Below are 49380 nucleotides of genomic sequence, written 5' to 3'. Positions count from 1 at the left end.
TCCGCCGCAAGGATCGAGCCGCCCGCCGAGAGCCAGAAAGCTTTTACCAGCTCGGGCGAGTAGGGGATCTCCATTTGCATCTCTTCGCGTTGCGAAAGGGTTCCGCTCTTGAGCTTCCGGACGTATTCCGATGTGTGCACCAGCAGGATGTCTTCATCAGCGGCCGGACGTGGCTCAACAAAATCCTCGGCTGCAGCTGTCTTGGTTTCGAGCAGGCGCTGATGCATCATCCGGTATTTTTGCGCGGGGAAAACATGCGCCCCGATAGGCAGGTAATAATCGTCGCTATAGATAAGTTTGAAGGGCAGCATGGAGCGTTCCAGACCCTAGTGATTGTAAACGGGTAGCAGCCAGCAGCACATCTTTGCGCGTAACGGCCTGCTGATATCATGCTTTTGTGGCAGCCATTGCGCAGGGCAGATTCATTACCTTCGAAGGCTTGGATGGATGCGGCAAAAGCACGCAACTGGAGAAGCTGGCTGCACATCTGCGCGAGCGCAAGCTGGATGTCGTTTCGACCCGCGAGCCGGGCGGGACTGCTTTCGGTGACCGCATCCGAGCCATCCTGTTGGACTCCCGCACTGCTGGCCTGGATACGCACACTGAACTCGCCCTGATGTTTGCCTCCCGGGCGCAGCATATTCATGAGGTGATTCTTCCCGCCATGCGCGCCGGCAAAATCGTACTCTGCGACCGCTTCACCGATTCCAGCGAGGCTTACCAGGGCGGGGGCCGCGAGCTGGGCAGCGAGCCCGTGCTGGCCTTGCATCGCGTTCTTTGTGGCGGCCTGCAGCCCGATCTGACCATCTTGATGGATTCCGACGTGGCCAGTAGCGTGGCACGGGCGCGCCGCCGTAATCAGGCGCAAGCCGAGGAGCAACAGAAGACCACCGATGAAGGCCGCTTCGAGCGCGAGAACCAGGGCTTCTTCGAGCGCGTGCACCGCGCCTACCATGAGATTGCCCGCCGGGAACCAAAACGGGTCGCGCTCATTGACGCTCGGCGCTCCATCGAGGTAGTTCACGGCGAAATCGTGAATGTGGTGCAGAAGCGTCTGTCATTGCCAGCGCGGCCTTGAAAGTAAAAACACTATGGGATGCCTTAAAGAAAATCATCATGGGATTTAAAGATTTTGTCGGAAACGAAAACGTAATCACGAACATACGCCAGATGCTGGCGCATGAGCGCTTCCCTCACGCCGTGATCATCGCCGGGGCCGAGGGTGCAGGCAAGTACACGCTGGCGCAGATGATCGCCAAGACCATGAATTGTCTTGAGCCCCCGGCAGGAGACCTGCCCGATTTCTGCGGGGTTTGTGCTAATTGCCAGCGCATTGCCGAGGCCGACGCGCTGGAGGCGCGCTGCGCCGAAGCCGTGGAGGTCCGCGAAGGTCTGCGCGAGACCGACAAAAAAGAAACGCGCATTTTCATACAAACCCACCCCGATGTCATAGTGATTCCACCCGATCCGCCACAACTGATGATCAAAGTGGACCAAGTCCGCCGGGTCACCGAGACAATCTATTTCCGTCCTTCAAACGGAAAGCGGCGGGTTTACATCTTCACCAACTCTGCCTTCATGAAAGAGGCGGCCAATGCCCTGCTCAAAGTCCTGGAGGAGCCTCCCGAGTTTGCCACAATTTTCCTGCTCACTGGCAATACGGGCGAACTGCTGCCCACGATTCGTTCTCGTTCCATCACCCTCACTCTCGCCCCTCTGCGCGTAGAGCAATTGGAAGCCTTCCTGGCCAAGCAAAGCCCGGCGCTGGGCGCGAAACAGCGTAGTTTAGTGGCCAGGCTCTCGGAGGGTGCGTATGGCAAGGCCCAGTCTTTTGATCTGGCCGGCTACCTGGCCGCGCGCAGCGACGCTCTTGCGATTCTGCATTCTGCGCAGACGGAAGACCACACCAGCCTGTTCAAAGCTACAGAAACCTATCGGGCGGGCGCAGAAGGCAAAGAGAAAACCACGCTGCTTCTGAGGACGCTCTATTCCCTGCTGGAAGATTTGATGTACATCCAGTCCGGCACGCCGGAGCTGGTGAAGAACCTGGATATTCTGTCTGACCTAGAACGCATGGCCAAGACTATTCCTTTTTGCTGGATCGAAGGCGCAAGCCGTGGACTAGGCGAGGTGGAAAGCGGCATGCGCCGCAATTTGCTGCGTTCGCTCTCTCTCGATGCCTTCGCCGTTTCGCTGGAGCGATAATGCTTTGAACAAAAAAACCTTCTCTCGCGAGAAGGTTTCTTGTGCTGATGCACTGAACTCACCAACTGTACCGTATCGCTAACTGGATTTCGCGCGGCTCGTGGGCTGACTTGATCTTGCCGAAATCGGGGTTCACGGTCACGCCGTTCGTACTGAATGTGCTGATGGGGTTGAAGTAGTTGGCCCGGTTAAACAGATTATAGAACTCCATGCGGAAGATGAGCATCCTCGCCTCCACGTCGGAGACATGGAACCCTTTTTGGACGGCGAAGTTCATGTTGATATAGTCGGGTCCGGTAAAGGCGTTGCGGCTGGAGTTGCCCATGCACGGTGTACCCGGCATCGGCTGGAAAAGATTGCCCTGGAAGCCCGGTGTTCCCGTGGCTTTAGGGTAAGGAGGCGAGCAAGCCAGCGACTGCGATGCAAGTTGAAGATTGGTAACATCAATCGCTCCGTTGGGGTTATTGCTCACATGCACGGGCCCGAGCACATTGACGCGCTGATTTACCTCACCCGCGATAGGACCGGCAAAGATGGTGAACGGCTGTCCGGACTGCGCCGTAAAGACGCCGCTCAACTGCCAGTTATCCAGCCAGTTTGGAGCTCCAAACGCCTTCTGCAGCGAAGGCACGTCCCAGGTGTAGTCGATGACCCCGCGGTGACTGGAGTTGAAATCTGAGCGCCCACGGTCATTGCGCAGAAAGTTACCGGGGCTTTGCGGAAGCAGATAAGGAGTGACCAAAGGTTGTCCTGCGCCTGTGGTTGTGACCGCGCTGGGGTTGAAGTTGATGGTCGGAATGGTGAGAGGAACCTGCTCGCCGCCGATGGCGCAGTTGACGCCGAAGAAAATGCAGCGGGCAATCGGACTATCTGAGCCGAACACTCCGTACCCGATCGTAAGATTCGACAGGCTTAACGGCAAAGTACTGAAGGTGCTGCTGGAAGCATTGTCAATTGATTTGGACCAGACGTAGCTGCCATTCAAGTGCAAACCGTGCCACTCTGCGGCACGCACCCTCAAGAATGCGGAATGATAGCTGGAACTGCCTTCGTTGATCATGGTAAAGATGGGGAAGAACGTGAAGTTTCCTGCCGAACCACCGAATATGTTGAATTCGTTGCTGAAGTTCTGGTTATAAATCACCGGCAATTTGCGGCCCAAGTCACCGATATACCCGACCTCGACGGCCAGCTTGTTGCCCAGTTGCTGCTGCACAGAAGCGCTCACCTGCATTGAGTAGGGAGTCAGCGAGTGCCGTGTATCCCGGGCATAGACAGCAAACGGCTCAGCCGCGCGCGCATAGAAGCTGCTGGGATTGAAGCCGTCGCGGGAAACCGCATTCAGCACCGCCGGATTGACCACCGAGCTTCCTACGCCGCAGGTGGTGAAGTTACCTGTAGGGCAAAAGCCCCGGGAGCCGAAGTCACGCACAACCCCGAACAGGGCGTTTCCGTTAGCAAATGAAACCGGGCGGTTGTACATCAACTGGGCGGTGTAGCTGGCGGGAAGCTGATCATAGAACAGACCTCCACCTGCGCGAAACACTGTTCGGCCAGAGCCAAATACGTCCCAGGCGAGACCTACACGGGGAGCAAAGTTCTTGGTATCACTTTTGACAATTTGGTTGAACCCACCGGCACCAGCGGTGTTATTGCACCGCCAAGCCTCTTTAAGACCATTGGTGATGCCAGCCGAAAGGGCATCATACGTCGGCAGTGGATTGCAGGCCTGGCCAAATGGATCAACGATCCCAGAGTGGTTCTCCTGCACCAACCCGTTGGCAAGAGGATCAAAGTTCCAGAGCAGGTTATGCTCCTCCTCGGGCGGCGAGAAATATTCATAACGCACGCCGAGGTTCAAAGTCACGCGTGGATGAATGTGCCAGGCATCCTGCAGAAATCCGCCAAAAGCCCAGGAGTGCAGGCGAGAAGCATAAGCGTTTTGCTGTTGCTGGAAGAAGTCAAAACTGGGCGCTGCGAATGCATTGGTTAGCCCGAATTTGTTAAAGCACCCTCCGTTGCAGGTTTCGCTGTCGCTGGTGAACTCTCCAATGTTGGAGGAATACATAAAACCACGGGCAAATGAGGCGTCTGTGTATTCATTATCCAGATGGCGAAATTCGGCGCCGAATTTCACAGAGTGTTTGCCGTGCGTCCACGAGGTGTTATCCGCGAAGAACAAGGTTGTGTCACGGCGATGCGTAGGAGCCCCTAAAGGCGCGCCCAGGCGCGCAAAGGGGAACAGGTAATCCAAAGTGGGAAACTGCTCCTTGGCCAGAAAAGCGGCGTTGCCTTGTTGCGCGGTGAAATCAGACCAACTGGCGATTGCGCCGGAGTTGTTGGGAGTGGCTCCGCTGTATTGCGGGTCTATTCCATTCAGCAAAACTGTGGGAAGCGCCGCGCCCGGAAAGCCCAGGGTGCGTGCATCAAAACCGTGGTCCTGCGGGGTCTCATTGACGCGAAAACGGTTAAAGCCGACGCGCGCCTCGGTGATCCATACCGGCGTAAAAGTGTGGGTGTAGGAAACGTTGAGGTTTTGATTCAAAACCTTGCGAAATGCGCCGTTGCCGGCATACTGTGGACTCGAGGGCAGCGTATCGTCATGGAGTTCGTTGAGAAACTGCATGGCATAGCGAACCGATAAATTTGTTGTTTTCGACAGAATGTAATCTGAGCGCAGCAAAGCATTGTGTACCGTTGTGTAATTGGGTGCTTGCCCGCGGAAAAATTCGAGCGCTCCGGGAACGCCGACCACATTTGATCCTGGGAAAAGCCCCAGGAGTTTCTGGTCAAGCACATAATTGGCATTAACGGGAGAGAAATTGGGCGCCCCAAAAGGTGCGTAGGTGTGGTCGAAGATAGAAGGTACGCGCTCAAAGACTGGATTGGGATTATCAATCATCGTGCCTTCATAGCTGGCAAAGCCAAACCACTTGTCCTTGCTGAACGGTCCGCCCATATTGGCGCCAAACTGCTTGGAGTCAAAGGGAATTTTACGGCTGTCATTGAATTGCAATATGCTTGCCGGATCGAACAAGGTGTTTTTGCCGAATAGCCCGGGTGTGCTCCCGCAGGCGTGGAGACCAGGGGCGGTTGCGACAGCGACGGAATCTGTGCAGAAGCCGCTATTCGTGGCGCTGGCTACGTAGTCGTTGTAGGTCAAAGGAGAGAAACCTTTAAACGTTGACGTAAGAGGACCGGCATAGGTCGCCGCTTTATCAAACGTAGTTCCCTTGTACACCGAAAGCGGGCTATTGGAATTGAGCGAGTCAGTGTTGAAGTAACCGAATGCATTGCCATGGAAGGTGTTGCCACCGCGCTTGGTGACCACGTTGACGGTGCCGCCGAGGTTGCGTCCGTATTCGGCGTTGGCCGTTCCAGAGATTACGCGAAACTCTTGCACTGAGTCATTGACTTGGAAAGGGACTGCCTGGTTGCTGCTGGAAGCCACGTTGTCAGCGCCATCCAGCAGAAAGCTGTTACTGGAGGGCCGGTTCCCGGAAATACTGAAGGAAGCTCCTGCCAAACCCGACCCCTGCTCCACATCGTGGGTGTTGGGGGGTATCAATCCTAATCCCAGAAAGTTTCTATTGACAGCTACAGGAAGCGAACGCAACTGATCTCCGGTAATGACGCCGCTGATCGTGGTGCTGACGGTTTCATTGGTCACTGCCGGCGCCTCACGCTTGGTCTCGACCGGCTGGTTGGTGGCAGCGGCAGGCTGCTCTTTCAAAGGCGGCAGGATGACACGTTCGTCGCCCACGTTGACCGTGATCCCGGAACGTACATCAATTTTTTTGCCGGCCTGGCTGGCACCGAGTTTGTAATTTTCAGCGGGAGGCACTTCAGGGAAGGTGTACGAGCCATCGGAGCCTGTGGTAGCGTTGCGGGTAAATCCAATGGCCGGATTTTCGAGCGTAACATCAACTCCGGAAAGCGGATTGCCACTCACATCATAGACCGTGCCGTACACAACTGCATTTTGAGTAGCGGCAAATGCCATGGGTGAGGCCAACAATAGCAGTACAGCAATGCCCCAGAGCAGAAGTTTCGAATTCCTGTACATTAACGCCCCCTAGAATTTATCTCCGTCATGTATGGTGCAGCGGAGTTCATTTTCATGTCATTGTCCCTGAACCTTCCCCAGGACACATATTGATTCCATGACGAAGCAACGCCCGTAGCGTCCAGTGGGCAGGATTGGGAGAAAAATGCTGATTTGGGTGCTAGTAATATCATTTTGCATGCAAAATGGCTACCAATAATTTCGTCCCGTATACTGAAAAGCAAGGTGGCAAGTCTGCGTCTGCTGTGATACTTTTATGTGCATCACCTCCCAATTTGACCATTGAGATATCTTTGGTCGGAAAAGACCATGAAAGACACAATTGATTCCTCCGCTGCCGTGGCGCGTGCACAGGAAAAACAGGCGCCGGAAGCTGGCTTGCCAAGCAGCGCATCGGGCGTGCCCACAGAGCATGATGGCTTCACCAACCGCAAGCTGATCCGTCCTTCGCTGCAAAGCCGCTCGGAAAGGGTGGCCGCGCGTCCTCCGCGCAATGCCGAATCCGGGGAACGCACGGGCGGCAGCGTGGCCGAACGGGGCGAGCGGTCAGGCGCACCGGCCAAGAAATCCGCACCGCCGGAGCAGACGCACGCTGAAAATTTCTACTACCAGAAACAAATCCAGGCCAAAACCCCAATGGTGGTCGTGCTCAATGATGGAGAGGAAATCCGGGGCGTGATTGAGTGGTATGACAAAAACTGTATCAAGATCAACCGGACCGGTTCTCTTCCCAATCTGCTGATCTATAAGCCAAGCATTAAATATCTCTTCAAAGAATCGGAAAGCACTCGGTAGAAGAAGTCGCCACCCCCCGGGTTGCCAGAAAAGCAGCCTTGTTGAATTCAGGATTTCTTGAATTGTTTGCTCAAGGTCAGGGCCTGCCGTTGATAGGAAGAACCTATATCGGTGCCATATATCTTATCCGGACGAGAGAGCAGACGCATATATGTCAGTCGACCCACGATCTGTCCGTCTTCAATGAGGAATGGAACATCGTGGGCTCTCACCTCCAGGACTGCGCGCGTGCCCTTAACGTCGCCGGAGCCATAACCGAATCCTGGGTCAAAAAACCCGGCGTAATGGATCCGGAACTCACCTATGGATGGGTCAATGGACCCCATCTCCGCCGCCCATTGAGGTGGAACGCTAATCCGCTCTTTCGAGGCAAGGATATAGAAGTCCCCTGGGTCAAGAATTAATCCTTTGTTGCCGGTTTGGTGCTTTACATCCCAGAATTCTTCAGGTGAGTAATGATTGATTTTCCCCAAATCTACAGAAGGCGCGTTCTTCTTCGCTTTATATGCAATTGCCTCCGAAGCCTCATGAGCTTGCAGATTCACGGAGATCAGAAGACCCCGGTTGATTTGGGCCTTTGCTGGGCTATCTTCATCCCAATAAACGAGGGGTTCATCCTGATTCAGGACACTCATTGCAGCATCTGATGGCCTGGGATTGCCGCGTACAAAGCGGAGCTGGCTCAGCCGCATACCCGCCCGCACATGAACGGTGAAGGTGCGTGAAACTATTTCGGCGTACAGTCTTCCTTTGTACCCTGGTGGCACGTACTCAAATTCGATCCCGTGGTCAGTGATAAGTCGAGTAAAAATATCGAGGCGACCGGTGGTGCTCTTGGGGTTGGCCCTGGCCCAGATGTCTTTGGGCAGATTGAGTTCTTCGATCAGTGGAACAATGTAAACGCAACCTTTCTCAAGAACCGCCGCTCCGGTGAGGTCAACCCTGGTCATTCTCAATTCCTGAATTCTCTGTTCAACCGTCGAACCCTGCCTGGGTAAAAAACTTGCCTGGACTCTATGGGCAATGTCTCCAAGTCTGAGATCGAGGCTGGCGGGTTGAATCTGGACGTCTGTGATTTCAGGGCTCGCGCAGATTTGGCCTTTGGCGATTAGTTCTTTAATCTCTTGAGAAGGCAGAATCCCAGTCGTATAAGTGCCGGCAGCTTCGCCTTCTAACTCAGGAAACAAGATCAGCTCACTGTTGAGATCTAGAGTAGACATTCTCAGGACTCCCGGTGACGTCGCATGATTTCCGAAACATGGCGTGCTCGGTATGTCAGTTCCAATTCGTAATAACGGGCGTAGCAATCCAAGCTGCAAAAACCTCCCTATCGTTTCTGGCCACTACCTACTCGCATGCTCGCAATTATTGTATGTCGAGCATACCATCAAAGCCCTGGCGTACTGCACAAGCCCAGGTGCAATCAGCATATTTCGCACTAGCGTCGATTTCGCCCCCTAAGGTTCGGAGACTGCTACGAGGACAGCCCGGGTTCCCTTCCAAATGCCGGGTTGTGAAATCATTTGACAATTACGGCTGTGCTTTTTACTATCCGCAGTTCAGGTATTTCCTGTACATTCGGAGCTGCGCGTGATTAAGCTCGATATTATCAACGAAGTTGTTACTAAGACTGGCATCACCAAGACCAAGTCCGAACAGGCTGTGGAAACCGTGTTTGAGAGCATGAAACGTGCGCTCGCCCGTGGTGACCGCATTGAGCTGCGCGGCTTTGGGGTCTTCAACGTGCGCCCTCGCAAGACCGGCATAGGCCGCAATCCGAAAACCGGCGCCGAGGTCAGCATCCCTCCGGGCAAAGCCGTGCGCTTTAAGCCCGGCAAGGAGTTGCAATCCATAGATTAGATGCCGTCTTGCGTCGCATGGCTCTGCGTCTGATAGCCCCAGGAAACGCGGGCAAAGATCGTCTTTCGCATACGGCTCATTCCGCATCTTATCCATCGCTTCGACTTTGCGCGTTCCGGCTTTATGGCTCTCTCTGACCCTCACCAGATCGGCTCCAACAATGGAGACATGCTCCCCAGCAATGCGCCCGAACCCCCAGAACCCCAGGGACCCCAAGCACCAGAAGATGCAACGTGTATAGCCAAACCCCGCTACTGGCTGGCAGGAGGGCTGCTCCTCGCCACCTTTTTCACCACCCTGCTGGCAGGAGTGCAGTTGCAGAACGATTTCATCAACAACCAGCCCATGTTCACATTTTCACAGGGAATTCTTCCCCTGGGATGGATCGCACAACAGCCTTCGCGTCTGCTGCTGGGAATCCCTTTTTCCGCCACGCTCCTGCTCATCCTGCTCTCCCATGAGATGGGCCACTTCGTCGCCTGCCGCCGTTACGGCGTGCAAGCGACGCTGCCCTATTTCATTCCACTCCCCACACCCATTGGAACGTTAGGAGCGTTTATTCGCATCCGATCTCCATTCCCTTCGCGCGCGGCTTTATTCGATATTGGCATCGCCGGCCCCATTGCCGGGTTCCTGGTCGCTGTACCCGCTCTGGTCGCAGGACTGACGCTGTCGAAGATTGAGCCCGATGTGGTCAGCGCTTCTGAAATACCACTTGGGTATCCTGCTATTTTTCATCTGGTCCGCATGGGAGAAAATATCCGCTGGCCGCTGAGTGCAATTTATCTTCACCCGGTGGCGATGGCCGCCTGGGTGGGAATGCTGGCCACCTCGTTGAATCTGTTGCCGGGCAGCCAGCTTGATGGCGGTCATATCCTCTACGCCGTTTGGCCGCGTGCCCATCGAACCCTTACCCGCATTCTGGTGATTGCTCTACTGCCCATGGGCCTCTTCTTCTGGTCAGGCTGGCTGCTATGGTTTGGTATATTGCTGGTTTTCGGAGCAAATCATCCTTACGTTCCAGAGCAACCGGGCCTCAGCCGTGGACGAAAATGGCTTGCAGTCTTTGCCCTCATAATGTTTGTCCTGTCTTTTATGCCGGTGCCGGTTCACGCCAAGGGTTGGACACTTGACTGGCACAAGGTTGTGCATCGCGTGGAGAGCTGGTTCGGTAAATAAAGATATTTTGTGAGTGGCGATATTTGTGAGTCGTATCTTTTATGGAACTGCCATTGATTATTATGAATTGTCATTCCGAGCCGCAGGCGAGGAATCCCTTTTGTGACCATGCGTTATAGGACAAGACTATATTACGTTTACATCATGGCCAGCGGCACGGGAACGCTCTATGTGACCAATAGCATCTACCAGCGCGTTTTGCAGCATCAAGAAGGAGTAGCTGATGGGTTCACTAAAAAGTATGGCGTGAATAAGCTGGTCTATTTTGAGGTCTTTCATTATGTCGGCAACGCCATTGCCCGCGAAAAAGAAATCAAAGGTTGGCGCAGGTCGAAGAAGATCGCGTTGATTGAATCAGTCAATCCGGGCTGGCGCGATTTGAGCCGAGATTTCGGGAAGGAATTTAAACCAGAAAATCCTCGTAGCAAAAGGGATTCCTCGCCTGCGGCTTCGGAATGACAATACTCTGCGAGCGTGGTAACTGTTCACATACTCGCGTCTACTGAAACTCACAGCAGCGAAACCGCATCCACATCCACAATAATATTCGTCCGCGGAATCTTCCGCTCGGCGCTGTATTTGATTACGGAACGCAGCGTCCCATTCAACCGCTCCCGGCTGTCGGATTTGAGCACAAAGTGATAGCGGTAATCCCGCTTAAGGCGCACGATGGGCGCCGCCGCCGGCCCCATGACCCGCAATCCTTTGCTCTTGTTTTTCTCGAACCATTGTCCCAGCTCGCCCGCGTATTGCAGGGCCCGCTCCAGCTTGTCGCTGCGCACCAGGAGATTGGCCACTGTGGTGAAAGGCGGATAGTTCATCCATTTGCGGAAGCGCAGCTCTTTGTCGCAAAAGGAGTCGTAATCGTGCTTGGCGGCATATTGGATGGCATAGTGATCGGGAAAATATGTCTGCAGGATGACTTTTCCCGGCAGGTTGCCTCGCCCCGCTCGTCCGGCGACCTGTGTGAGCAACTGGAAGGTGCGCTCGGCGGCGCGGAAATCCGGGAACCCGAGCGCAAAGTCGGCGCCTACGACGCCGACCAGCGTCACGCCGTGAACGTCGTGTCCCTTGGCGATCATCTGTGTGCCTACCAGCAAATCGAGTTCGCCCGCATCAAAAGCATTGAGCACGCGCTCGAAATCCTCGCGCCGGCGCACCGTATCGCGATCCAGCCGGCCTATCCGCGCTCGCGGGAACTCCTGGTTCAGGCGCTCCTCTAACTTTTCCGAGCCCGTTCCTAAAAAGAAAATATGTTCGCTGTTGCACTTGGGGCAGAGCCTGGGCACAGCCTGCCGGTATCCGCAGTAATGGCAGATGAGCGTATTGGCGCGCTTGTGATGCGTGAGAGCGATGGCGCAGTCTCGGCACTGCACCGTCTCGCCACAGGCGCGGCAGAGCACAACCGGGGAGTACCCTCGCCGGTTCAGCAGGATCATGGCCTGCTCATTGCGCTCCAGGCGCTCGCGTACCTCCTGTGCAAGCTGGCGGGAAAAGATGCGGTCTTCGCCGGTCTGCTGAAACTCGGCGCGCATGTCCACGACTTCGACTTCCGGTAACGGCCGCTTCTCCACTCGCTGCCGCAGCTCGATCAGCTCGTATCTGCCGCTCTGCGTGTTGTGATAGGACTCGAGCGACGGCGTCGCCGAAGCCAGCACAACGGTAGCGTTGGCCAGTTTGCCACGCATGACGGCAACATCGCGTCCGTGATAGCGGGGAGTCTCTTCCTGCTTGTAGGAGGAGTCGTGCTCTTCATCCACGACAATCAGCGCCAAGTCATGCACCGGAGCGAAAACCGCCGAGCGCGTGCCCACAACAATGCGGGCATCGCCGGCGCGGATACGCCGCCACTGCTCGGCACGCTCATCCGGCGAGAGCGCCGAGTGCAGGATGGCAACTTCGTCTCCGAAAAGATTGTGCAGGTTGGCGGCTGCTGCGGGGGTCAGGCCGATCTCAGGGACAAGCAAAATCGCAGAGCGGCCCTCAGCCAGGACCGACTGCATGGCAGAAAGATAGACCGCCGTCTTCCCCGAGCCGGTAACGCCGTGCAGCAGAGCGACTTTAAATTTTCGCGCGGCTGTGCTCTGAAGAATTTTTCCCTGGGCCTGGCGTTGTTCCTGGCCTAATTCGAAATCCAGGGAAGATTTAGCTTTAAGCCCCGATACTTGAAAAACCATCGGCTCTTCACTGATCTCGACCGCGCCATGCTTTACCAGCGTTTGCAGGGCACTGCGCGAGCCGCCCTTAGACCATAGGTCTTCGAGTGACATGCGACCGCCATGCTGCTCCAGTGCTTCCATGATTTTTTTCTGCTGCGCAGTAGCTTTGCCTGCGGCTTGCGGCTTTAGTATCGCAATCTTGCGCAGGCGGCGGCTGTCGCGAATGGAAGAAGCGTCTTCGCGGGTAATCCATTTCTTGCGCAGCAGGCTGGTGAGAACGTTTCGTGACCCGCCGATAACAGCACGCAATGAGCCCTGGGTCGCACTGTCGCGGTTGGCAAGATAATCGAGCACATGCAACTCTTCCACTTGCTCTTCATGCGTTTTCTTCGCACGCAGGGAAGAGCCCGCCGTTGCCGACTTGAACAGAACTTCTCTTCCTAAATCTGTGATGCGGTAGACGTAGCTGCGCTTCACATCCGCTGCCAGCGGCACCATGCCGCGCAGTACTTCTCCGAGAGGCGCAAGGTAATATTGCGAGATCCACTCCCCCAGGCGGAGCAAATCGCCCTCCAGCACCGGCTGTTGGTCAAGTACATCAATCACTGTCTTGGTTTCGACGCTGGGAGGTGTGTCGTGGAGTTTGGTAACAACTCCGGCCAGCCTCTCGTTGCGGAACGGAACCAACACCCTTCCGCCGACGACGGGCTCGATTCCGTTGCTGCCGATGCGATAGGTAAACACGCCTTCCAGCGGCAGGGGAACCGCGACATCGCAAAAAATGGGCATGCAGGTGAGTAGATTTTAGACTCTTTCTGTGGGTAGCGCAGAAGGGTCACTGGGTGGCTGTTTTGTCTGCTTTCGCGATCAACCCTCTCAGGTGCGCCTCTGAATAATCTTTCAGTCCCGCTGTCTTGAATCTTTCTTGTGCCTTCAAGAAATAATCGTGGGATTGATTCAAATTGCCTGCAACGTCTTCTACCACCGCAAGCCGCGCATAGGTATAGGCGATGGTCAAATTCAGGGACTTATGATTGGCACGTTTCAATCCCTCGGTAGTTTGCAGGAAATTGAGCAATCCCAATAAAGCCTCTCGACGATATGGGGTCCCAGCCTCTTTGTATTGAAACAAGGAGAGTTCCTCAATTCCAGCATTCGCGGTGATCTGAAAGAGGGCCGCTACAGGCCGGGAGGCTCGCGTGTTCAGGTAATATCCAATGGGAAATGCAACGGCAAATGCGACGATTCCAATTGCAACCAATGTCCAGCGTTGCCGACGTTGCATTTTTGGAGTCATAGCCTCTGGATTCCACTACCTCGCATTATTTTCATTGTCTTCTGCGTAATATCTGGCAATTAGGTCGCGCAGGTGAGATTCAGAGTAATCCGTCCAGCCCGCTGTCTCAAAATTTTTCTGAGCTTGCGCCAGATATTGCCGGCTGGTATCGTCCTCCGCGCTGGCGATGGCAAGCCGAAGTTGCACCAGCCCAGCGGCAACCCTCAGCAGGTTAGCCAGTCCCGGGTTATTCGTTGCTGAGCGTCGACTCTCAATGGTCTTGAGTTCTTCAACGAGAGAACTTTTCCCTTTTTCAGTGCTCCACGTTTTCGGATCAGAGGTGCCAACTTCCGCTCCTTCAAATTGGACCATATCTTGATAGGTCTCAAGGTAGTCTTTGAGTCGAGAAGAGTTCCTCGCCTGGAATTTCGCTACGTATTCGTTGGTATACAAAGGAATTACAAAACCTGTCACCAAGCCAGCAACCAGACACCCCGAAATCACAAATAGAATAGGTAATTTCATCTCCGGTTGTTCCTGCTACTCCGGTTTCGATTTTCGCACTGCGAGCCCCATTGTCTGCATGACCATCTGCAAATCTTTCCAGGCCTCTTTCTTCTGGCGGGGATCGCGCAGCAGAAATGCCGGATGATAGGTCACCGCAAGTTGGGTTCCACGAAAATCATAGAAGCGTCCGCGCAGGTTGGCCATGGAATCATTCAAGCCCAGCAGGTTCTTGGCGGCGACTGCGCCCAGGGCGACAATGACCTTGGGTTTGATGACATCAATCTGCCGCATCAGGAAGGGCGCACAGGTCTCACACTCCTCGCGTTCCGGCGTACGGTTGCCCGGCGGACGGCACTTGATGACGTTGGCAATATAAACATCTTCGCGACGCAGGCCCATGGCGGTGATCATGTTATTGAGCAACTGTCCGGCGCGGCCCACAAAAGGTTCGCCCTGCTGGTCTTCGTCGGCTCCCGGCGCCTCGCCCACGAACATCAGATCGGCGTTGGTATTGCCCACGCCGAAGACGATTTGTTTGCGTCCCTGCTTGTGCAGCTTACAGCGTGTGCAATCGCCGATGACTTCGCGTATGGCTTTAAGTGCTGCTGGCCTGTTCTCCACGTCAATGGCAGCCAGCTGGCCCGCGTCAGACGAGGGGTCCAGCGAGAAAATAGGCAAATCCAGACTCTCAATTTTTTTGCTCATAGTTAGAGGGCTAGTCTCTCTTGCAGGAGTTGTCTCAATACTTGCCGCCTGGGTCGTTTGCACCGCCGGCTCGGGCGGAATTGCTACCGCGCGCCGGTAGAGATCATAAATCCCAAGGTCACGATAGTACTCCATGCGGGCAGAGAGCTGGCGGCGGGTTTCAGGGTCAAGAGGCAAGGTTCGAGTTTCCAGTTTCCAGTTTAAAACAAAAGCATACCGCGAATTCCACCAATCACGCAGGTGTCTTTTATTCCGACGCGAAGCGGAGGAATCAGTCCTCCAATGACTCAATGACCCGATGATTCAATCGTCCAATCCTGACACGGCCCCATTGTGATATCAAAGTCTTAACTTCTGAACAAACCTGGATTACCATCGTTCTTGGAAGTGTATCTGCGTTTCAGAACGCGGGGGTAATGCCCTCAACGGTCTTTGAAAATTTATTTGCCTGCCGCCCGAGCGGAGGTCCTTGCTTGGGCCCCGGTTTCTAGCCTTGTCTCGTTGGACATATCCACCCTAGATTCTGAAACTGTGGAAAAGCAGATCCTTAGCGCATTGAAATGCCGAAACAAATTGGGCTTCCCCGATACTCTCAATTTGTTTATAGAAAAGCTAATACTGCTGACTTGTGATTCACTACCTGCTAGTGGGCCTCTTTCCCGCTCTATGTCGTTGAATCTCTGTGATTTATAATCGCAAAGTTTGCTTCAGCAAGTGGGGTGGCCTTCGGGCAAGAAATAATGGAAGCGAAGATTACTAAAGCCTAAACAGGTGCGCCCTTTTTTCGGCGCTGGCGGATTTGGACTGTGGCGTCGAGCACGCGGTGCGCCACCTCCCACTTACTCATCTCGGGGACATTCTGCACTTCATCCTGGGTGATGATGCTGACGGCATTGCGCTCGGAATCAAAGCCGATGCCCGGCCGCGATACGTCGTTGACCACAACCATGTCGCAATGCTTTTCCGTTAATTTCTTGCGGGCGTTTTCTGAAACATTTTCAGTTTCGGCGGCAAAGCCAACCAGAATCTGCCCCTCGTTTTTGCTGCGTCCAACCTCAGCGAGGATGTCAACCGTCGGCTCAAGCTCCAGCGTCATTGCGCCCTTGCGCTTCAGCTTTTGCTCTGCTGGTGTTTTGACCGTAAAGTCAGCCACGGCGGCTGCTTTGATGATTACCGTTGCCTGCCCCAGTCTGGCCAGAACCTCGCGGCGCATTTCGTCGGTGGTTTCAACCGGCACCAGCTCTTGGACCGCCGGGGCCTTAATGGCCGTCGGTCCGCTTACCAGAACCACATGAGCACCACGCCGTAATGCAGCTTCAGCCAGAGCGTATCCCATGCGGCCGCTGGAGCGATTGCCCAGGTAGCGCACCGGATCAATTTTTTCATGCGTTGGTCCAGCGGTGATTAGTACGGTCTCGCCACTCAGGTCTTGCCGGGCACCCAAAGCTTCCAGCGCCGCTGCCACAATGGTCTCGTTCGCGGCCAGGCGTCCTGGTCCAGTCATGCCGCAAGCCAGATAGCCGGCATCGGGCTCAACAATGCGCACACCCCGCGCTTTCAGTTTTTCCAGGTTGGCTTGGGTAGCACCGTTCTCCCACATATTCACGTTCATGGCAGGAGCAACAACCACCGGAGCAGTGGTCGCAAGAAAAAGTGTGGAGAGAAAATCATCGGCCAGTCCGTTGGCAAATTTAGCCAGAGTACCGGCCGTGGCCGGGGCCACCAGCAGCGCATCAATGGATTGCGCCACAGCAATGTGCTCAACGGCGGACTCGATGTTTGGCGTCTCTGCGCCTGCGCCAAACAGATCGGTAATGACCTTTTCACCGGAGAGGGCAGCGAAGGTCAGCGGGCGTACAAATTCCTGGGCGGCACGCGTCATGATCACCTGTACGCGCACACCCCGGTCCTGCAGAAGACGGCAGATCTCCGCCGCCTTGTAGGCTGCGATGCCTCCGCTCACCCCAAGGGCAATCTTCATTCTTTTATTGTAAATCGCAAACGGGTTGGGGGGAGAGTAACTTACTTACTTCCGATTGCGCGGTCGAGCTGCTCACTCACCGCCTGTGCCGTGGCTGATTTGCCGGGCTCGGCGATGACCCACTTCACCTTCCCGGCGGCAATCTCTTCTTCAGCGATGCGGCAGGCCTTGCGTGAGCGCACCTGCTCCATCAGTGGGCGGGCACCTGATTGCAATTGTCGCGCCCGGCGTGCTGCCACCAGAACATAACGATAGTTGCTGTCAAATCCATCCATCAACTTCATGACATCTCCCCGTTCCCGGACTTTCGCCGGGATTCAAAACCTAGAACCTAGGTGTGCTGCTTTGCGCAGATTATATCGCAAAAGAAGCAAGGATCGGCGCTAATCGCGGACGTACATTCGCCTGCAGGCACTCTTCGGCAAGCTTACGCAAGCTCTGCCACTCCTGGTCTCCATCTTGAGCCGCTCCCGATCGCTTCCCACGCTCATAGTGCACGATGGCCCTCAACTGGTCAATCGAGTGTTCCAGGTCGTCGTTCACCAAGATGTAATCGTAGTTGGGGTAATTCGCGATTTCTTTTGAGGCGGTGTTCAACCTGCGTTGGATGACCTCATCGGAATTCACCCCTTCCGCCTGGCTGCGGCGGCGCAGGCGCTTTTCCAGTTCACTGCGCGAAGGCGGCAGAATGAAAATGCTGATAGCCTCGGGCAACTTTCGCTTGATCAGACGTTCGCCCTGCACATCAATATCCAGCAACAGATCGTTGCCCCGGGCTTGCGCTTCCTGCAGAAACTTCCGCGCGGTGCCGTAGTAGTTGCCAAACACTTCGGCATGCTCCAGAAATTCATCGCGGTCAATCATGGTCTCGAATTGCTCGCGTGTGACAAAAAAATACTCGCGCCCATTCTGCTCGCTGCCCCGCGGGTTGCGGGTGGTGTAAGAAATGGAAAAATCCAGATGCTTGACGCTTTTGCGCAGCTCGTTGACCAGGGTTGATTTTCCCGAGCCCGAGGGCGCGGAGATGATATAGACCAGTCGGCTCATTCTACGTTCTGCACCTGTTCGCGCGCCTTTTCGATCTCAGACTTCATGGCCAGGCCCAGCTCCGTGATGTGGAGCCCTTCCCCGGCCAATCCTGCTGTTTTAGAAAGCAGGGTGTTGGCCTCGCGATTCATCTCCTGCAAAAGAAAATCCAGCTTCTTGCCGATCTCTCCCTCGGCCTCCAGCAACCCAAGAAAGTGACTGACGTGCGCCTTCATGCGCACCACCTCCTCCTGTACGTCGCTGCGTTCGGCAAGAATGGCAGCCTCCTGCAAAATCCGCGCCGGATCGGCGATTGAACCGATCAGCTCCTGTAATTTTGCGGTGATCTTTTCCATATGGGCCCGGCTGATGACAGCGCGCAGTTTTTCCACGTCATCGGTGGCCGCCTGCAAGCGCGTCATGCGCTCGCGCAGCTCGCGCTCAATGCTGGCACCTTCCTCGATGCGCATCCGGTCCAGGCTCACGATGGCTTGCGTGGCGCAGGCCAGTACAGCCGACTCGAAGCCGCCGTCGCCGTTAAGTGCTGCTGCAGAGGCCGTCAGCGCGCCTGGCAATTTGAGCACGGCGTTTAAATCAGGCTCCGCGGTGACACCAAATTCCTGCGCTGCACTGCGGTAGACGCGAAGATAGCCTCCCACCAGCTCGCGATTGAGGGAAAACAGATCGCCTCCGGCGCGTTCCAGTGTGAGCGTCACGTCGAGGTGTCCGCGTGCCATCTTTTCTTTCAGCAGACGTCGCAGCTTCATCTCCAGTGCGTCGCTCTCAGCGGGCAACCGCATATTCAGGTCGAGAAACCTGTGATTGACCGACTTCAATGACAAGCTAAAGCTAACCGGGGCTGACTCCTGGCCAGCTTGTCCTTTTGTCTGCGCGTATCCCGTCATGGAGCGAATTGCCATTTAGTTTTTGTACCCTGGAACCTTAACTGACTGAGAGCCGTGGGACCTCGGAATCCACAAACTGCAAATCGTGCAGGCGGCGGTAGATTCCCAACCGGCGCATCAATTCTTCATGTGTCCCAATGTCGGAGATCGTGCCGTTTTCCAGCACCACGATTTTATCCGCACGGCGCACCGTGGAAAGCCTATGTGCGATCACGAAAACCGTGCGGCCTGCCATCAAGTTCTGCAAGGCCGACTGTACCAGCGACTCTGATTCGGAGTCGAGGGCCGAGGTGGCTTCATCCAGAATGAGAATGGGTGCATTCTTCAGAAGAGCGCGGGCGATGGCCAGGCGCTGGCGCTCGCCTCCGGAGAGCCGGGTACCGCGTTCCCCGATCACGGTGTCGTATCCCTCAGGCATCAGGCTGATGAAATCATGCGCCAGGGCGGCCTTGGCAGCAGCCAATACCACAGATTGCTCGATATTAGGCTGACCGTAAGCAATGTTGTTGCGCACGGTTTCGTTGAAGAGAATGGTCTCCTGGGTAACGATCCCCACCTGGCTGCGCAGGGAGATCACGGTCAAATCGCGGACGTCTTGTCCATCAATCAGCAGGCTGCCGCCGCTGACATCGAAAAACCGTGGGATGAGATTGGCTAAGGTGGTTTTGCCTGCGCCACTGGAACCTACAAAGGCCACAACTTCGCCTTTGCGGACCTCAAGGTTGATGTTGCGCAGCACCTCGCGCGCCTCTCCATTCTCGCCATAGGAAAAGCTCACATTACGAAAGCTGATGCTGGAATGAAAGGGGGGCAGAATCAGGGCATCAGGCCGCTCCTTGACTTCGTCACTGACATCCATGAAGGCGAAGATGGAGGAAGAGGCACCCAAGGCCTGCTGAAAACTGTTGTTGAAGAGGGCGAACTTGCGCACTGGATCGTACAGCCTGAAAACACCTATGATGAACGCCATATAGGTGCCGAGAGTGAATTTGTTCGTATTGATTTGATCGCGTCCCAGAAGCAGTAAGACCGCAATGGCAATCGCGCCGAAGATATCCATCAGCGGCGAACTCACCGAGGCTGCCGCCACCCAACGTAGGTTAGCGCGGAAGAGCCGCTGCGCGGCCTTGGCGAAGCGCATGCTCTCCCATAGCTCCATACCGAAGGCCTTGACGATGCGGTTGCCGGTGATGGTCTCGTGCAGAATGTTTTGGATTTCTGCGAGCTTATCCTGTCCTTTGCGAGTGGTATGCCGCACCCGCGCGCCGATGCGGACAGCCGAGACGATAATAAAGGGCACAAATAGCAGCAGAATCCAGGAAAACTTCCGCCCCAGGCTCACAACCACGCACGTAGTAAAAATCAGGATTGAGGTTTGCTGCAAAAACTCGGCCAGAACCGAAGACATGGCGAACTGCACTTTTTCCACATCATTCACGATGGTGGAAAGCAGCGTTCCCGTGGGATGCTTCAGAAAAAATGCGACCGAGCGGCGCAGGATCGAATTGTACAGATCGTTACGCAGGTCGGTAATCACGCCAAAGCCCGCGTGGTTCACCAGATAGGTGCCAGCGTAATCGAAGATCCCCTTGAGCAGCATGGAGACTACTAGGGCAAAAGCAACCACGGTCCATGGATTGTGAAAATTGGATGGGACCAAATGCTGAAGATGAAGTTCATGATTACTGCCTGGAAACAGCACCAGGTCGCGCGACGGCGAAGCCGGATTGAGGACGCGGTCGAAAACCGGTACGATCAACAGTGTGCGGAAAGCATCCAGCGCACCTACCAGCGCCATCATCACCACCGAGGCGACAAGCTGCAGCCGGTAAGGACGGGCATAGCGTAGCAGCCGCTTTAGTTGTTGCATAGCACCTGCTCAAGCTTCCCAAAAATTAAGGTTCGACGCGCAGAAATCAAACTTCAATTCTACTGGGGATTGAGTGATTTAAGAAGTACGAAGTCAGAAGTTAGAAGGTTAGGAGCGAAAGTATTACCAAACCTTATAATCGTAATTCTTACTTCGTACTTCAAACTTCTTCAATCACTTTGGGCTGTCTCGGTGGGTAACTTTGACCTTGTAGCCCGCCGTCACCAGTAGCTTTTTGATCTCCTCGGCAATCATGACTGAGCGGTGCTGTCCGCCGGTGCAGCCGAAGCTGATGGTGAGATAGCTCTTCCCTTCCCGGATATAGTGCGGCAACAAATACACCAGAAGGTCCCGGATACGGCCAATAAATTCCTGGGTCTGCGGAAAAGAACGGATGTATTTGGCGACTTTAGGGTGACGTCCGGTGAAGGGCCGCAGTTCGGGAACGAAATGCGGGTTGGGTAAAAAACGCACATCAAAAACCAGGTCGGAATCCTGCGGCACACCCTGCTTGTAGCCAAAGCTCACACACGAGATGTAAATATTCCTGTCGTTGGCTTCCGGACGAAAGCGGTCAATCACGTGAGCCCGCAACTCGTGCACGTTAAGCCTGGAGGTATCCACCACCATGTCGGCCAGCTTGCGAATGGGCTGCAAGCGCCTGCGCTCGTCCGCAATGGCAGTCTTCACCGGCAGATCGCTCAGCGGATGCGGCCGGCGGGTCTCGCTGAAGCGGCGTACCAGGACCTCGTCAGACGCTTCCAGAAACAAGACCGTCGTCGTCATGGAGCGCTTGATCGATTTCAGTATTGCTGGAAACCGGTCAAGGCCGCTGCCCTCGCGGATATCCACCACCAGGGCGGTATGCTCAATCTGGGAGTGGTCTTGCGCGATTTCGGCAAAGCGGGGAATGAGTTCGATGGGCAGGTTATCCACGCAGTAATAGCCCAGGTCTTCAAATGCCTTCAGGACAGAGGCTTTGCCCGAACCGCTCATGCCGGTAATGATTACCAGTTCGGTCTCGGGCGTACGAGAGGAGTTCCGCCGTGTCACCGGATGAGCTTTGCGCGACGGCATTACTCTGATGGTACCAAAAGAACCCGCGCTGTCTGAAAATTTACAAAAATTTACTGAGGGCTTGGAAGTCACCCCGCCGCGTTCGGCATGGTCATGGGCGCTTGCCGCGCCGTGGCCAGAGCATTGACGGCATCACATGTTTTTACGATGATGAGTATCAGTAACACAACACTTACGAGTGCGATCAGACCGCCCAGAAAAGGAATAATCGTGCACAAGATTGAGATGGGATAGAACAGGAAAAGCTGCTCATCCAGGCGCGGCAGGTTGAGCTGACGCCGCGCAATGTATTTGTTGTAATCCTGTGCGAACCCCTGAAATACAGGGAAAATCCAATAAAGATTAAAGAACGGGATGAACATAAACCCGACAGCCTTGCCGGGTGTCATACGCGCCTGGCCATCCTGAATTGCCGCCCACATGCGGTAGATAAACATGCAGTAGACCACGACGCAAAGAAGGAGAGGAAGCATGGCAATCCCCATCAGCCCAAGCGCCATGAGGGGCGGATCGTTGGGATGCTGGGAAACAGAAAAGAGAACGGCAACATATGCAATGATGAACAGGATCGTAGATAAGACAAAACCTGTGATATATCCACCGATATAAAAACCTTTTGACATCTTGTTTGGCATTGTTTCTCTCCCTTTCGTTTTTGTTTAGGAATCAAAACTCCTATTTCGCGCCGGCCTGTTTCAACAACCCAACGATCTCGTTGTTTGCCGGACGCCTGGCCGCTACCGCCAGAACGTTGGCCCCAGAGCCAGTCACGGCATTGACGTCGGCGCCGTGGGCAATTAAGGCCTGCACTATCTCTGAATTCCCTTGCTCCACGGCCGCCATCAAAGGCGTGCGCCCGTCTCTGTGAGGAGCATTGGGGTTTGCGCCACGGTTAAGGAGCAGGCTGGCAACCGTGGCGTTGCCGTGGGCGGCCGCCAGATAAAGCGAGGTTTCTCCATCCGGGGCAGTATAGTTCACGTTGGCGGATTGACTGAGCAGTGCGCCCACGGTCATGACATCGCCATTTTCCACAGCGATCATAAGGGGCGTCCAGCCAAAATGATTCGGTACATCCACCTGTGCGCCGGCAGTCAACAGCAGCAACACTGCCTGCGAATGTCCGCGCGAAGCAGCATGGTGCAGGGCTGTCCATCCAGCGTTGTCCTGAACATTGAGCAACGCTTGCTCCTGCGAAGTATTGGATTGCCCAGCCCCTGCTCGATTTCGTGAATGAATCACTTCCACCAGCGTGGCGGCAATATCCAGATTGCCTTCGGCAGCGGCAAACATAAGGGCGGTGTCGCCGTTTTTGTCGGCCAAAGTGAAATCGGCTCCCCCATGCAGCAACGACTGCACTGCTTCCAGGTTCCCACCCAATACTGCCGCCATCAGCGGAGACCAGCCGTTGGCGTCGGTTAAGTTGACTGCCGCTTTGTTGGCCAGAAGCAGTTGCACCACATCAGAGTTGCCGGTGTCGGCTGCGGTGAGCAATGCGGACCAGCCGGCAACGTCCTGGGCATTGACGTCGGCCCCGGCTTTGAGAAACGCCTGCACCATGGCGGGATCGGAGTTGCCAGCCGCCATCATCAGCGGAGTGCCGCAGTGCGCATCGCGAGCATTCACATCAGCTCCTTTGTGCAGCAGCCTTTGTGCCTCTTTCAGGTCGTCACTCTCCGCCGCTTCGAGCAGAGCTGTAGAAGGATCATTTACGGCTTTGGCAGTTGGTTTTGTCTTTTGGGTGGCCGAGACCAGAGGCACATTGCAGGACGCAGCCGGGGAGGCCTGCGCCGTAGAAGACCGCGCAGAGGGACCAGCAAGCGCCAGCGTCAACCCGAGCAGCACGCACATGCGCGTCCGGCTACTTTTCGACTTGCACACGTCCAGCATTGGCATTCCCGCTTTCGGGAAACTTTTTAAGGGAAGTATGTGGCTATTGTAAGGCGGAAAGATTCCAGGAATATTAAAAATTTTACCTGCCAGTGCATAGTTCTTCCGCTTCAGGGATATGGGGTCTTGGCTCCCTGGTACGCCCGACTGAGCCACTGCAAAGCACCCTTGAGATCCTTTTCGTCGTTCAACTCAAAGGTAATCCAGTGCGCGTCTTCTCTGAGGGGGTGCGGCAGCCGTTGGTCTCGTTCCAGAAGTTTTCGAAGCTTCGGAGTCTTGTTGTACAGCTTGAATGCCACCGAGCGCGGGGTGTTAAACGATCTCGTCCGCGGCAGCGCGGCGAAGATCACGCCTTTGCTGTAGAAGGCAGTCATTCCGAACATGCGCCGCGAAGTGATCGCCGGCTAAGACTCAAGCTCTGCGCCCAGTAAGGCGGACCATTGCTGCATCTCTTCGGAGGGGCGCGCGAATTTGGGACGAGAACTCTTTTTCATCGCAAGTTCCGGAAGGTTTCGCTGGGCTACAATTTTCTGGCGGTAATGCGCTCCACGCCCATATATGGCTGCAGCGCTGGAGGAACGAGCACGCTGCCATCGGCCTGCTGGTAATTCTCAAGGATGGCCAGCCATGTGCGCCCGACGGCCAATCCGCTGCCATTCAGGGTATGCACAAACTCTGATTTCTTGCCGCCCTCCGGACGCCAGCGGATATTCGCCCGCCGCGCCTGGAAGGCCTCAAAGTTCGAACAGGAAGAAATTTCACGGAAGAGCTGCTGCCCCGGCAGCCAGACTTCAAGATCATAGGTCTTGGCCGCAGAAAACCCGATGTCTCCTGTACACAGAGCCATGACGCGATAGTGCAATCCCAGCTTTTGCAATACGGTTTCTGCGTTGTTGGTCAGCTTTTCCAGTTCGTCGTAGGAGGTCTCCGGCCGCGCAAATTTCACCAGCTCAACCTTCTGAAACTGATGCTGGCGGATAATGCCACGCACATCCTTGCCATACGACCCCGCCTCGCTGCGGAAGCATGGAGTGTAAGCCGTGATGCTGAGCGGAAAGCGGGCGGCCTCGATCACCTCGTCGCGGTAAAGATTGGTCACGGGAACTTCGGCGGTTGGTACCAGCCAAAGGTCCACATTCTCACACTTGAACGAATCTGAAGCGAATTTGGGCAACTGCCCGGTTCCGTACATGGAAGCAGAGTTGACCATGTAGGGAGGCAGGACTTCCGTATATCCGTGCTCGCGGGTATGAAGGTCGAGCATGAAGTTGGCAATGGCACGTTCGAGCTTAGCCCCCAGGTCCCAGTAGACGGCAAAGCGTGCGCCCGAAAGCTTGGCGGCGCGCTCCATGTCGAGCACACCTAACTGCTCGCCCAGCTCCCAGTGCGGCTTGGGAGTGAAATCGAATTTCGGAGGCGTGCCCCAGCGGCGCACCTCAACATTCTCTTCCGCACTCTTGCCCACCGGTACACTGGCGTGAGGAACATTCGGGATGCGCGCCATAATATCGCGCAGCTCTTCCTCTTTTTGTGCGGCTTGTTTTTCAGCCTCTTCGCCCTGGGTGCGCAGCTCTTTGGTCTCTGCCATAAGGACGCCCGCGCCGGCATCCTGCTTTTCTTTCTTCAGCCGCGCAATCTCCTCGGAAGCGCGGTTGCGCTTGGCTTTCAGCGTCTCCGCCACGGTGATCAGGCGGCGGCGCTCGGCGTCCAACGCGAGAAAGTCCTTTAATACTTCAGCCGGGTCCATTCCCCGCTGGCGCAGTTTCTCTTCAATCAGAGACAGGTTGTCACGTACGAATCCCAAATCGAGCATAAGAGATTTAATCTACCGGAAAGACCGATTTTTCACCACCGTACACCGCCTGATCACAGCACAAGAGAGGCGGTACGCCGTATGAGACAATTGACGCGTTTGTAGAATTTTTCTGTTCTGCCGTTCCCGGCTTGAAAATACTTTGCCACGCAGAGGTGCAGCTTTGGACGAGACCTCGAACCCTTCTCTTTCGCCGCCACCTGGAGAGCCTCCCTTCGGCCCGCCAGTACCCTCTGCTCCTCAGCGCCATGGTGGAATCTTCCTGGGACCTCACGGGCTGCGCGCCGGCTGGCGAGTGCTGATATTCCTGGCGCTATCCTTTGCAACCCTTCTCTTTGTTTCAGTTTTCTTTCGAATAATTGCGCCTTCTTTTTTTAAGGAACATCGTTCCTTCTCTCCTGAATTCGTACTTACCAGCGAAGCACTCAGTCTTCTGGCCCTGTTTCTTACGATGATTGCCATCTGCCGGATGGAACACCGTTCCATTGATTCCTACGGCCTGCCGGCAAGGCGCGCCTTCAGGAGCACCTTTTGGGTAGGAGTGGTGGTGGGTTTTGTGTCCTTGACGGTACTCTTGCTGGCCATTCGGGGACTTCAGGGCTTTTATTTTGGCCCCGTCGCGCTCTCGGGCCGTGCATTGCTCTACTACACCGTGCTGTGGGCGGTTGCATTCCTTATGGTGGGCATCTGGGAAGAATATTCGTTTCGCGGATACCTGCAGTTCATTCTCACCCGTGGGATGCGCTTCTGGCCCGCAGCCATTTTGACCTCAGTGTTCTTCGGTGCTCTGCATGGAACCAATCCCGGCGAGTCGCCGGTCGGGTTGGCTGCCGTAGTCGCTGTCGGTCTGTTTTTCTGCCTGACCCTGCGTCGCACTGGAGACCTATGGTTCGCCGTCGGCTTTCATGCTGCCTGGGACTATGCCCAGACTTTTTTGTATGGCGTACCTGATAGTGGGCAGCCTGCCGTGGGACATCTATTCAACTCCCGCCTGGAAGGTCCAAAATGGCTGACCGGGGGCTCAGTCGGCCCCGAGGGCAGCTTGCTGGCCTTTGTGGTCCTCGCGCTAGCAGCCCTCGTTGTCGCCTGGTTATATCCGGAAGCAAAGTATCCGGAGCCGGAAGGTGCAGCCGCGTCTTCCCATAGCAACCCGAATCCGGTCCTGAACCAAGACTGAGAATCAACAACAGAAAACTGCTCTTTTAATTGTCGTCGCCAATGATAATGTGCGGATCGCCCTGTGTGCCGTCTTTCCACTTAATCTTGGTTTTATAGATGCACCCATAATGACCGGCCAGGGGAATGGGCATGCCCGATGAAACTACGTCATGCCATGGCTCTTTGTCGTCATCTTTGAAAGCATTTTCAAATGCCTGCTTCGGGCAATGCGGGTTCTGGCCAGGTTTCAGTTCGATGCCAATCACGTGAAACTGTGCGCCTCCGCCACTATGCCAAAAGATGGTGTCATGGTTGCGGACTGAGATGAAAATAGGAACATCGGGGCCCATGGCTGCAGCTTTTTCAGGACGAAGCCGGGTCACATCGTAATAGCAAATCTGCCCATGCTTGCCCTTGTTTAGAATCGCGCAGCCAGCGGTTTCTAACATGGTCCCCGTAACGCGCTGTACCTTCTTCCCGACCGCAGGTTTCGGTTTCGTACTGGCTGGTATTTGCGGTGCTGGTTGTGCCTGTTGTGCCTGCGCCAGGATCCATCCTCCAAGCGCCAGCGTATAGAAGACGAGTGTGGCAAGAGTTTTTCTCAAAGATCAACTCTCCTGTTCCTGCCGGAAGAAACACAGAGGCAGAAAGCCCCTTAAGGTTTCCCGGCTTGTTTTGTGAAAAGTAATTGCGTAATTTTCTATTCACACAGGTAACAACGCAAGAAAAACTGTGGGACAAGGCGCGGTCCTTGCGCTCCCACCTTCGTTGTCGCTTGGTTATTTCCGGAACCAAAGTATCCGGAGCCGGCAGGCACAAACACGCCTTCCAATCACAATCCGGCTCCAGTCTTGAACTGAGTTTTTTGGCTCTAGGGGCCGCCCGGGTCGCCAATGATGATGTGGGGGTCGCCTCGTTTGCCGTCTTTCCACTTGAAATGGGTTTTGTACTCGCACTGATAAAGCGCGGCTAAATGATTCGGCATGCCCGACGAAATTACATCATGCCACTCCTCCGTGTCGTCATCCTTGAAATCATTGTCAAACGCCTGCTTGGGGCAGTGGGCGTTTTGGCCCGCCTTCAGTTCGATGCCAGTAACATGAAAGCCCATGCCGCCTCCCTTGTGCCACATGAGGGTCTCATGCTTGCGTTCGGAAATGTAAATAGGCTTATCGGGAGCAAGCGCGGCTTGGATTTCAGGACGAAAAGGGGTGACATCGTAAAAGCAAATCTGCCCCCGCTTGCCCTTGTTCAGGATCTTGCAGCCGGCCTCCTCGGCCATTTCCCCGAAAGGCGCCTTCGCCGCTTGTGTCATCTTCTTCCCGGTCCCCGATCCCCGCTTTGCCGTGGTTCCCTTTTGCGGTGCTGCTGGTTGGGTTTGTGACTGTTGGGCCTGCGCTATCCATGGCAAGAGTGTCAGCGCAAACAAGACGAGTGTGGCCAGAGTTTTTCTCACAGTTCAGCTCTCCTATTGCTGCCGGAAGAACACAGGGGCAGGAAAGCCCCTTAGGGGTTTTCCCGGCTTGTTTTGTGAAAAGTAGTTGCGTAATTTTCTATTCCCTACAGGTAACAATGCAAGGAAAATTTGTGGAGCAACGCTTATACTTACGGTACGTGTGTTTCATCTGATAAAAATTAATCGGAGAGATTCGCAACAGGCATGAGTGCCAACTTAACCACGAAGACACAACCCCAAAGCCCTGCTACGGCCACCGAGGCCGCCGATAAGACTGCTGCCAAAGCCAAAGCGAAGTCCAATTCGGGTCCATTCCCCGATTTGAGCATTAAATTTTCGGGCATCGAACTCAAGAATCCGGTGATCGCGGCCAGCGGGACCTTTGGCTATGGCATCGAGTTTGAAGATATCGTTAGCCTGGAAAAGCTGGGCGGCTTTGTCAGCAAGGGATTGTCACGCGAAGCCATGCCCGGCAACCCGCCGCCACGCATCTTCGAGACCGCCGCCGGTATGCTCAACTCGATTGGGCTGCAAAACATCGGCGCCCGCGCCTTCGTAGAAGAAAAACTTCCCTTGCTTCGCAAGAAGAATGATGTCGTAGTGATCTGCAACGTCTTCGGCTATACCCGTCAGGATTATGAAGCCGTCATCCGCATCCTCAACGAAGGTGAGGGCATCGCGGCTTATGAGCTGAATGTCTCCTGCCCGAATACCTCGCATGGCGGAATTACCTTTGGCAGCGACCCGGTGCTCCTGGAAGAAGTCGTGGTCTCTGCCAAGAGCGCAGCCCACCCACGGCCGGTCATCGTGAAGCTCTCACCCAATGTAACCAGCATTCCGCGCATGGCGCACGCCGCACAAAACGCCGGCGCTGACGCCATTTCTCTGGTCAATACTTTTGTCGCCATGGCCATTGATGCCGAGACGCGCAAGCCACGCATCTCCAATATCACCGCCGGACTCAGCGGCCCCGCTATCAAGCCTATCGCGCTGCGCATGGTGTACGAGGCTGCGCATTCGGTAGATATCCCTGTAATCGGTCTGGGCGGCATCGCCACCGCCGAAGATGTCATCGAGTTTATGTTGGCCGGCGCCGCCGCTGTCCAGGTAGGCACCGCAAATTACTGGGATCCCTGCGCCACGGAAAAAATCGTGGAGGGTGTGCGCGCCTGGTGCATCGAGCACCGTGTAGAGAGAATTACCGACCTGGTCGGGGCGCTGGAGACATAGTTTCGAGTTTTTAAAACCTCTGCGTTATTCCGCGTCCTCTGCGGTTTAGATTTTTTTTTCTGAATCCAAAACTCGAAACTATCTCTCAGATTTTTTCAGAACAGCAATCTGCCCGGCGTGATACAGATTGTGCTGGATAACCCCATGCAGGGTCTTATACACGGTGTGTTTGCGGCCTGGGACCTTTTTCAGCAGATCGGCATCAATGAGGGTGGAGATTCTTTTCGCCAGCTTTTTGTGCCCGTCTTTCAATTGCTGAACGGCCTTTTCCCATGCCGCTTCGCTGTTATCGCTCACCGGTGGCCAGTCCTGGTCGCCGTTTAGGTTCACCGCTTCTCCGTTGAGCCTCTTCAGGACTGCATCCTGCCAGGCGGTGATGTGCAGCACGATCTCCCAGATACTGTGCGCATGAGCAATGGGCTTGGCCGCAGCATGATCGACATGAATATCGCGCACCAGTTCCAGCAGGCATGGCCCATGCCACGCGTTGCCCGCAAAAGCTTCTTTGTGCAACTCCTGGATGCGGGCGACGGCAGTACGAGCTTTTGCGTTATTCGGCATCGGGCTTTAGCGGCAAGCGTTCGCGGATTTCCTGCGGCAGGCGCTCATGCATACGGCGGGCGCCTTCTTTGGCAGCGCCAATCAGCATGACCGGGACCGGCGTCGCGACCGCGACAATGATCCACATCAGGCTGGAAAATAAAAATCCTGCCAGAGCGATCAACTCGAGAATCACCACATGGCTGGGCGAATAATGGCGCACCAGGCTGAAGGCAAGCAGAAAAATTGCGGCAGAAATTGTGGCGATCGTGATCAGTCCGAAATCAATCACGCGATGCAGCACGCGCTTGGAGCGGCAATGCTGGCATTGCGCCAGGTGCTCCTCGTAGTCGCCGCGCATCTCGGGAGCAATCCCACTGATATCGTAGCGCCATCCTGCCAGGATGCGCCCTACTACACGGTCAATACATTTGTGGTTTCGCATTGCAGTTCATTGGCTGAAGACCATTGCCCTGATTACAGGGTCAATGATTCCAGGGGCTGCGATTGTAAGGCCAGCAGCAGGCGATGCTGAAAGAGACTGGCATGCCGGCCCAGCGCCCGCTCCGCCACCATGCGCGCAATCTCAGGAAGATTGTTCTGCTCCGAGAGATGCGCCAGGATGAGGAACGCAGCACCTCCATCATAATCTTTGCGGAAAAATTCTGCGAGGGCATCGTTCGAAAGATGCCCGGTACGATCGAGGATGCGCTGCTTCACAGACCATGGATAGGGACCTATCTTTAACATCTCCACATCGTGATTCGACTCGATCATCAGGATGTCACATGCCCGAATGTGTTCTTTAACGTTCGGAGTTATATATCCCAAGTCGGTTACGATTCCTACCTTCACTCCATCCACCTTGAAGGTAAAACCAACAGGATCGACCGCGTCGTGCGGAATAGTAAAGGGCATGATCGTCACATTGCCGATCTGGAAATTGTGCCCGGCCTCGAAAAACTCCAACCGCTCTAGGTCTCGTGCCTCCCGATCGGCACGTTTAGCTTCATTCTTGATCAAGCGAAACCACGCCTTGTGGGTGGGCCCGGTCATATAAACCGGCACTTTCAGCTTGCGAGCCAGTACCTTGAGGCCACCGATGTGATCAGCATGTTCATGGGTAATGACGATTGCGCTCAGCGCTTCAGGATCTTCTCCCGTTTGCCGCATGCGATTCAGGATTTCACGACAGGAAAGACCGGCATCCACAAGAATACGTGTGGTAGAAGAGGCCACCACGGCACAGTTTCCTTTGCTGCCGCTGGCCAGTACGGTAATGCGCACCATTGCACGCAGAATAGCGGGAATTGCGCTTTCGCGATAGTAACAGATTAGTTAACAGTAAGAGTTAGGCTGTTTCCCCAAGAGTGTGGGGTTGGTTGCAAAGTTCGATTGACGAATTTCGAAGTACGATTTCCTAAGTGTTACTTCTCACTTCGTACTTCCTGCTTCTTACTTTGTTCATCGGCTACTGGCAACCGGCTGCTGGAAGATTTGTCAGTACTGATAGAATCCTCGTCCGCTTTTTCGCCCCAGCCAGCCTGCATCCACCATTTTGATCAGGAGCGGGCAGGGACGATATTTAGGATCGCCCATCCCGTTGTGCAGCACGCGCATGATGTCCAGGCAAACATCGAGACCGATAAAATCCGCCAGCGTAAGCGGACCCATAGGATGATTCATGCCCAACTTGAAAACTTCATCTACGGCCTCGGGAGTGGCCACGCCTTCCATGACTGTGTAGATGGCCTCATTGATCAGCGGCATAAGCACGCGATTGGAGACGAATCCCGGCGCGTCATTGACCTCGATTGGGGTCTTTTCCAGCTTTTCGGTCAGCGCCTTGATCGCGGTGAAGGTTTCGTTGGATGTGGCCAGCCCGCGAATCACCTCCACTAGCTTCATCACCGGCACGGGATTGAAGAAGTGCATCCCAATCACCCTGTCGGGACGCTGGGTTTGTGCCCCGAGTTTTGTTATTGAGATGGAAGAGGTATTGGAGGCAAGAATCACCTCTGGCCGGCAGAGAGAATCCATCTCGCGGAACAAGCCTGCTTTGACTTCAAATTTTTCCGTTGCCGCTTCCACAACGAGATCACATCTTTTCAGCATGGAGCGTTCGGTGACGGCTTGGATCCGTTGCAGTGCGGCGGCGCTCTCTTGGGCGCTGATCTTATTTTTCGCTACCTCGCGCTCCAGGTTTTTGGCAATGGTTTCGAGGGCGCGGTCGAGGAATTGCTGTTGCACATCGCACAAAACTACGTTGAAGCCGGCTTTGGCGAAGACATGAGCAATGCCGTTGCCCATTGTGCCTGCACCTAGAATGCCTACGGTTTTGATGTCCACGAAAGAACCTTCCTGTGTTGAAAACTGAGAATTGTAACAGCGCCCAATTCCGCGCTCAAAAGGACTGGAGAGAACTCACTTCTCCGAGCGTGCTACGCAAGAGTCTTCGTTATATGAGATGCGAACTTTTTTCCGATCGGGCGATGTCATGAGAACTGATATCATCTGCTTGCCTGAGGTCTCATATTGAAAGGTATAAATACCCTCGTCGGGTATGGTTGCTTTTACAATTCTGTCTTCCCCATCGAATTCTGCAGTAAAGATCATGGTTTTGGAATGGTGTATGCTGGCGACCGAAATGTTAAGAGTGTGTCCACCCTCACCGTGCTCATAGGTAGTTACTGTTCCATCGTCAGAGGTAACTTTGGACAAATATCCGGCATCGTCGTATTGGTAGAGCACATGGTGTTTATTTTGATCTTGAATTTCAGTGATCCGCAACTTCGGGTCATACTTCAAGGTCAAGGAACCATTTTTGCTCGCGATGGCCGTAAGAAATTGACCGGCGCCACGTGTGTACTTCAATTCGTTTCCTTCTGCATCTTTATACCCACTCTCGTAGTTATGACACTGAGATTTACCGGCACACGCAAGGTAAGAATATGATCGTCCATCTATAAGCTTGATAGTGAGCTTTTCTTCGCTTTCCTTGGTCAGTTTCGAATCTTCATATTCGCCATCTTCGCCCCTGAAGGTCATGCCCAGCATCGATCCACGACCGGGGCTCGTGCGCACGAAATGCCGGCGATCACCATCGGGGTACACGAGTTCGACATCATGCATGACCGCGGTATTGTTCGTGCTCAAGTATCTGTCATAGATGTGGCTTCCCCCCAATCCGAACGCGCCACTCACTTTGTATCCCTGAAGAGAAATGCGTTGAAAGATAATAGGCGGCTGGCCGGGAATCTCGAAATCCGTTTTGTAAAAAGTGATGTCCCCATTCTTGGGATAGATTCGCAACATCTCTACATCGGTCCTAGCCTGGGTGAGAAGATTGCACTCGCCTTCGGGGCCGTAGTCCATCATCTTCCCTTCACGAGGAGAATAGCTAAAGCCCAGGCAGAAGTCAGTCGTGTGCAAACCAAAAACCGAGTCTTCAGGATGCACATCCGATTCCCAAAGATCGTCAGGCCTTCCATCGGGGGTGAACGGTTGATAAAGCAGGCTTTCCGGATCGCTGCTCAAGGGCAGCCTGAAATACAAGACAGCAATGTACTTGGTAATCATCTGCCGGTCACGAAGCTCTATCCGTTCCGGGTGCGGAGGATCGCCCCAAAAAACGTCATCCATGCGGCGAGTCGAAACTAGCCCAAAGCGCGCTTCTTCAAGGGGTCCAAATGTGCGATAGCTGTACGTAAACTTCCAATTAAAATCGGAAATATAGATGTCTTGGTCTGTCAGGCCGATGATCACGGCCTTGGGGTCCTTGGCCAAATCCGGGTAAGCACGCTTGATCTGTTCGACCATTTCATCTGCATCGTACTGCTTGCGGTCTGGGTTAAATGTTCTTCTCTCCAGACCTAAGGGAGCGAGCAAATGAATTGTGAGATTGAATTTGCTCTTGTAGTGCTGTATCAAAGATTCAGGTGCGACCACCTGCTTCCCCAGCGGCACGAAATAAATCTCTCCCTCGCCGTGAAGCTCGCTGAGTTCCGCCGGCACATGGGATTGCTTCAACCCCACCGGTCCACTCAATACTTGCGGCCGCTGGCGAAAGAGACCGTATTTCCAAAGAAGCCACGCCGGAATGACGGTAGCCAGGAGTACGAACAGCAGCAGGCCGAAAAGCAGGGGCCAGAGTCTTGGCTTCTTGCCCTGTGGTGGCACTTCTCCCGGCATCCCAATGAAGGTGACGCAGCGTGGGCAAAAACCCTGCTGGATTTGAACCTCAGTGCCGCAAGTAGGACATTGCATGACTGACTACGATATGAGCATTCCGCGCTTCCGGCAAACAAAAAAGGACGCATGTACATGCGTCCTTGTCTGAATTTAACCGCCTATTAGCCCTGCATGGCGAAACTCATCTTGACACCCGCGACTTCGATCACGTCACCCTCATTCAACTCCTGGCGATGGGCGACCTCGGTTCCGTTGATCTTGACCGGGGTCTTCTTGTCCTGAGACGCAATGAAGTATGACGTCTCGCCCTTGCTGATCATGGCAGCCACGTCAGGCGGCGATTTAAACAGCGAGCCTTTGAGCTTGATCGTGGCCATTTTTGAACCACCAATTACCGTCAGTTTGCTGTTCAGCAGGTAACGCGGCTCATCGGTCTTGCCTTCCAGCACGGTCAATGTCCCGGTGGGAGTCGAAGGTGCTGCCGCTACTGGTGCCGGCTTGGGCGGCGGAGCGGCTTCCGCGCCTTCAGTGGGAGCAGGAGCAGGGGTCTCCGGCGGAGTGGCGGCTTGTTGTGCACGGGCCTGCGCAAGCATTTCTTTTGCTTTTTTTGTATCCAGAACCACGGTGGCTTCCATCTTGGGTAACGCGGGCATAGCTGCCTTCGCCTTGCCGGCGGGGGCCTCTTCGTGCCACTCGTCGCGGAAGATCACAATGTGCTTGCCAATCAGGATGGAATCGTTGTCCTTCAGTGACTGTTTGTTGACCCGCTGATTGTTGACGTAGGTGCCATTCAGGCTACTGTTGTCTTCGATAACGTAGTGGTCGGAGTCCCAGTACACCTTGCAGTGATGGCCGGAGACAGCGAGGTTATCAATCTGAAGCATGTTGTCGGGCAAACGGCCGATGGTCACGATTCCCTTTTGCCCCACCGCAACTTCTTTGAGCACGTTGGTTTCGAACTTCAGATAGAGTTTTGCCATTGTTGACTCCCCTTCTTGCGTGAAAAAATTCTCCTGTACCACGGCAGCTCAACCAGCCGGACGAGCAGGCACGTAATGTTGTCATCGCCGCCCTGTTTTTTGGCGGTTTCCACCAGTTGCTCACAAGCACGCTGCAGCGAGGACTCGTGCTGCACGATTGCCAGAATGCTCTTGTCGTTGACCAGTTTGGTAAGCCCATCACTGGCCAAAAGCAGAACGTCATTCGGCTGGCAGATGACATCCTGCAAATCGGGTTCGACTTTCTCTTCCGAGCCCAGCGCCCGCAGGATAATATTCTGGATCTCCGATTTTTCAGCCTCCTGTTGTGTCATGAGACCGCGCCGCACCTGCTCCATGACCAGCGAGTGGTCATTGGTCAACTGCTGGATCTGGTCCTCGCGGATCAGATACACACGGCTGTCGCCCACATGCCCGACCGACAAAAATTTATCGCGCAGCAGCACGCTGGCGATGGTGGACCCCATGCCTGCATGCTCGCTACGCCCCTTGCGTGAGGCCTGATACACCGTAGCGTTGGCTTTAGCGATGGCATTGCCCAGGGCGTTGGCCCGCTCGCTTACCCCTTCGAACTTGTGCGCATCCGGCGGCAAACTGCCATTGTTCTGGCGGAAGAAGTCCAGCATCACGTCCACGCTCATTTTACTTGCAACTTCACCGGCAGCCTGTCCACCCATACCATCACATACAACGAAGATGCCATACCGAGTATCGTAGCCGAAATTGTCCTCATTGTTCTTGCGGACACAGCCCACATCGCTTTTGCCGGCCACCTCAATCGTCAAACTCATGTGTTCTCAGTATTCTGTGCGAACTACAAGGGCTGCGCAAGCATTTTGCGGACGTGGAATTGGCCTTCCTGATGCCCCCGGCTTATCCGGGAAATCAAGACAGATGTTCCAAACCTTTAATGCTGACGGCCACCTTTTCACATGTTTACACTGCTTCCCTGGGCAAAGGTCTGGGGAGATGGAGCGAATTGTACTTTTCCCGTGGGGAGAATAGCAAGAACTTTAGCGTTAACTAGTTGCAGCCATTCACTTTGGTGAGCGCAGGCAACAGTTGGTGAAAGCCGGGTGACAGACCGCAGCCCGGGTCAACTCAATAGAGACAATATCCAGATACACATATACTTTTGTGTTATATATATAACATATATATCGAACAATGGTTGGTGGAATATGACATTGCAGCAACAGACCCAATGGCTCTTTCGTATTAATGCAATCATGAACTGGATGCTTTCGGTCCGTGGGATGGTTGATCCGAAAGGCATGGCCCTGCTCTTTGGTGGACCTGTTCCCAACTATCCCTTTCTTGTTCGGTTCTGGTCGGGAATGGTTTTCATGTTCGGGTGTATGTTCTGGGAAACCAGCCGTGACGTAGTTAAAAAATCGGCATTGATCAAATACAACTGGATTGAAAAAACCGTAACTGCCCTTGCGGTTACGATAGGATACGTTTCCGGCGACGTCCCCGGGCGTCTCCTGTTGCTTATCTTTCTGACCAACTGGCTGTGGATTCCGATGATCCTCTACTACGACATTGGCCTGCGCAGGGAAACTGCGGCGTAACGACAAAAATCATGGAGTCGGCTGCGAGGATCATACGATCACTCCTGCAAGACGCTCTTACGTGCTGCCGATTTCCTTGGCGGCGCTATCCAGCACGCCATTGATGAAGTGCACCGACTCCGGACTGGAAAACTTACGGGCAATCTCCAGCGCCTCGTTGATCACCACCGGCTTGGGGGTTTCAGGATAGCCCATCAGCTCGGCCACCGCTGCACGCAGGATGTTACGATCCACAGCCGCCATGCGGTCCAGCCGCCAGTGCTCGGCGTGCTTCTGAATCAAGGCGTCAATCTCGGCGGTACGCTCGGTGGCGGTGCGAAACAGGTCATCGGCAAAACCACGTGTTTCCTCTTCCACATCGGCGCGCTGTGACCAGAAGGTGCGGCGGACCTCATCCGGCGCCTGCTTGCCCATCTCCGACTGGAAGAGCATTTGCAGCGTCAGTTCACGGGATTTGCGGCGGGTACCCAAAGCAGTTCTCAGTTCTCGGTTGCCAGTTTGCCAGTAACCGGTATTAGCTTAAGCTTAATATTTCAATATTTCAGAAAATTGTGTGGTGTGTCTTGAGAAGTTCAATCGACGATTACGAAGCACGATTCTAATCGTACTTGATACTGCGTACTTCTTACTTCTTGCGTGTCTTATTTGTCCTCGGCTTACGCCCTTTGCCTTTACCAGCAATACTCTTTGATGGACTGAGTGCTGAGTGCTGACTGCTGACTGCTCTCTTCCGGCTGAGTGCTGACTGCGGAGTGCTGAGTGCTTTCTTCACTGACGCCATCTCCACAGCAGCCAGAGCAGCTTCAAATCCTTTGTTGCCACTCTTGAGTCCTGCGCGGTCAATGGCCTGTTCCAGGTTGTCGCAGGTCAACACACCCCAGGAGTGCGGCACGCCGGTCTCTTGTGCTGATTGGCCCACGCCGCGCGTGACCTCTTCGCAAATGTGCTCGTAGTTGGAGGTCTCGCCCCGCAGCAGGCAGCCGAGACAAATGATGGCATCCACCTTGCCGGTCTGCGCCAATGCTCGTGCTGCCGAAGGAATCTCAAAGGCCCCAGGTACGCGGACGATGTGAATGTCCCGATCCTTCGCGCCCGTACGCCGGAGGGCGTCTAGGGCCGAGGCGAGAAGCCGCTCCGTGATAAACGCATTGAACCGGCTGACAACAATGCCAAACGAATGGCCGCTGGCGTCCAACCCGCCCTCGATTATTTTCAGGGAAGGTGGCGCTGGGTGCTCGATTTTAATCTTTGTTGGCAAAGAACTGTTTTATCACAGGAGATTGAATCATTGGGTCATTGATTCATCGGGTCATTGTGCTATTGGGAGATTGATTTAATTGTGCGATTGATTAATCGGCTGATTAGCTTTCCAATTACGCAATTACCGGACTGCTAATTCTTCAAATGACCCAATGATCCGATCACTCAATGGCTCAATTGTTCCAGGATCGCCTGCACCGGCCCTGTTGCCGCTTGTATCAAGCGCTCTTCCGGAACACCGGCGATCCGCGCCAGTATGATCTTTGCAAAGAATGCATGGCTGGCGTAACGCCACGTCGCCATCTCGATGAGCGCATCCAAGGCTTGTGTTTTTAACTGCTCGAGCAGCTTGGGGTCTCTTGCGTCGGTCATGGCGCTCAGCAACATGGTCGCTTTGTTGCGGTCGGTCCAAACCCCTGAATGAATCATAGCGATGAGGGGCTCGACCGGAATCTGCTTTACTACCTCTGCGCTGGAGGAAGCCAAAACCGCCAGCGCCCGGGCCGCATTATTCCGGACAGTTTCATCGGAATCGCGAATGGCCCACACCAGAGCAGCAATTTGTTCTGGCGATTGCTGCGCATAGCCGAGAGCATTGGCAGCGATGGCGCGCTGCTCCGAATCGGAAGACGACTTTAATACTCGCAAGAGTTCGTCCTGGTGCTGCAGGGCATAGTCGCGCATTGCGAGTTGCATCGTGTGCGCGGCTGGGTCTTTGAAGAGAGCGTAACCGTTGGAGTCGTCCTCCTGGGCGCCGTCACCTCCCTTGCGCACAGCCGCCTCCACAGCCGCCTGCAACTGGCGGTCAAGAGCCATGATTTTTGTGGAAAGCTGAAGCATGCCTTTCGGTTCGGGGTTATAGACAAAACTCTTGCTCGACCCACCCGCCAGCCCGATGAAGAGCACATTATCGCCCTGCTCATCGCAGCACACGGCACCAACGTAGGTAGGTTCGTGGCCCGTGGCTCGTTTAACCGCTCTCCGAATCTGCTGGTCGGTCTCTGCAGAATACTTGTCCCCTTCGTGCACAGGCAGCGCTTTGCGTAAGGCTTCGATATCAATGCCTTTGTATCCGTAAAATTCGATGTCGCTGATCTGGTCGCGAGCCGAAGCCAGTCCTACGAACAAAAAGAAAACGGCGATAATGACTTTAATCTTCATGACAAAAATTGTTTCAATTTACGATTGACGATTCTTGATTGCTGATTTTGGAAGTATCGCTGTTTTCTGATTTTTTAAAATACTTCCTCAATAAAACAGGTTTTTTCGGACCACAGCGTAAATCGTAATTCGTAAATCAAAAATCGTAAATCGCAATTCGGACTTCAAACTTTCAATGACCCAATGGCCCGATGACTCAATGACCCAATTCTCTGTGTCTCTGTGGTAAGAGTTATTTCCCTTTAAAGACCGCTGCCCGCTTTTCCAGAAACGCCGATGTTCCTTCCTTTTTATCTTCGCTAGCACAAGCCACACTGAATAAAGTGGCTTCCAGGAATAATCCTTCAGCCAGCGGCATCTCCATGCCTTTGTTCACTGCCTCCAGTGTGTACTGCACCGCCAGGGGAGCGTTGGCAATGATTTTCTTGGCAATGGCCTCAGCGCGAGGAACCAGATCGGTGAGCGGCACGACTTCATTGACCAGTCCGATGCGGTGCGCCTCTTGCGCGGTAATTTGCTCGCCGGTGAGCAGGATCTGCAGCGCCAGTCCTTTGCCTACGAGCCGGGGCAGGCGCTGGCTGCCGCCGTATCCGGGAGTGATGCCCAGTTTGACCTCGGGCTGGCCTAGTTTGGCATTCTCGCTGGCCAGGCGAAAGCTGCAGGCCAAGGCGAGTTCGCATCCGCCGCCGAGGGTATAGCCGTTCAGGCAGGCAATCACCGGCTTGCCCAGGTTTTCAATCAGGTCAAGCACCGCCTGCCCTTTGTGGGTATAAGCCTTGGCTTCCACTGAATTGTTTTTGTTCAGCTCGTTAATGTCGGCGCCGGCGACAAAAGCTTTCTCGCCCGCGCCGGTCAAGATGGCGACCCGCACCTCGGGGTCGTCTTTGATTTGGGTGAACACGTCGCGCAACTCACCCATCACAGCCTGGTTCAGGGCATTGAGCTTGTCAGGACGGTTGATGGTGACGTAGGCAATCTGATCTTTTTTCTCAAATTTCAGGTTTTGTAATTCAGTCATAGATTCTTGCTCGTCTCTCTACTACGAAGGCATTGAAGGAAATACGAAGTCAAAATCGTCAATCAGAAATCGTAAATCGAAAATCCTCTGCGCTTCTCCGCGTCCTCTGCGGTTAAAGAAACTTCCCCGGCACTGGGTTCTTCGGGTCCGCATAATCATAGAACCCTTTACCGGTTTTTTGTCCATGCCAGCCGGCAAGGACCAGGCGCTTGAGCAGCGGAGGCGCGGCGAAGCGGCGCTCTTTGAATTCTTCATACATTACATGGGTGATGTAGTAGGTGGTATCGAGGCCTACGAAATCCAGCAGAGTGAACGGCCCCATAGGATGCCCGCAGCCCAGCTTCATGGCGTTATCAATATCGGGGATCGAGCCCACGCCTTCTTCATAAGCGCGGATAGCATCCAGCAGATAGGGCACCAGCAGGCGGTTAACGATAAAGCCGGGCTTATCGGAAGTCCGCACCGGCACCTTGCCGACTTTTTCCCCAAAGGCCACAGCGCTCTCGTAGACATCATCCGCCGTGGCGATGGTCCGGACAACTTCCACCAACTGCATCAGCGGCACCGGATTGAAAAAGTGCAGTCCGACAAAGCGTTGCGGGCGCTTGGTGCTGGTCATCAGCGCGGTAATGGAGATTGATGAGGTATTAGAGGCGAAGATGGCGTCGGATTTTACAATGCCGTCAAGAGCAGCAAATATCTTACGCTTCTCTTCCAGGTTCTCAACGATGGCCTCGATGATGAGGTCGCAGCCGGCCAAATCTTCTTTGCGTGTAGTCCCCTGCAGGCGAGTGCGGACTCTTGCCGGCGTTTCTTTGATTGTTCCCTTTTCCGCCAGCTTGGCCAGGGACTTCTCAATGCGCGCAAAGCCTTTGTCAATGAAGGACTGCTCAGCTTCGAGGACAATCGTCTCCAACCCGGCCGTTGCGCTAACTTGGGCAATGCCGGAGCCCATCAAACCGCAGCCCAGCACACCAACTTTTTTTATTTCCATCTCTCCGTGCCTCCGTGTCTCCGTGGTGAATCAAATCTTTTCCTGACGATAGGGATGATAAACCACAAAAGGACACGAAGGACACAAAGGCAATTGAGAAGTACGGTTTACGAAGTACGAAGTAAGATTCAAAAATCGTAAATCGACAATCGTAAATCGTACTTCGAACTTCAGACTTCGTACCTCTTCAAATTACCCGATTACCAATTTTCAATGACCCAATGACCCAATGACCCAATGATTCAATGGCTCAATTACCACACCCGGCAGGCATTCTCATGCACCATAGGCTGGCCTTTCTTGCAGCTAAACGCCTTTTGGAATTCCGGCATGTTGGCCACCACGTTGTTGATGCGGTATTTGGCGATGGAGTGGGGATTGGTCAGTACCTGGGTCCGCATCAGTTCAGGACGTTCATTGGCACACCAGGAATTGGCGTCGGCAAGAAAGAAACGTTGCCGGGGCGTCCAACCATCGCTCGACTTGGCGTCCAGGTCTTTGCCTTCGCGCGCCAGCGCAGATTCCAGTGCCATGAAAGCCAGATGGATGCCGCCGTTGTCGGCCGTGTCTTCGCCCTGGGTCATAAGCCCATTTTGCTTGACGCCCGCCTCGGGAATTTCCTGGGTATACTCATCGGCGATGCACTTACCCCGCGCGTCGTATTCTTTGGCGTCCTGTTCTGTCCACCAGTCGTGAAGATTGCCCTGCGCATCGAACTTGCGCCCTTGGTCGTCGAATCCGTGGATGCTCTCGTGTCCGATGATGGTGCCGATGGCGCCGTAGTTCACCGCATCATCCTGCTCCTTGTCAAAGAATGGAGGCTGTAAAATGCCGGCCGGGAAGTTGATAGTGTTGGTCTGCGGGTCTTCATACGCGTTGATGGTAGGCGGAGTCATGCCCCACTCGGCGCGGTCCACGGGTTGACCGATTTTGTTGACCCAGCGGCGAAATTCAAACGCCGAGGCCTGCTGAACATTTTGCAGGTAGCTGTTACGCCCAATTTGCACGCTGGAGTAGTCGCGCCACTGGTTGGGATATCCAATTTTCTCGAGCTGCGCCTGCAGCTTGGTTACAGCCTGCTGTTTGGTGGCCGCCGACATCCACTCCTGCGACAGAAGGTCCTGGTGCAAGGCCGCTTTGATGTCGTTGACCAGCTTCAGCACGCGCTCTTTGCTCTCTGCTCCAAAGGCGCGGTCCACATAAGCCTGCCCCAGGGCCTCGCCCAAATCGCGGTCTGCCGCGCGCACGCAACGCCGCCAGCGCGGTTGCTGCTGCTGCGCACCGAAAAGGGTCTTGGAGTAAAAATCAAAGTTCTCATCCACAAAGGCCTTGTTGAGAAAGCGCGCCGAGCCGTGGAGCAATTGCCAGCGCAGATACACCTTCCAATCATCCAGCGAGCGCTGTTGCAGCAGCTTTTCAAGACCACGGAAATAGTCGGGCGAGGTAACAATGTACTGCGGCGCGGATGGCGCATCCACCAGGGTCAAATATTTCTTCCACTCAAAAGAAGGGGCCAGCGCCTGCACTTGCGCCAGTGACATTCTGTTATTTACGTTCTTAGGATCACGGCGCAATACCGCATCCATGGCGGCCGTGGCCATCGCGGTCTCAATTTCCAGTACTGTGGCCGCATCTTTAGCGGCCTGCTTGGGCTTCTCGCCTCCTAGCACCAGCATGTTGCTGACGTGCTGCAGGTATTTCTTGCGGATCTCCTCCGACTTGGCGTCCTTATCCAGGTAAAACTGGCGGCTGGGCAGTCCCATGCCGCCCTGGTCAAAGGTTGCAACCGAGCGCGTAGCATCGTCATAATCCGTCTGGCCGGAAAACCCGAGAACCGCAGCGTCAGTCTGATTGTCGTCCGGGAACTCCGCCCCGGGAATGGTCAGGTGCAAGTGGGCAATCGCTTCCGCCAGTTGCGACTTGCTTTTCAAGGCGGCAATGCGCTCGAGCTCCGGCTGAATGGCTTTTGTGCCGGTGGCTTCGATGCCCTTCTCATCCATACACGCGTACCAGTAATCGCCGATCTTCTGCTCCACCGGGCTGCGCTTAGGATCGTTGCTGGAAGTCTTCTCCAGCGTTTCGCGCAACACATTCTCGTTCCACAGTTGCAGCGGACTGGCCGTTCCCCACGAAACCTGGTCGGGCGGGATAGGGTTGGCCTTCATCCACTTGCTGCAGGCGTATTGGTAAAAATCGGTGCAGGGGTCTACCGACGTATCTACCATTTGCGGATCGAAACGATCCAGCTTGGGCAATTGTGGCGACGTTTCCGCTGCCGGGTTTTCGGCAAAAACCGCCAACGGAAAAACACATAACAGAATGCATAGGCAGAAAATCTTTGAAAGACGCATGGCTAACCTCGCTGCATTGAAATTGTATTGAAGGAACGGAGAAATTAGGCACAAAGTTCCCTTGGTTGGACGATACTCAACAAAAAAGGTTTTCTCAATTATTTCGACAAAGATGGAGGGCTCTTCCCGCAAGACATATCGTTAAAGAAAAATCTTGGGATATGGTAGTACACCACGCACGTGAACTGCGGGAACAGGCTTTAGGCCACTGCCGCCGCTTCCACCTGCGGGGCAAGCGACTTGGCTTTGCCACCGCCCTCGTGTTTAGCCAGATCGAGGGCGCGTTCTACGCGATTGATGCTTTCGGTAACGATATCAATGGGGTCAAAGCGGGCCTGCATCACGGCTTCGGCAATGCCGACCGAGCAGGCAACCGAACGGTCCGTGCCCGGGACTTTCACCGTGTTCAGCACTTTGCGCAGCTTTTCCACCACGAAGAAGGCATTTTTTTCGTTGGTATCAGCCAATACCAGGGCAATGCTGGTCATGTCATAACGCACTGCCACATCGTTCTGCCGGATGTGCGAGCAGCAGATTTGTCCAAGCTGCTGCATCATGGATTCCACTGCAGGCTCGCCGATTTCCTTGATCAGGTTCGAGGCCCGGCCAAAGTGCAGCAACATGACAGAGGCCGGCGAGTTCTGCTGCAATCCGCGGCGAACCTCGGCCAACAGAACATCCAGGTAAGAAGCCCGCTTGAGCAGCCCCGACTTTTCATCTGTGACCGCCAGCGTCTTCATCAAGTTGCGCAGCTTGGCGTTGTTGACGGCCAGCACCATCTGGTCGGCGATGGTCTTGAGCACCAGCACATCGGTCTGGCGCCACGGACGCGAGCTGCCACACTGCTCCAGGATAAGAATGCCGACATGCTCTTCGCCATCGAGCAGCGGAACCGCCAGGACTGATTCGATGCCCAGCGCATCCACCCACTGTTTGATGGCAGCCAGTTCAGGCGCGCTCTTCACGTTCGCGATAGCGATTGGCCCTTGGCCAACTGCCAGCCCTTGCAAAGTCCCGATGAGCTTCACAATGGCCATTACATCGGACTGCTTTACGCCGGGCGCACAATACTCCAGCGCTGCTGACGGAGGCTTGCCCGGAGTGCACAACCCTGCCACGCAGCGACTGGCTCCCCAGTGGCGGCCTACGTCGTTCACAGCGGCAAACAAGACAGCCTTCACATTTGCCTGGCGATAGATATTGCGTGTGATCTCGGTGACCCGGGCAATGTTGTCTACAGAATTTTCATTGGCGGCCGATGTAACCATCGGCGGCGCTCCCGAGGGATTGGTCAGCGCAATCGTGGGTGGAACCACTCTCTGGGTTTCGGCGGGTATGGGTGGCGGAGTCGCTGCCTTTGGCGGCGGAGCCGGCGAAGGCGTGTCGTATTTCGGCATCATGCCCGCGTTCATGTATAAAGTCCGCAGCTTTTCGTTGCGCTCCTCTTCCCGCGGAAATAACTTCTGGATCCTTTGCAGGCGCTCTACCGCCTTGGAGCGCATGCTGTATTGCAAAAAGATTTCCGCCTGCAGCATGAAGTCTTCGAGCACCGTGGGTTCATTCTCGCTCGGGGTACGGGAAGCTTCTTCATCGGCCTCCCTCTGGGCAGACGCACTCACCTTGACCGCCGCCGTAAAGCGGTTGGCGATGGCGCGATGGCGGTTGGCATCAATCTTGCCTTTCAACATCTCCAGGCGCTTCTGGTGGCCCGGCTCATAAGCATCCACCTCGGCGGCGGCGTCGAGGGAATCGGCGGCCTTAAGATAATTTCCCGCTGCGTAATAAAGGTCGAAGAGCTTGATCAGCGTGGCGCAATAATCCTGCTCACGGTTGGTGCTGTTAAACAACATCACCATGTATTCCAGAAATTCCGGATTGGCGCGGTGGTGATCAATAATCTCTTTGAGTTGGTTTACAAATTCACGGTTGCGACCGGCCTTTTCTTCCAATTCGAGAGTACGTTTGGCAATATTAAGCGCCGTGCCGTCATGTTCGATCTCGAGCAGCGTCCCAATCAGCAGCGCAATCTCATTGATCTGCTTCGGGTCCTTCTCGTAGATCGAGATGATAATCGGCTCGGCTTCCTTGGGCCGCTTCAATCGCAGCAAGGCGCGGGCATAGGTTTCGCGCATGGGTTCGCTGCTGTTGGGTTGCTTGGCAAAGGCCTCAATCACTTTCAGCGAGTTGGCCGCGTCTCCATGCTGTAAAAGGGAGCGCCCATAGGCAAGTGCAATGTCGGGATTGGAAGTATCCATGACATAGGCACGTTCATACCAGGGATGGCCATCGCGCTTTTCGTTTTCCTCCAGCACCGCTGCCTGGAAAAACGCTATTGCGGCAGTCTTACCGTCGCCTAGCTCTGTCGCCAACTCTCCCTGGCGCTTGAAATTTTCCAGAGTCGGCTCCAGCGCCACCAGGTGCTTGTAGACCTGCAACGCCTCAGGCTTCTTGCGGCCGGCCTCAAAACCCTCCGCCGCTCTTTGCAGCAGCTCGAGTGCTTCCTTCTTATTGGTTTTCTCAATGAGCTGTGCGTAGCGAAAAGTCTGGGCGACCGTGGGACTCGAAATCCGCGTCAGCTTCTTGTAGGTGACAACCGCCCGGGTTTGATCATTGTCGGCAAAGTAGCGGTCCAGAAGTGAGCTCAAGTAGCTGGTGGCTTCTCTTTGCCGGTTCAGAGAGATACAAATATCGCACGCGCGTTCGCGAACCAGCATGTTCTCAGGCTCCTCGTCGAGGGCGAGCTTGAGCTCCTCCAGAGCGTCTTCCGCTTTTCCACGCTGAAGGTATTTATCGGCCTTTTCAATGTATTTGAAGATGTCGGCCATGAGGTCCCAATTAATGAAGGGGGTAGATGCATTGTAGAGCGGAAGGCGACTTCACAGCAATCAGTGATTTTTTATTATTTGAGTACTATCGTAACCGATTACTGGACATTGTCCTTTAGTTCACATAACTCATCGCCAATATGGACAAGCACTAAAGTAACATGGCCGGCATACTCCAGAGCATGCGGACATCGTGCCCGAAGGTGATTGAACAGCTTTTTCAACACTCCGTGAAATCCGTGGTGGGTTTTTTGTTGGTTCAACGATGGTATCACCCTGGTATCAAAACCTTGCTTTCCTCAGAAACCGCAGGCAATAATTGTGCTAGACGTGTGTTCAGGGTGAGCCCAATGCGAGCGCCGGATGAGCGCGAGCCGTGGGCGAGGGCGCAGCACCCCGAGCGGAGCCGAGGGGGCTGCGGAGCCCTTAGAACGAAGTTACGCATTCAAGAATGCGGGGCTTTTTGTAGTCCTTTAGCTCTTTGAGAGTTCGAAGCCTTTTGCTTTTCTCTGTGCCCCTGTGTCTCGGTGGTGAAAAACCGGCGGCTGGAACTTGCAATTTGGAACTGTTTCTGGACTAGCAGCAAGTCCCCCACTCCGGACCGATTTTCGCCAGTAATGACGGGGGTGAGACGTGATTTTGGAGCTCAAAAACACCTCCTAGCAAGTGGGGGCCTGACCGCTCCCAGCCCGCTTTCTGAGAACCGAGATTTTAACCCTACCGTTGATATTTGCATTTCAGTCCCCGGGACCGCGACCCCTTTTTGCCACTCTTGTTGTCTAATAGAATGAGTAGTTCGGGTTCTTGAGATGAGATCTTTCTTTCGATTTTTTCCGCTTTGGATTTTGCTCCTGGTTTCTGCCCAGGCCCTGATGGCCGCAGCGGCGACCACGCCGGCGTTGCTTCCGCAAAGCTTTTCCGGATGGCAGAAAACCGAGCATCATAACGGCACTGCTTCCACGCAAGTAGATGCCGTGAATGCTGCTTTGCTCAACGAGTTCGGCTTCACCGACTACGAACTGGCAACCTACGAGCGTGCCGGACGCAAGCTGCATCTCAAAGCGGCGCGCTTCAGCAATGCAACCGGCTCGTTTGGCGCCTTCACTCTCTTTACCAGTCCGGACATGCTGGCCCAGGAGATTGGCAATGGCGGCTTTGTCAGCAATGGTCATGTCCTGTTTTACAAAGCTGACATCCTGGTGGATGCTGTCTTTGAAACACCGACGGTGATGTCGGCCGCAGAGTTGCGGGCGTTGAGTGACAGCTTGCCGGCAATTTCCGGAGGCGCTGCCTCCCTGCCCGAACCGGTGAAGTATCTGCCTGCGCAGTCCTATGTTGCTGGTTCCGATCATTACGCTGTGGGTCCGGCAACCTTCTCCAAACTTGATTCCGTACTTCCAATCAATATCATCGGCTTCGATAAAAGCGCCGAGGTCGCCATCGGGGACTACCGCACCAGCAGCGGCATCGCCCGGCTGACAATCTTGTCGTATCCCACTCCACAAATTGCCATGGAACACTTCCGCGAAGTACTGGATTGGCTCGCGGCAGCGAAAGATCCCGCGGTTGCACAACCCGCTCTCGCCCGCGCCGAGGAAGCGCGCAAGCCTTCTTTCCAGGGGACCCTTACGCTCCCACTCAGCGCCAGCTCTGAAGTCACATTCCGCCGCAGCGGCCCCATGGTCATTCTGGTTTCCGGGTCAATTTCCAGGAGCGAAGCTGTTTCTTTGGTGCAATCGGTCAACTTTGACGCCGATGTTCGTCTGCTGCAGCGCCCACCGGTTACGATGAGCGCCATCACCAACTTGATTGTGGGATGCTTTGTCCTCATTGCCGTCCTCATTGCCGTCTGCCTGGTGTTGGGCTTCCTCATGGGCGGCGTGCCCGTCGTGCTGCGCCGCATCTTTCCCAACCGCGAGTTCAAACACGCACAGGAGGTAGAGATAATCAAGTTAAATTTGAATGATTGACTCAATTTCCCTGCAAACTGTTGAATTTTAGTCCCTTAAGCTATTTACACAGGGCAAATTGACAAAATTTGTCATTTATTTAAAGTTTTTAAATTTTTTGTAAATTATTGAAAATAAAGACATTTATCTCAAAAAAATCCCTTGACACCCCTTCCTGTAGCCTCATAAGATTTTTGCAGAAAAGTTTTGACGGCTTTCGCTTCCGTTGGAACTATTCTCCCTTGAATAAAAGGCCGCCTGTGATCAGGCGGCCTTTACGTTTCTCGCAACCAATCTCGTATTTGGATGCCATTCTCGATGCACTGCAGCGCCGGTAGGGCAAGACACTCATCGGAAAACTTGCTGCAAGAGCTTTAGAACCAAATGCTGCCGAATACTTTGAGGTGGATTGGCTGCTATATTAGAATCACTTTCGAGCAGTTGTTTTTTCTTCTCTCCAAATTGGCCGACGTAGCTCAGTTGGTAGAGCAGTCGATTCGTAATCGACAGGTCATCGGTTCAAGTCCGATCGTCGGCTCCAGCTTCTTATTTGTCAAAAGTCTTGCTGGCCTGTTTCCTGTTTAAGGAGTTGTCTGCGTAGCAAAAGCCGTAGTTTCGGTATTTTTGAAATCGAAGCTCAGGATGAAATCACGCCCAACATCTTGGTTGGATGAAGTGAACTTCCAGCTCTGCGCGGCCTGCGTGGCCAACCGGGCAAAGTAGCTGCTCGGTCCAGCAGACTCCAATTCAGCCCCCGTCACGTCACCCGACGGATCAACATGTACCCTTACGCTGACCCTGATGGTTCCGTGAATTGTGTCTCTGGCCTTTTGGGGAACGTCGGGCAAGACTTGCTGTACGACATCCTTTTCCGCAGAGCCGCGATTGGTTGTGGCCGCTCGGGGTTCAGGTGGTGAGGAAGCGGGCGATGATTTAACGGGCGAAGGTTTCATGTTAGACGCAGATGCCGGATGACGTTCTTCCGATCCTTGATTCTGTTCTGCTCTCACCGAAGAAATCTCTTGCTGGCCTTCCGGCTGATGACGAAACAGTTTTAAGCCTGCAAATATTGCAATCAGAACACAGACCGCAACCACTGTCGGGAGAACAAAACGCCGCTTTGCGGGTCCGGTCTGAGGGCTAACTGTCGCCCGCTTTTGGGACAAAGCTGGCGCCGGCTGGGCTGATGAGGGAAAGAGCCGCGCGGTAATATCAGCAATCTTCCATCGGCTCTGAGGGTCTCGACGCAAGCAGCCACGCACTATGTCAGAGAACGGCGCCGGCAAGTTCTCCGGCAACACTGGGTCCGTCTGTTCCTTCTGGTTCCACGACGGCAGACGCTGCGTTAAGACTTCAGCCAGCGT

The 49380-nt window shown here is 54.6% G+C and carries 44 protein-coding genes and 1 tRNA gene (1 of these 45 running past the window's edge); 11 read left to right on the top strand and 34 right to left on the bottom strand.

What is annotated here, in order from left to right; genetic code table 11:
• Positions 1-311, bottom strand: a 311-nt coding sequence (locus tag VK738_19055; protein HTD24763.1) for a hypothetical protein, incomplete at its 3' end; no start/stop codon positions are given.
• An 86-nt stretch (positions 312-397) separates the two neighbouring features.
• Between VK738_19055 and tmk the strand changes: the two genes are divergently transcribed.
• Both tmk and VK738_19045 read left to right on the top strand, forming a co-directional pair.
• Positions 398-1078 carry a dTMP kinase gene (gene tmk, locus VK738_19050; GenBank protein HTD24762.1) on the top strand — a complete coding sequence of 227 codons (681 nt, stop codon included), beginning with the start codon at positions 398-400 and terminating at the stop codon, positions 1076-1078.
• A 38-nt stretch (positions 1079-1116) separates the two neighbouring features.
• Entirely contained in the window at positions 1117-2205 is a 1089-nt protein-coding gene (locus VK738_19045) for a hypothetical protein (GenBank protein ID HTD24761.1), read from the top strand.
• Between the two features lie 58 nt (positions 2206-2263).
• Here VK738_19045 and VK738_19040 read toward each other — a convergent pair whose 3' ends face one another.
• Positions 2264-6271, bottom strand: a complete 4008-nt coding sequence (locus VK738_19040) for a TonB-dependent receptor (GenBank protein ID HTD24760.1) — start codon at positions 6269-6271, stop codon at positions 2264-2266.
• A gap of 309 nt (positions 6272-6580) precedes the next feature.
• On the opposite strand from VK738_19040, the gene VK738_19035 reads away from it, so the two are divergent.
• Positions 6581-7066 carry a hypothetical protein gene (locus VK738_19035; GenBank protein ID HTD24759.1) on the top strand — a complete coding sequence of 162 codons (486 nt, stop codon included), beginning with the start codon at positions 6581-6583 and terminating at the stop codon, positions 7064-7066.
• A gap of 47 nt (positions 7067-7113) precedes the next feature.
• Here VK738_19035 and VK738_19030 read toward each other — a convergent pair whose 3' ends face one another.
• Positions 7114-8286, bottom strand: coding sequence for a 2'-deoxycytidine 5'-triphosphate deaminase (locus VK738_19030; protein HTD24758.1), 1173 nt, complete (start codon positions 8284-8286; stop codon positions 7114-7116).
• Positions 8287-8656: 370 nt separating this feature from the next.
• Here VK738_19030 and VK738_19025 point away from each other — a divergent pair, with 370 nt between their 5' ends.
• From VK738_19025 to VK738_19015, 3 genes are all read left to right on the top strand, one after another.
• A complete protein-coding gene (locus VK738_19025; GenBank protein ID HTD24757.1) occupies positions 8657-8926 on the top strand; it encodes an HU family DNA-binding protein in 270 nt (89 codons plus the stop codon).
• A 123-nt stretch (positions 8927-9049) separates the two neighbouring features.
• Positions 9050-10105, top strand: a complete 1056-nt coding sequence (locus VK738_19020) for a site-2 protease family protein (protein HTD24756.1) — start codon at positions 9050-9052, stop codon at positions 10103-10105.
• A gap of 108 nt (positions 10106-10213) precedes the next feature.
• Positions 10214-10564 carry a GIY-YIG nuclease family protein gene (locus VK738_19015; GenBank protein ID HTD24755.1) on the top strand — a complete coding sequence of 117 codons (351 nt, stop codon included), beginning with the start codon at positions 10214-10216 and terminating at the stop codon, positions 10562-10564.
• Between the two features lie 50 nt (positions 10565-10614).
• Here the strand turns inward: VK738_19015 and priA are convergent, their stop codons facing one another.
• The 14 genes from priA to serS form a co-directional block, all read right to left on the bottom strand.
• Complete coding sequence (gene priA / locus VK738_19010; GenBank protein ID HTD24754.1) at positions 10615-13053, bottom strand: primosomal protein N'; 2439 nt, start codon at positions 13051-13053, stop codon at positions 10615-10617.
• A gap of 46 nt (positions 13054-13099) precedes the next feature.
• Positions 13100-13549, bottom strand: a complete 450-nt coding sequence (locus tag VK738_19005) for a hypothetical protein (GenBank protein ID HTD24753.1) — start codon at positions 13547-13549, stop codon at positions 13100-13102.
• A 27-nt stretch (positions 13550-13576) separates the two neighbouring features.
• On the bottom strand, positions 13577-14065 hold the full coding sequence (locus VK738_19000; GenBank protein ID HTD24752.1) for a hypothetical protein: 489 nt from the start codon (positions 14063-14065) through the stop codon (positions 13577-13579).
• Positions 14066-14080: 15 nt separating this feature from the next.
• Entirely contained in the window at positions 14081-14929 is an 849-nt protein-coding gene (locus tag VK738_18995; protein ID HTD24751.1) for a uracil-DNA glycosylase, read from the bottom strand.
• Between the two features lie 586 nt (positions 14930-15515).
• The gene (gene coaBC / locus VK738_18990; protein HTD24750.1) at positions 15516-16733 is read right to left on the bottom strand and encodes a bifunctional phosphopantothenoylcysteine decarboxylase/phosphopantothenate--cysteine ligase CoaBC; all 1218 of its coding nucleotides are present in this window, start codon (positions 16731-16733) and stop codon (positions 15516-15518) included.
• A gap of 41 nt (positions 16734-16774) precedes the next feature.
• Complete coding sequence (gene rpoZ / locus VK738_18985; GenBank protein HTD24749.1) at positions 16775-17017, bottom strand: DNA-directed RNA polymerase subunit omega; 243 nt, start codon at positions 17015-17017, stop codon at positions 16775-16777.
• Positions 17018-17087: 70 nt separating this feature from the next.
• Complete coding sequence (gene gmk / locus VK738_18980) at positions 17088-17780, bottom strand: guanylate kinase (protein ID HTD24748.1); 693 nt, start codon at positions 17778-17780, stop codon at positions 17088-17090.
• Complete coding sequence (locus tag VK738_18975) at positions 17777-18679, bottom strand: YicC/YloC family endoribonuclease (protein ID HTD24747.1); 903 nt, start codon at positions 18677-18679, stop codon at positions 17777-17779. Before VK738_18975 ends, gmk begins: the two co-directional genes overlap by 4 nt.
• Before the next feature lie 22 nt (positions 18680-18701).
• Positions 18702-20534, bottom strand: coding sequence for an ABC transporter transmembrane domain-containing protein (locus tag VK738_18970; GenBank protein HTD24746.1), 1833 nt, complete (start codon positions 20532-20534; stop codon positions 18702-18704).
• 174 nt (positions 20535-20708) lie between these two features.
• Entirely contained in the window at positions 20709-21611 is a 903-nt protein-coding gene (gene rapZ / locus VK738_18965; GenBank protein HTD24745.1) for an RNase adapter RapZ, read from the bottom strand.
• Between the two features lie 68 nt (positions 21612-21679).
• Positions 21680-22246: a hypothetical protein gene (locus VK738_18960; protein ID HTD24744.1), complete on the bottom strand. Its 567-nt coding sequence runs from the start codon at positions 22244-22246 to the stop codon at positions 21680-21682.
• Positions 22247-22286: 40 nt separating this feature from the next.
• Positions 22287-23504, bottom strand: a complete 1218-nt coding sequence (locus tag VK738_18955) for an ankyrin repeat domain-containing protein (protein HTD24743.1) — start codon at positions 23502-23504, stop codon at positions 22287-22289.
• 104 nt (positions 23505-23608) lie between these two features.
• Positions 23609-23872: a luciferase family protein gene (locus tag VK738_18950; protein HTD24742.1), complete on the bottom strand. Its 264-nt coding sequence runs from the start codon at positions 23870-23872 to the stop codon at positions 23609-23611.
• A 146-nt stretch (positions 23873-24018) separates the two neighbouring features.
• Positions 24019-25311: a serine--tRNA ligase gene (gene serS / locus VK738_18945; GenBank protein HTD24741.1), complete on the bottom strand. Its 1293-nt coding sequence runs from the start codon at positions 25309-25311 to the stop codon at positions 24019-24021.
• A 142-nt stretch (positions 25312-25453) separates the two neighbouring features.
• On the opposite strand from serS, the gene VK738_18940 reads away from it, so the two are divergent.
• Entirely contained in the window at positions 25454-26488 is a 1035-nt protein-coding gene (locus VK738_18940; protein ID HTD24740.1) for a type II CAAX endopeptidase family protein, read from the top strand.
• Between the two features lie 25 nt (positions 26489-26513).
• On the opposite strand, the gene VK738_18935 is transcribed toward VK738_18940, so the two are convergent.
• On the bottom strand, positions 26514-27074 hold the full coding sequence (locus VK738_18935) for a hypothetical protein (protein ID HTD24739.1): 561 nt from the start codon (positions 27072-27074) through the stop codon (positions 26514-26516).
• Positions 27075-27340: 266 nt separating this feature from the next.
• Positions 27341-27925 (bottom strand): hypothetical protein, encoded by a 585-nt coding sequence (locus VK738_18930; protein ID HTD24738.1) that lies wholly within the window; start codon positions 27923-27925, stop codon positions 27341-27343.
• 204 nt (positions 27926-28129) lie between these two features.
• Here VK738_18930 and VK738_18925 point away from each other — a divergent pair, with 204 nt between their 5' ends.
• Positions 28130-29155, top strand: coding sequence for a dihydroorotate dehydrogenase (locus tag VK738_18925; protein HTD24737.1), 1026 nt, complete (start codon positions 28130-28132; stop codon positions 29153-29155).
• 78 nt (positions 29156-29233) lie between these two features.
• On the opposite strand, the gene VK738_18920 is transcribed toward VK738_18925, so the two are convergent.
• The 7 genes from VK738_18920 to VK738_18890 form a co-directional block, all read right to left on the bottom strand.
• Positions 29234-29716 carry a DinB family protein gene (locus tag VK738_18920; protein HTD24736.1) on the bottom strand — a complete coding sequence of 161 codons (483 nt, stop codon included), beginning with the start codon at positions 29714-29716 and terminating at the stop codon, positions 29234-29236.
• On the bottom strand, positions 29706-30140 hold the full coding sequence (locus tag VK738_18915) for a hypothetical protein (GenBank protein HTD24735.1): 435 nt from the start codon (positions 30138-30140) through the stop codon (positions 29706-29708). The genes VK738_18920 and VK738_18915 overlap by 11 nt, the downstream gene beginning before the upstream one ends.
• A 32-nt stretch (positions 30141-30172) precedes the next feature.
• Positions 30173-30985 carry an MBL fold metallo-hydrolase gene (locus tag VK738_18910; GenBank protein HTD24734.1) on the bottom strand — a complete coding sequence of 271 codons (813 nt, stop codon included), beginning with the start codon at positions 30983-30985 and terminating at the stop codon, positions 30173-30175.
• 210 nt (positions 30986-31195) lie between these two features.
• Complete coding sequence (locus VK738_18905; protein HTD24733.1) at positions 31196-32044, bottom strand: 3-hydroxybutyryl-CoA dehydrogenase; 849 nt, start codon at positions 32042-32044, stop codon at positions 31196-31198.
• A 75-nt stretch (positions 32045-32119) separates the two neighbouring features.
• Positions 32120-33961, bottom strand: a complete 1842-nt coding sequence (locus tag VK738_18900) for a DUF6531 domain-containing protein (GenBank protein HTD24732.1) — start codon at positions 33959-33961, stop codon at positions 32120-32122.
• A gap of 86 nt (positions 33962-34047) precedes the next feature.
• Positions 34048-34866, bottom strand: a complete 819-nt coding sequence (locus VK738_18895) for an FHA domain-containing protein (protein HTD24731.1) — start codon at positions 34864-34866, stop codon at positions 34048-34050.
• Entirely contained in the window at positions 34848-35675 is an 828-nt protein-coding gene (locus VK738_18890) for a Stp1/IreP family PP2C-type Ser/Thr phosphatase (GenBank protein HTD24730.1), read from the bottom strand. The genes VK738_18895 and VK738_18890 overlap by 19 nt, the downstream gene beginning before the upstream one ends.
• Before the next feature lie 390 nt (positions 35676-36065).
• Here VK738_18890 and VK738_18885 point away from each other — a divergent pair, with 390 nt between their 5' ends.
• A complete protein-coding gene (locus VK738_18885) occupies positions 36066-36458 on the top strand; it encodes a hypothetical protein (GenBank protein ID HTD24729.1) in 393 nt (130 codons plus the stop codon).
• Positions 36459-36515: 57 nt separating this feature from the next.
• On the opposite strand, the gene nusB is transcribed toward VK738_18885, so the two are convergent.
• The 7 genes from nusB to VK738_18850 all read right to left on the bottom strand — a co-directional run bounded on the left by nusB (position 36516) and on the right by VK738_18850 (position 46067).
• Positions 36516-36929, bottom strand: a complete 414-nt coding sequence (nusB, locus tag VK738_18880) for a transcription antitermination factor NusB (GenBank protein ID HTD24728.1) — start codon at positions 36927-36929, stop codon at positions 36516-36518.
• Between the two features lie 154 nt (positions 36930-37083).
• Positions 37084-37716, bottom strand: a complete 633-nt coding sequence (gene ribH, locus VK738_18875) for a 6,7-dimethyl-8-ribityllumazine synthase (protein HTD24727.1) — start codon at positions 37714-37716, stop codon at positions 37084-37086.
• A 167-nt stretch (positions 37717-37883) separates the two neighbouring features.
• Positions 37884-38879, bottom strand: coding sequence for a HEAT repeat domain-containing protein (locus VK738_18870; protein HTD24726.1), 996 nt, complete (start codon positions 38877-38879; stop codon positions 37884-37886).
• A 232-nt stretch (positions 38880-39111) separates the two neighbouring features.
• A complete protein-coding gene (locus VK738_18865) occupies positions 39112-39897 on the bottom strand; it encodes an enoyl-CoA hydratase-related protein (GenBank protein HTD24725.1) in 786 nt (261 codons plus the stop codon).
• 112 nt (positions 39898-40009) lie between these two features.
• A complete protein-coding gene (locus tag VK738_18860) occupies positions 40010-40891 on the bottom strand; it encodes a 3-hydroxyacyl-CoA dehydrogenase family protein (protein HTD24724.1) in 882 nt (293 codons plus the stop codon).
• A 254-nt stretch (positions 40892-41145) separates the two neighbouring features.
• Positions 41146-43242 (bottom strand): M13 family metallopeptidase, encoded by a 2097-nt coding sequence (locus tag VK738_18855; protein ID HTD24723.1) that lies wholly within the window; start codon positions 43240-43242, stop codon positions 41146-41148.
• 200 nt (positions 43243-43442) lie between these two features.
• Positions 43443-46067, bottom strand: a complete 2625-nt coding sequence (locus VK738_18850) for a diguanylate cyclase (GenBank protein HTD24722.1) — start codon at positions 46065-46067, stop codon at positions 43443-43445.
• A gap of 809 nt (positions 46068-46876) precedes the next feature.
• On the opposite strand from VK738_18850, the gene VK738_18845 reads away from it, so the two are divergent.
• Both VK738_18845 and VK738_18840 read left to right on the top strand, forming a co-directional pair.
• The gene (locus tag VK738_18845) at positions 46877-48037 is read left to right on the top strand and encodes a DUF6599 family protein (GenBank protein HTD24721.1); all 1161 of its coding nucleotides are present in this window, start codon (positions 46877-46879) and stop codon (positions 48035-48037) included.
• Between the two features lie 444 nt (positions 48038-48481).
• A tRNA-Thr gene (locus VK738_18840) sits at positions 48482-48557 on the top strand.
• A gap of 40 nt (positions 48558-48597) precedes the next feature.
• Here VK738_18840 and VK738_18835 read toward each other — a convergent pair.
• A protein-coding gene (locus VK738_18835) for a TonB family protein (protein ID HTD24720.1) crosses the window boundary here: on the bottom strand, positions 48598-49380 show its 3' portion. Its footprint extends 597 nt past the window's final position; only the last 783 of its 1380 coding nucleotides appear in the window; its start codon lies off the right edge, out of view; it ends in the stop codon at positions 48598-48600.

Source organism: Terriglobales bacterium (genome assembly GCA_035487355.1).
Lineage (GTDB): Bacteria > Acidobacteriota > Terriglobia > Terriglobales > Acidobacteriaceae > QIAW01.
Note: the sequence above shows the minus strand (reverse complement) of the source record. Positions and strands in the feature narration are given on the sequence as shown.

Coding starts and splice junctions, on each gene's coding strand:
- VK738_19045 (HTD24761.1), top strand. CDS start 1,117: ATGGGATTTAAAGATTTTGTCGGAAACGAAAACGTAATCACGAACATA.
- VK738_19040 (HTD24760.1), bottom strand. CDS start 6,271: ATGTACAGGAATTCGAAACTTCTGCTCTGGGGCATTGCTGTACTGCTA.
- VK738_19035 (HTD24759.1), top strand. CDS start 6,581: ATGAAAGACACAATTGATTCCTCCGCTGCCGTGGCGCGTGCACAGGAA.
- VK738_19030 (HTD24758.1), bottom strand. CDS start 8,286: ATGTCTACTCTAGATCTCAACAGTGAGCTGATCTTGTTTCCTGAGTTA.
- VK738_19020 (HTD24756.1), top strand. CDS start 9,050: ATGGCTCTCTCTGACCCTCACCAGATCGGCTCCAACAATGGAGACATG.
- VK738_19015 (HTD24755.1), top strand. CDS start 10,214: ATGCGTTATAGGACAAGACTATATTACGTTTACATCATGGCCAGCGGC.
- priA (HTD24754.1), bottom strand. CDS start 13,053: ATGCCCATTTTTTGCGATGTCGCGGTTCCCCTGCCGCTGGAAGGCGTG.
- VK738_19005 (HTD24753.1), bottom strand. CDS start 13,549: ATGCAACGTCGGCAACGCTGGACATTGGTTGCAATTGGAATCGTCGCA.
- VK738_19000 (HTD24752.1), bottom strand. CDS start 14,065: ATGAAATTACCTATTCTATTTGTGATTTCGGGGTGTCTGGTTGCTGGC.
- coaBC (HTD24750.1), bottom strand. CDS start 16,733: ATGAAGATTGCCCTTGGGGTGAGCGGAGGCATCGCAGCCTACAAGGCG.
- rpoZ (HTD24749.1), bottom strand. CDS start 17,017: ATGAAGTTGATGGATGGATTTGACAGCAACTATCGTTATGTTCTGGTG.
- gmk (HTD24748.1), bottom strand. CDS start 17,780: ATGAGCCGACTGGTCTATATCATCTCCGCGCCCTCGGGCTCGGGAAAA.
- VK738_18975 (HTD24747.1), bottom strand. CDS start 18,679: ATGGCAATTCGCTCCATGACGGGATACGCGCAGACAAAAGGACAAGCT.
- VK738_18970 (HTD24746.1), bottom strand. CDS start 20,534: ATGCAACAACTAAAGCGGCTGCTACGCTATGCCCGTCCTTACCGGCTG.
- rapZ (HTD24745.1), bottom strand. CDS start 21,611: ATGCCGTCGCGCAAAGCTCATCCGGTGACACGGCGGAACTCCTCTCGT.
- VK738_18960 (HTD24744.1), bottom strand. CDS start 22,246: ATGCCAAACAAGATGTCAAAAGGTTTTTATATCGGTGGATATATCACA.
- VK738_18955 (HTD24743.1), bottom strand. CDS start 23,504: ATGCCAATGCTGGACGTGTGCAAGTCGAAAAGTAGCCGGACGCGCATG.
- VK738_18950 (HTD24742.1), bottom strand. CDS start 23,872: ATGACTGCCTTCTACAGCAAAGGCGTGATCTTCGCCGCGCTGCCGCGG.
- serS (HTD24741.1), bottom strand. CDS start 25,311: ATGCTCGATTTGGGATTCGTACGTGACAACCTGTCTCTGATTGAAGAG.
- VK738_18925 (HTD24737.1), top strand. CDS start 28,130: ATGAGTGCCAACTTAACCACGAAGACACAACCCCAAAGCCCTGCTACG.
- VK738_18920 (HTD24736.1), bottom strand. CDS start 29,716: ATGCCGAATAACGCAAAAGCTCGTACTGCCGTCGCCCGCATCCAGGAG.
- VK738_18915 (HTD24735.1), bottom strand. CDS start 30,140: ATGCGAAACCACAAATGTATTGACCGTGTAGTAGGGCGCATCCTGGCA.
- VK738_18910 (HTD24734.1), bottom strand. CDS start 30,985: ATGGTGCGCATTACCGTACTGGCCAGCGGCAGCAAAGGAAACTGTGCC.
- VK738_18900 (HTD24732.1), bottom strand. CDS start 33,961: ATGCAATGTCCTACTTGCGGCACTGAGGTTCAAATCCAGCAGGGTTTT.
- VK738_18895 (HTD24731.1), bottom strand. CDS start 34,866: ATGGCAAAACTCTATCTGAAGTTCGAAACCAACGTGCTCAAAGAAGTT.
- VK738_18890 (HTD24730.1), bottom strand. CDS start 35,675: ATGAGTTTGACGATTGAGGTGGCCGGCAAAAGCGATGTGGGCTGTGTC.
- VK738_18885 (HTD24729.1), top strand. CDS start 36,066: ATGACATTGCAGCAACAGACCCAATGGCTCTTTCGTATTAATGCAATC.
- VK738_18870 (HTD24726.1), bottom strand. CDS start 38,879: ATGAAGATTAAAGTCATTATCGCCGTTTTCTTTTTGTTCGTAGGACTG.
- VK738_18865 (HTD24725.1), bottom strand. CDS start 39,897: ATGACTGAATTACAAAACCTGAAATTTGAGAAAAAAGATCAGATTGCC.
- VK738_18860 (HTD24724.1), bottom strand. CDS start 40,891: ATGGAAATAAAAAAAGTTGGTGTGCTGGGCTGCGGTTTGATGGGCTCC.
- VK738_18855 (HTD24723.1), bottom strand. CDS start 43,242: ATGCGTCTTTCAAAGATTTTCTGCCTATGCATTCTGTTATGTGTTTTT.
- VK738_18850 (HTD24722.1), bottom strand. CDS start 46,067: ATGGCCGACATCTTCAAATACATTGAAAAGGCCGATAAATACCTTCAG.
- VK738_18845 (HTD24721.1), top strand. CDS start 46,877: ATGAGATCTTTCTTTCGATTTTTTCCGCTTTGGATTTTGCTCCTGGTT.